The 40,672-nt window shown below is 43.3% G+C and carries 29 protein-coding genes; 16 read left to right on the top strand and 13 right to left on the bottom strand.

What is annotated here, in order from left to right:
• Positions 1 to 166 precede the first annotated feature (166 nt).
• The gene (locus tag G5B00_RS16470; RefSeq protein WP_163878099.1) at positions 167 to 2,896 is read left to right on the top strand and encodes a TonB-dependent receptor; all 2,730 of its coding nucleotides are present in this window, start codon (positions 167 to 169) and stop codon (positions 2,894 to 2,896) included.
• 74 nt (positions 2,897 to 2,970) lie between these two features.
• Positions 2,971 to 4,140 (top strand): hypothetical protein, encoded by a 1,170-nt coding sequence (locus G5B00_RS16465; protein ID WP_163878096.1) that lies wholly within the window; start codon positions 2,971 to 2,973, stop codon positions 4,138 to 4,140.
• 69 nt (positions 4,141 to 4,209) lie between these two features.
• On the opposite strand, the gene G5B00_RS16460 is transcribed toward G5B00_RS16465, so the two are convergent.
• Complete coding sequence (locus tag G5B00_RS16460; protein WP_163878093.1) at positions 4,210 to 5,064, bottom strand: universal stress protein; 855 nt, start codon at positions 5,062 to 5,064, stop codon at positions 4,210 to 4,212.
• Positions 5,065 to 5,072: 8 nt separating this feature from the next.
• Positions 5,073 to 5,909, bottom strand: a complete 837-nt coding sequence (locus tag G5B00_RS16455; protein ID WP_163878089.1) for a universal stress protein — start codon at positions 5,907 to 5,909, stop codon at positions 5,073 to 5,075.
• A gap of 239 nt (positions 5,910 to 6,148) precedes the next feature.
• Between G5B00_RS16455 and alaS the strand changes: the two genes are divergently transcribed.
• The 9 genes from alaS to G5B00_RS16410 all read left to right on the top strand — a co-directional run bounded on the left by alaS (position 6,149) and on the right by G5B00_RS16410 (position 16,053).
• Positions 6,149 to 8,761, top strand: coding sequence for an alanine--tRNA ligase (alaS, locus tag G5B00_RS16450; RefSeq protein ID WP_163878086.1), 2,613 nt, complete (start codon positions 6,149 to 6,151; stop codon positions 8,759 to 8,761).
• 97 nt (positions 8,762 to 8,858) lie between these two features.
• A complete protein-coding gene (locus tag G5B00_RS18415; RefSeq protein ID WP_163878083.1) occupies positions 8,859 to 9,149 on the top strand; it encodes a type II toxin-antitoxin system RelE/ParE family toxin in 291 nt (96 codons plus the stop codon).
• An 11-nt stretch (positions 9,150 to 9,160) separates the two neighbouring features.
• Positions 9,161 to 9,469, top strand: a complete 309-nt coding sequence (locus tag G5B00_RS16440; RefSeq protein WP_163878080.1) for a HigA family addiction module antitoxin — start codon at positions 9,161 to 9,163, stop codon at positions 9,467 to 9,469.
• 82 nt (positions 9,470 to 9,551) lie between these two features.
• Positions 9,552 to 10,652: a TlpA family protein disulfide reductase gene (locus G5B00_RS16435; RefSeq protein WP_163878077.1), complete on the top strand. Its 1,101-nt coding sequence runs from the start codon at positions 9,552 to 9,554 to the stop codon at positions 10,650 to 10,652.
• Between the two features lie 133 nt (positions 10,653 to 10,785).
• Positions 10,786 to 11,475: a response regulator transcription factor gene (locus G5B00_RS16430; protein WP_163878075.1), complete on the top strand. Its 690-nt coding sequence runs from the start codon at positions 10,786 to 10,788 to the stop codon at positions 11,473 to 11,475.
• 192 nt (positions 11,476 to 11,667) lie between these two features.
• Entirely contained in the window at positions 11,668 to 12,963 is a 1,296-nt protein-coding gene (locus G5B00_RS16425; RefSeq protein WP_410510778.1) for an OmpA family protein, read from the top strand.
• Between the two features lie 318 nt (positions 12,964 to 13,281).
• Positions 13,282 to 13,869: a YceI family protein gene (locus G5B00_RS16420; RefSeq protein ID WP_163878070.1), complete on the top strand. Its 588-nt coding sequence runs from the start codon at positions 13,282 to 13,284 to the stop codon at positions 13,867 to 13,869.
• Between the two features lie 54 nt (positions 13,870 to 13,923).
• Positions 13,924 to 15,342, top strand: a complete 1,419-nt coding sequence (locus G5B00_RS16415; RefSeq protein WP_163878067.1) for a hypothetical protein — start codon at positions 13,924 to 13,926, stop codon at positions 15,340 to 15,342.
• A 234-nt stretch (positions 15,343 to 15,576) separates the two neighbouring features.
• Complete coding sequence (locus G5B00_RS16410) at positions 15,577 to 16,053, top strand: YceI family protein (protein ID WP_163878064.1); 477 nt, start codon at positions 15,577 to 15,579, stop codon at positions 16,051 to 16,053.
• Between the two features lie 114 nt (positions 16,054 to 16,167).
• Here the strand turns inward: G5B00_RS16410 and G5B00_RS16405 are convergent, their stop codons facing one another.
• Positions 16,168 to 17,649 (bottom strand): amino acid permease, encoded by a 1,482-nt coding sequence (locus G5B00_RS16405; protein WP_163878062.1) that lies wholly within the window; start codon positions 17,647 to 17,649, stop codon positions 16,168 to 16,170.
• A 196-nt stretch (positions 17,650 to 17,845) separates the two neighbouring features.
• Here G5B00_RS16405 and G5B00_RS16400 point away from each other — a divergent pair, with 196 nt between their 5' ends.
• Positions 17,846 to 19,657 (top strand): DEAD/DEAH box helicase, encoded by a 1,812-nt coding sequence (locus G5B00_RS16400; protein ID WP_163878060.1) that lies wholly within the window; start codon positions 17,846 to 17,848, stop codon positions 19,655 to 19,657.
• A 70-nt stretch (positions 19,658 to 19,727) separates the two neighbouring features.
• Positions 19,728 to 21,056 carry a mechanosensitive ion channel family protein gene (locus G5B00_RS16395; protein WP_163878056.1) on the top strand — a complete coding sequence of 443 codons (1,329 nt, stop codon included), beginning with the start codon at positions 19,728 to 19,730 and terminating at the stop codon, positions 21,054 to 21,056.
• 36 nt (positions 21,057 to 21,092) lie between these two features.
• On the opposite strand, the gene rlmB is transcribed toward G5B00_RS16395, so the two are convergent.
• From rlmB to folK, 4 genes are all read right to left on the bottom strand, one after another.
• A complete protein-coding gene (gene rlmB / locus G5B00_RS16390; RefSeq protein WP_163878053.1) occupies positions 21,093 to 21,872 on the bottom strand; it encodes a 23S rRNA (guanosine(2251)-2'-O)-methyltransferase RlmB in 780 nt (259 codons plus the stop codon).
• 69 nt (positions 21,873 to 21,941) lie between these two features.
• Complete coding sequence (locus G5B00_RS16385; protein WP_163878051.1) at positions 21,942 to 23,735, bottom strand: DNA polymerase III subunit gamma/tau; 1,794 nt, start codon at positions 23,733 to 23,735, stop codon at positions 21,942 to 21,944.
• 298 nt (positions 23,736 to 24,033) lie between these two features.
• The gene (locus G5B00_RS16380; RefSeq protein ID WP_163878048.1) at positions 24,034 to 24,384 is read right to left on the bottom strand and encodes an Hpt domain-containing protein; all 351 of its coding nucleotides are present in this window, start codon (positions 24,382 to 24,384) and stop codon (positions 24,034 to 24,036) included.
• Positions 24,381 to 24,869, bottom strand: coding sequence for a 2-amino-4-hydroxy-6-hydroxymethyldihydropteridine diphosphokinase (folK, locus tag G5B00_RS16375; RefSeq protein ID WP_163878045.1), 489 nt, complete (start codon positions 24,867 to 24,869; stop codon positions 24,381 to 24,383). The genes G5B00_RS16380 and folK overlap by 4 nt, the downstream gene beginning before the upstream one ends.
• A gap of 72 nt (positions 24,870 to 24,941) precedes the next feature.
• Between folK and sppA the strand changes: the two genes are divergently transcribed.
• Both sppA and G5B00_RS16365 read left to right on the top strand, forming a co-directional pair.
• Positions 24,942 to 26,705 (top strand): signal peptide peptidase SppA, encoded by a 1,764-nt coding sequence (gene sppA, locus G5B00_RS16370; protein WP_163878042.1) that lies wholly within the window; start codon positions 24,942 to 24,944, stop codon positions 26,703 to 26,705.
• 157 nt (positions 26,706 to 26,862) lie between these two features.
• Positions 26,863 to 28,053, top strand: a complete 1,191-nt coding sequence (locus G5B00_RS16365; RefSeq protein ID WP_163878039.1) for a phosphoglycerate kinase — start codon at positions 26,863 to 26,865, stop codon at positions 28,051 to 28,053.
• A 62-nt stretch (positions 28,054 to 28,115) separates the two neighbouring features.
• Here the strand turns inward: G5B00_RS16365 and G5B00_RS16360 are convergent, their stop codons facing one another.
• Positions 28,116 to 30,056, bottom strand: coding sequence for a KUP/HAK/KT family potassium transporter (locus tag G5B00_RS16360; RefSeq protein ID WP_163878035.1), 1,941 nt, complete (start codon positions 30,054 to 30,056; stop codon positions 28,116 to 28,118).
• A 254-nt stretch (positions 30,057 to 30,310) separates the two neighbouring features.
• On the opposite strand from G5B00_RS16360, the gene G5B00_RS16355 reads away from it, so the two are divergent.
• Positions 30,311 to 30,703: a T9SS type A sorting domain-containing protein gene (locus G5B00_RS16355; RefSeq protein ID WP_205966452.1), complete on the top strand. Its 393-nt coding sequence runs from the start codon at positions 30,311 to 30,313 to the stop codon at positions 30,701 to 30,703.
• 33 nt (positions 30,704 to 30,736) lie between these two features.
• Here the strand turns inward: G5B00_RS16355 and G5B00_RS16350 are convergent, their stop codons facing one another.
• The 5 genes from G5B00_RS16350 to G5B00_RS16330 all read right to left on the bottom strand — a co-directional run.
• Entirely contained in the window at positions 30,737 to 31,204 is a 468-nt protein-coding gene (locus G5B00_RS16350) for a retropepsin-like aspartic protease (protein WP_163878029.1), read from the bottom strand.
• A 28-nt stretch (positions 31,205 to 31,232) separates the two neighbouring features.
• Positions 31,233 to 32,171, bottom strand: a complete 939-nt coding sequence (locus G5B00_RS16345) for a malate dehydrogenase (RefSeq protein ID WP_163878026.1) — start codon at positions 32,169 to 32,171, stop codon at positions 31,233 to 31,235.
• Between the two features lie 184 nt (positions 32,172 to 32,355).
• Positions 32,356 to 34,665, bottom strand: coding sequence for a BamA/TamA family outer membrane protein (locus G5B00_RS16340; RefSeq protein ID WP_163878023.1), 2,310 nt, complete (start codon positions 34,663 to 34,665; stop codon positions 32,356 to 32,358).
• Complete coding sequence (locus G5B00_RS16335) at positions 34,655 to 39,826, bottom strand: translocation/assembly module TamB domain-containing protein (RefSeq protein WP_317168862.1); 5,172 nt, start codon at positions 39,824 to 39,826, stop codon at positions 34,655 to 34,657. The genes G5B00_RS16340 and G5B00_RS16335 overlap by 11 nt, the downstream gene beginning before the upstream one ends.
• Positions 39,827 to 40,102: 276 nt before the next feature.
• Positions 40,103 to 40,672, bottom strand: a 570-nt coding sequence (locus G5B00_RS16330; RefSeq protein WP_163878015.1) for a GNAT family N-acetyltransferase, incomplete at its 5' end; no start/stop codon positions are given.

Raw genomic sequence — 40,672 nt, 5'->3', positions numbered from 1 at the left:
TTCATGTTTTTGGAGAACACGTCGTGGTTCGTACGTCAGCACGGCCGTAGAGACGCATGTATACATCTTAACATTAAATTAAGATATTGCTAATGTATTAATAACCTTCTGTTAATGCCAGAGTAATAATTGCGTGATAATATTGCAACATAAATTTAACACGAGTATGAAGCGTATTTATCATGTTTTATTGCTATTAGGAGGTATTTTGTTTATTTCCAATGCAATGGCCCAATCTCTTCAAGGGATCAGAGGTAAGATTGTGGATGTAGAAACTTTTAAACCTATTATAGGAGCCAGTATTTCTGTTTCCAGTATAACCAGTCCTGTCACCACCGATGAAAAGGGCGAATTTGTGGTGCCTGTACCGAAAAAAGGAGCGTATCAAATCGTTAGCAAATTTGTGGGATACGCTTCGGATACGACTACGGTAGTGTTGGGCGAAAAGCCCTGGGAAAACATCAACATCGTCTTGGTGGCCGAAAACTCCAGTATAGACGAGGTCGTGGTTACGCGGAGAAGAGCACAGTTTACCGAGTTGGCTTTGTTGGACGAGCGAAAAAAATCCAACCTGATGCTGGAAAAGATTGGTTCGCAGGAACTGTCCCGAAAAGGGGTGAGCGATGCCAAAGGGGCATTGACAAAAATGACCGGTGTAACGCAATCGGCCAGTGGAGCCAATGTTTTTGTACGCGGTCTGGGGGACAGATACAATAACACGACATTGAATGGCCTAGCGCTTCCTTCGGAAGATCCTTTGAATAAAAATATTTCACTTGATTTTTTTGGTACAGACGTTATCCAAAGTGTTTCGGTGAACAAGACGTTCAATCCGCAGCTCATGGGAGATGTTGCCGGAGCTGATATCGATATTGTATCCAAAGAACTTACTGAAGACGGTTTTTTGGAAATAGGTGCATCTACAGGTATCAATACAGAGGCGATCAATACCGACAATTTTAAAAAAGTATCAGGTTCAAATTGGTTCGGGAAGTTAAAAGAATCAAAAAGTTCTATTACCAATGGAAATACATATGCGTTTCCCAACAAATGGAATTCTATTCCTATGGAAGGAACTCCGTTGAACTCATCATTCTCATTGGCGGGAGGAAAGAAAGTTAGGATAGGTGGGAATAACCTGAATGTGTTTTTGTCGGCTAACATGAATTCGGATTACAAATATTATGATGGCGTCGTTCGTCAGACATTAACGGATGGTACTGTTTTCTTAGATCAGAAATCAACACTTTCACAGTATAATGTCGATAAGACCGGTGTTGCAAATCTAAAGTATTCCTTTGGTGCGCATTATGTAGCATTCAATTCTTTGTATATTAATAATCAAAGCCAGACATTTGAAGATAATTATGGACTGACCAACGATCCCAACCCGAATGACAAAGGCTTGTTCAGAAGACAACATATTGTAGATAATAACTTGTTTGTGAATCAACTTTTGTCAAAACTTGTATTGAGCGATGTCTTGAATCTGGATCTTGGAATCGCGTACAACCTGGTAAAAGGAAATGAACCTGACCGTCGTACAATCAGATTAGCAGAAATATTTGATGGTAGTGGAAATAGTGATTTTTATCTATTGGCGGAGCAAAACTCAAACGAACGATATTATTCCGATTTGACAGAAAAAAATTGGTCTACAAAAGCTATCGCGACATATAATCTAGATAAGGACAATGAGTTTGATCGTAAAATCAGTTTGGGGTATAACGGCAACATGACGGACAGAGATTTTAATGCGACTTTGTATACGCATGAGATAAATGGTTCCCGTCAACTTGATCCAGACAATGTTTATAATATTGATAATGTATTTAACGATAAGGCCTTACAGTCCGGATTTTTCGATTTGAGTTCACGCTTTGGCAACTTTGAGCCGGAATGGTATAAAGGTAGGAAGCGTGTGCATTCAGCATTGCTGTTGGGCACGTACCAATTTACTGAAAAGTTTACGGCCTTGTTGGGTGTCCGGTATGATAATGTATTCCAGGAGGTCACGTACAAAACTGCTTTGAATGATTCGAAGCTGAACGGTAATAAGCCACTGGAGAAGAATTATGTATTGCCAAGCTTGAACCTAAAGTATGCATTGACCGATAAGAGCAATCTGCGAGCATCTGCGAGTATGTCTTATACCTTGCCGCAATTTATTGAGATAGCTGAGTTTTTGAATGCATTTTCGACGTATACCACACAAGGTAATCCAGATCTGAAACCTGTTCAAAATATGAATTTTGATGCCAAGTGGGAACTCTTCCCTGCTTCGGGAGAATTGATTTCTGTCGGTGTTTTTTATAAACAGCTGAACGATCCGATCGCACGTACGGAGATGAGCGGCAACGTAATGACTTACCATAATGTCGGTTCGACCGCCACCGTTGCCGGAGCCGAGCTGGAATTGAAGAAAAATATCCTCAAAACAGCAGGTGAATATGGCGATAATGTGCTCTCGGGAGGATTAAACCTGTCGTATCTATACAGTAATCAAAAACTTGAAAATATCATACCAAGGTTTACAGCAAAAGAGTCTGCATTGCAGGGTGCATCGCCGGTACTGGTCAATGCTGATGTAACTTACCTGTGGAACAGACAACACTGGAATCTGGCATCGACAGCGGTATTAAATTATTTCAGTGACCGTATTTATTCCCTTGGTGGTAATAACGCATATAGAGATATTATCGAAAAAGGAATTCCAACACTTGATTTTATTACACAGGCCAATATTCATAAAAAATGGGGTGTTAGCTTGAAGGCTCGTAACCTACTTAATCCGGAATTTCGTTTGGAAAGGGAGTCTGATTCGAATAATAATATCGTTTTGGAATCTTATAAGCGGGGCATGGACATAAGTTTAGGATTGTCTTATAAGTTTTAATGATTTGGTAATATTAAATTAATCATTTAGTTGCTTTCGTGAATTAATATTGTAATAAATAAAAAAGAGAAAAAATGAAAAGAAAACTACTTAGTATGATGGCCGTTTCGGTACTGTTGTTTAGTGCATGTTCGGACAAAGAAGGGGATGGTGATGGTGTAGATAATGGAGAACCAGTTGAATTGACTGAACTGCTGGGAAGTATCACGAGTAAAAATGCCGTAGTTAAAGGCAATTCTATTGATTTGGTTGGAGCAACAATCGTTCGTTCAGGCGCGACATTAACTATTCCTGCGGGTACGACGATCACTGCGAATGACAAAGGTGCCTATTTGTTGGTCGAGCGAGGTGCCAAGATTATTGCAAAAGGTACAGCCACTCAACCAATTAAATTTACAGCTGTTACCAAAAAATCCGGTGCTTGGGGAGGTTTGATCATCAATGGTAAAACACCTCTTGCACGTGCCACTGAATCTTCGCCGAGTAACTTTGAAACAGAAATCAACACAAACATATTCTATGGCGGTGATGATGTGAATGACAATTCCGGTGAGTTGGATTATGTGATTATTGAATACTCTGGTGCAAATATATCTGATGACAAAGAACACAACGGTTTGACACTGAACGGTGTGGGTAAAGGTACTAAAATCAGTAACATCTATATCAAAGACGGTGCGGATGATGGTATCGAGTTCTTCGGTGGCTCGGTTGACGTCACGAACCTGTTGGTTGTGAATTCTGAGGATGATATGTTCGACTTTACTCAAGGGTATACAGGAACCTTGAAAAATGCATATGGTATCTGGGAAACTGCTTTTAAAACTAACGAGAAAGACCCTTGTGGTATCGAGGCCGATGGTAACCACGACGGAACTTTACCAAATGCCGTTTATCAGTCTAATTTCAAGATTGAAGGTATGACTATTGTTCATAAATCAACTACAGCCGGAACTGAAGGAAAAATGGTCGATGTTCTGAAAATCAGAAGAGGTGCTACTGCAAATATTACTAATTTGTTGATCAATATTGGTGAAACCTCTAGTTTTGATGATATTATTGATTTTGAAGATGGAAAAGGCAATGGTAATAAAGCTTCTAGCATTACCTATACATTTAACCCTGCTGGTTCATTCGCTGAGAGTAAAATAAAAAATCCTGATGGCGCTACGTTGACTAAAAACGATAGCCAAACGGGTGCCAATACAAGTGTTTTTGCCTGGACAGGTTATTCTTTCAATTAAAAGGTTAATATATTTTTAAATTAATTTGTAGTAGAGACGCAATGCATTGCGTCTCTACGTTTTTTATAGCTACGACAACTTCGCAAAGAATTTCGGTATCTGGATCTGATACGCCATTTTACGGACAATATTTTCTTCCATGACTTTTCGCAAGAACCCTTTTTTACTCTTTGTGACCAAGAGCAGGTCAATCTGCTCATCTTCTATGACAGAGTCAATGGACTTGGATACGTTCTCTTTGTACTGAATGAAGAAAGCCTGGTTTTTGATAACATAAGAAATGTCATCTACCCCTGTTTCCTGGATGATCCGGTGGATAAAATCCTTGAACTTCTTGTCTATACCCTTTACATCGGCATTGTCCGTATTGATATGGATCAGAATCAGCTCAAAGTCCTTGCCCAATAATCTGATAGCCTGTTTTAGAACCTCGATTTCACCATCCTTAAAATTGCACAGTAGCCCCACTTTGTTCAACCGTATTTTGCGATCCGTCAGTGGAACAGCCAAGACGGGCACCTGGGTGTTTTCGAAGACGTCGTACATGTTGGAGCCACTGAGTACGGCATCCAATCCTGACGATCCTTTTGTTCCCATGACAATGGCATCGTATTCGTTCTTGGCAGTGAGTTTGCGGATTTCATTATAGATATTTCCATCCCGAAAGATGACGTTCACATTCAGTTCGGGATTCGTTGCGACTAGTTCAGATACAATTTTTTGCATGTCACGTTTAGCAGATCCTACGCGGGGATCTATGAGATCTGTATTAGACTGAGAATCTTTATAGATATCGTTGTAGTCTGTAAAGACATGCACGAGGTCGATATCGTGATACACCGATTTGTTTAATGCGCCAGCGTAAGCTATAGCTTTGTAAGAATGCTCAGAGAAGTCAACCGGTATGAGAATTTTGTTTGCCATAGGAAAGATTAATTATTGTCAAAGAATGTAGGTCTGTCTAGGTGTAGTGCTATTTGTTTGGATACCGATGGACGGAAAAGCCTTTCGAAGAAGCTTTTTCGGGTCTTCGTGACCAGGATGATATCGTAGTTCTTTTCGGCAATGATATGTTGGACCACTTCGGGCACGGTATCCAAAGCACTGCTTTGCTCATCGATAGGTCTACATATGGTCTGTACCGAGTCTATCCCATCGATTTCCCGAATATTGAACGACCAGGATTTTAGCAGATCTTCCACTTGATGCTGGTTGCTGAGGTCCTTATATACATGGATCAGATCCAATCGGGGAATGTTGCCGATATATAAGATGTAATCGGTAAGTGTTTCCAATTCTTCGGGTTTGAAATTGGTCAACATGGCCACATTGTCAAATTGGAATTTGTCATATCCATCCGGTATGGCCAATACGGGTACAGAAGACTTGGATACGATGCTGCTGGCATTGCTCCCCCATATGATTGATTTACCCTGTCCGGCTCCCGTAGTACCCATGACTACAAATAGATACGAACCTTCTTCAGTCATCGGAGGTACGACTTCAGTCAATAATCCGGCTACGCAGGTGGTTTTGATCTGTAAGGAAGGAAATTCCTCCAGTAGCTTCTCTTTCCATTCTACGATCAATATATCGGCCTTCAGTACCGACGAATCATCGTCTTCCTCATTAAAGACAGTTGATTTTGTGGTGTAGCAGTGGAATAGCTCGATATGTAGGCTGCGCTTGACGGCCAATTTGCAGGCGTATCTAGCAGCGTAATGTGCATTTTCTGAAAAATCCGTAGGTACTAGTATTGTTTTTATCATGAAATGAAACCCTTGTTGAACTCCTGTTAAATATAGCAAAATGATTGTATATATTAAATGACCAAAACCACTAAATTGTTTTTTTGTTAAGATAGATACCCTATGCTGGCGCACGAACCCCTTCGTGTGCCTAGAGAGTAAGCTCTAGAGAACCTTCCGTGTGCCTCTCCACAACTCTCATTTAGGGATTGTAACAGAAACCATTTTTAAGTAGCTTTGTACCTTTATAAATGAACTTCATGACCAGTAAAGAAATACGCAGCGCGTTTTTGGATTTTTTCAAAGATAAGTCACATCATATTGTCCCTTCTGCACCGGTTGTCATCAAGAATGATCCCACCTTGATGTTTACCAATGCCGGTATGAATCAGTTTAAGGACTTGTTTTTAGGAGAGGCCACTATCAAATATCCTCGTGTAGCAGATACGCAGCGTTGTTTGCGTGTATCGGGAAAGCATAACGATTTGGAAGAGGTGGGGATCGATACCTATCACCATACGTTGTTCGAAATGCTGGGCAACTGGTCTTTTGGTGATTATTTCAAAAAAGAAGCTATTGGCTGGGCCTGGGAACTTCTTACCAAAGTCTATCATCTGGACAAGGACCGCCTGTATGTCACTATTTTTGAAGGCGATACATCCGAAGGGCTTGCCCGGGACGCAGAAGCCTTTAGTTTTTGGGCGGCACATGTGGCGGAGGATAGGATTTTGTTGGGCAATAAGAAGGACAACTTTTGGGAGATGGGCGATACAGGGCCATGTGGCCCTTGTTCGGAAATCCATTATGATATGCGTCCTGACGACGAACGCCAACAGGTCAAAGGGCAGGATCTGGTCAATGCAGACCATCCACAGGTCATTGAGATCTGGAATCTGGTCTTTATGCAGTTCAATAGGCTGAAATCCGGAGTATTGGAACCTTTACCAGCGAAGCATGTAGATACGGGTATGGGCTTTGAGCGATTGGTACGTGCCATACAGGGCAAGACTTCCAATTACGATACAGACGTCTTTCAACCGTTGATTTCTTTTATAGCAGAAAAGGCGGGTATAAAATACGGTGAAAATGAAAAGACCGACATTGCGATGCGTGTGCTGTCCGATCATATCCGTGCGGTCAGCTTTGCTATTGCTGATGGACAGTTGCCGTCCAATAACAAAGCGGGGTATGTAATCCGTCGTATCCTACGTCGTGCGGTGCGCTATGCCTATACGTTTCTGAACTTCAAAAATCCATTTTTCCATGAGCTGGTACCTCTGTTGGCGGAGCAGTTCAAAGATGTTTTCGATGAGTTGTATCAACAACAGGACTTTGTAGAAAAGGTGATTTTGGAAGAGGAAGTATCCTTCTTGCGGACCTTAACGACAGGTATTCAGCGTTTTGAAAACTATGCGGCACAACAGTCTGTCATTGCAGGTGATTTTGCTTTTGAATTGTTTGATACCTATGGATTTCCCATAGACTTGACCGAATTGCTAGCCAGGGAGAAAGGTCTGGTTGTGGATATGGATGGATTTCAAAAAGCACTGAATGTGCAGAAAGAACGGTCACGAGCCGCCACATCTATAGATACAAGCGATTGGGTATTGGTCGGAGAAGATGAGGAGGTCGAATTTGTGGGTTATGATACCTTGTCGGCGAAAACGCAGGTCATCAAATACCGCAAGGTCAGTACCAAGGGTAAGGAACAGTATCAATTGGTATTGAGCGTTACTCCATTCTATGCCGAAGGGGGGGGACAGGTCGGCGATACGGGTGTTCTGGTATCGGAGACCGGCGAAAAGATTGCTGTGACAGATACCAAAAAAGAAAATGGCCTTATTGTTCATTTTGTCGATAGGCTTCCTACGCAGGTCGATGTTGTATTCGATGCACAGGTCGATGCACAGAAGCGTTTGGATACGGAGAGCAACCATTCGGCCACACACTTGCTGCATGCGGCTTTGAAGCAGGTGTTGGGTGACCATGTTCACCAGAAAGGCTCGTTGGTGTCAGCGGATGTATTGCGTTTTGATATTTCCCATTTTTCAAAGATGACGCAGGATGAGATCAAAGCGGTAGAGGATATTGTCAATGAAAAAATCAGGGAAAATATAGCGTTGAAAGAGGAGCGGAACGTGCCTTTTCAACAAGCGATCGATATGGGTGTGACGGCCTTGTTTGGCGAGAAGTATGGGGACTATGTACGCATGATTACTTTCGACGATACGTTTTCCAAGGAGCTGTGCGGAGGTACACATGTCAGGGCTACGGGACAGATCGGTTTCTTCAAGATTATTTCCGAATCGGCTGTGGCCGCAGGAGTAAGACGTATAGAGGCCATTACGGGTTCCAAAGCGGCAGCAGTGATAAGGGAGTACTTTGAGTTGTTCCAAAATGTTAAAGAACTGCTGAACAATCCAAAAGATTTTGTCTCCGCTGTTGGAAAATTGGTGGAAGAAAACTCTTCACTCAAAAAGGAGATTGAAAACCAGATTAAGGAGAGGTCTCTGGCGATGAAGAAAGAGCTGGAAGAAAAATTTGAGGTAGTCAATGGGGTTAATTTTTTGGCAGCAGTCGTAGATCTACCCAATGCAGATGCGGTAAAGACATTGGCTTATGCTCTGAAAGGTATGATGAACAATCTTTTCCTGGTATTGGGTGCGGATATAGAAGGCAAGCCAAGTTTGACCGTGGTAGTATCGGAGGATTTGGTCAAAGAAAAAGGCTTGAATGCCGGAACAATCGTTCGGGATTTGGCCAAGGATATACAAGGTGGCGGTGGTGGTCAACCGTTCTTTGCGACAGCGGGAGGCAAAGATGTATCGGGATTGCAGAAAGCCATAGCGAGGGCGAAGAGTTTTGTATATTGAATCTACTTCTTCTCATACGCATTATTCAATTTTCATAGGATATTGCTATTTTATTTGTAGTATATAAGTGATAATTGTATATTTGCAGTATACAATCATGATAGTGTCATTTAAGCATAAGGGGTTAAAATTGTTGTGGACGAAAGGAGACAAAAGTAAAATTCCTGCAAATTTGGCGGATAAAATCAAGAGAATACTGATTGTTATAGACAATATTGAACTAATCCCGGATGATTTAGACGGGTTGCAATATTTAAGGCCTCATTTGTTAAAAGGTAATTTGGATGGTTTTTGGTCTATGACCGTAAGTGGGAACTGGAGGATAATCTTTCAATTTGACAATAAAACCCATGAAGCAAGTATTTTAGATTTTTTGGATTATCATTAAAGTTTTGAATTATGGAAAAGCACGAAAGTAATATCATACACCCAGGTATCATATTGAAAGAAGATATCATATCTCCAGCGGGATTGAGTGTAACAGAAGCTGCAGCATTTTTAGGAATATCACGATTGAGTCTGTCTAAAGTGATCAATGAGAAAGGTAGCATAACGCCGAATATTGCATTGAGATTAGAAAAAGTATTTGGAGGAAAGGCAGATTTTTGGTTGCGTTTACAAAGGAATTACGACCTTGAAAAAGAACGTATCAATTTCCGGGATAATCCTCCTTTGGTAAAAACATTCAAATACCCTAGAATTGCCTAAAGCGAATTGACAAATAGAATGCCTATTCGCAATATAAGAGCAATAAATCCCAATAAGATTTTTTATTCATCTCCTGCTTATCATGCGAACGATTCAATACCTATTCTTATTCCTAATCTTACCCTTGTTTTTTGCCTGTGGTGGAGCGGATAAAATTGTTGTAGAGGGAAAGGTCAGTAACCCTGGCAATGTCAAGGTCGTAGCCTTTTACGAAGGGGATCGCAAATTGGATTCGGTCTATCTGAGTGACCGGGACAGATTCAAATTTGAACGTGAAGCTACCCAACCGAGATTGTTATCCATCGAGATCGGTAAAAATAAATACCCTGTTATCATTTCTCCCGGCGAAGTATTGATCTTCTCCACGGACTTGATGAGTGATCCTGAGCAATACGAGGTGAGCGGTTCGGATCTATCCATCGCCTTAAAGGAATTTACCCCGCTTCGACAAAAGAAGACCGCCGTAGAAGATTCGTTGCAGGCGGATTTTTTGAGACAGATTGTGGACAAACCAGAAAAGGAAATAGACAACCTACGGGCTGAATATCTGTCCAGCTATAAGGAAAGCCTACGGTTTTACACCGATGAGGCTGTGGCATTTGCAAACCGGCAGCCTAATCTGGCGGGATTCTATGCCATGAGTACGTTGGATCCAGAGTTGGCAGAGCAGGAGTTGATCCAATATTCCGAGCAAATAAAGGATCAGTTTTTGGACAATAGAACGGTTTCCCAATTCAAAGAAGAGATAGAAAAACTGAAAAAGCTGGCTGTGGGACAATCTGCACCGGAAATCATTGCCTATACCCCCAACAATAAGACCGTCAAACTATCAGATTTCCGAGATAAATATACATTGGTCGATTTTTGGGCTTCCTGGTGTATGCCGTGCCGAAAAGAAAACCCGAATCTCGTCCGTTTATACCAGCGCTACAAGAATAAAGGATTTGATATTTTGGGAGTATCGCTGGACGACAATCCCGGCTCTTGGATGAAAGCGATCGGAGATGATGGATTGGTGTGGACGAATATTTCTGATTTGAAGGCCTGGTCCTCGGAGGTAGTCTTGGATTATAGGATCAAGGGGATTCCTGCATCGGTGCTGGTCGATCCGGAAGGGAAGATTTTGGCTAAGAATCTACGGGGTAAAGAGTTGGATGTTTTCCTGCAGACGGTTTTTGAATGATTTAACTTTTCCAAAGTTCCAAACTTTGGAAAAGTTTTTCTCTTTGTTAAGTTAACTTTATCGGTTAACAATTTTATAACATTGTATTAACCTTATATTACCATAAAGTACATATTTTAGCAAAAAAACAACGATGAGTGCAAAGCATACAATATTGGTAGTAGACGATGAGCAGGATATCCGGGAATTGATTGCTTACAATCTGAATAAAGAAGGATATCAGGTATTTACCGCTTCCAATGGAAAACAAGCTATCCAAAAGGCAAAAGAAGTCAATCCGGATCTTATTATATTGGATGTGATGATGCCTGTGATGGATGGCATCGAGGCCTGTCGTGTCATGCGTGCTATGCCCGAATTCAAGCATACCTTCATGGTGTTCTTGACGGCACGTAGTGAAGAATATTCTGAAATAGCCGGTTTTCATGTGGGTGCAGATGATTATATTGCCAAGCCGATCAAACCGAGAGCCTTAATGTCCCGTATCAACGCGATTTTGCGCAGAAATGCGACGGAAGCGGTAGAAGAAGTAGCCGATAAGTTGGAAATTGCGGATCTGGTGGTAGATAGGGATTCGTTTATGGTTTATCGGGGAGAAGAAAAAATTGTGTTGGCCAAAAAAGAGTTTGAGTTGCTTTACCTTTTGGCCTCCAAACCCAATAAGGTTTTTACAAGAGACCAAATTCTAAAAGCGATATGGGAAGATTCGGTGGTCGTGACCAACAGGACAATCGACGTGCACATCCGCAAGTTGCGTGAGAAGATTGGCGACAATTATGTCTCTACCGTAAAAGGAGTCGGCTATAAATTTGATTTGGGATAATAAGAAATATCCGGGAGACTTCCGAAGTTTCAATTCTTAAAAAACAATAGTCTTTGTAGTTTGTTATCTACAAAGACTTTTTTTTAATATGCATTCGACCAAATAGTACTTATTTTTGTGTAGAATGGCAGTTAAATTGCTCCATTTACTAAAATTTAAAATATGAAAAATAAACATTTACTCAAAATCAGCATGTTGTTTGGTGCGGGATTGGTCTCGGCTACAACATTTGCGCAAAACACCGCAACTATTGACGGTACCACACCGCTAGGATCTTCATCCGGGTACCGGACCTGGTCTGTAGGGATCAATGCCGGTGTGTTGAATCAGTCCAATATCCTGGGGTTCAACCGTGAGGGCTTTGATAAGCTAGAGCATAATGTAGGGTATAGCGCTTACATCAAAAAGCAAATCTCTCCTTCATTTGGCCTAAAAGCACAGTATCTGGGCGGTAAAGTAGCTGGCAAAAACGAAGATAACGGTTCATCGTTTGAGACAAAAACTCCCTGGTCCGGTGCTTTGAGTGCAGAATGGACGTTGGCCAATACCAACTGGCGATTTTTCAACAGCATTATCAAACCTTACTTCGCAGTAGGTATCGGTGCATTAAATTTCGAAACCTCATACAACGACGGGACGACTGTTACCAACCATGACGCGACAACAAAACTATACGTGCCTGTAGACGCGGGGTTCAAATTTGCCGTGGCCAAAGGTATCAATCTTGATCTGGGTTATCAATTGAACTGGGCCAACCAACGTTTTGACGGTGTAATGGGAGGTCAGTACAAAAATGACCTGTTCTCCTATGCCCATGCTGGTTTGGAGATAGCCTTAGGCAGTGGCAGCAAGCCTTATCTGGGCAATAGCAATCCTGTGGCAACGTTGGTACAGGACTATACGTCCAAATATGACGAACTGAAAGCCGAACGCGATGCGTTGGTCGCGTCCAATAAAGCGCTGAAAGACCAAGTGGATGCTTTGGCCAACGAGCTGAAAGACGATGATGGTGATGGCGTTGCCAATAAATATGACAAATGTCCGAATACACCGGCCGGTGTAAAAGTTGATGGATCCGGATGTCCATTGCCCGAAATGAAGCATGAGACGAAGGTGATCGAGAAGATAGTCGTGACCGAAGAAGACAAGAAAGTCGTTGCCGAAGCAATCAGCAACCTGGAATTTGATCTGAGCAAAGCAACTATCCGTGAAAGCTCTCATGCATCACTAAACCGTGTAGCAGCACTATTGATCGAGAAAAATTTCAGCTTGAAATTGGCCGGACATACGGACAATACCGGTTCTAGAGAATTGAATCTACGTCTTTCGAAAGAACGTGCAGAAGCTGTCAAAAACTACCTGGTATCCAAAGGAGCCAACCCTTCACGTATCGAAGCGACAGGATATGGTCCTGACCAACCTATTGCCAGCAATGCAACCGCAGCAGGTCGTCAGCAAAACCGTCGTGTAGAGTTCACATTGTATTAAGATTATTTTTATCCAATTATTAATAATAGGAGGAGCCGCATTTTGCGGCTCCTTTTTTTGTATAGACATGTAGAGACGCAATGCATTGCGTCTCTACTTTGTCTCCTTTTGATTCCAAATTGTGATCTAGGTCATAAAATATACTCCACAAAGTTTTTTTCTCCTAAAAACAGCCTTTAAATACACTAAAAAAGGCCTTTCATTTATTTTCAAAAACTAATGAAGATCACTAAATATCCTATCATAAACCATGTGCAGTGCACATACTTCGCGGTACTTTTGGGTATAAGAAATTGATTATTATTAGAACAAACGATTATGGAAACAATGATTAGAAAAATGACAGCAATAGCGATAATCGGATTTATCGCCTTCGCATTTCAACACGTGAACGCACAAACTTATCAGTCTAGTGCAGCTAAAGTAACGATCAAAGGTACATCCACCTTGCATGATTGGGATATGACCTCTTCAAGCGGTGCTGTTAAAGCTACATTTACAGTTTCGAATGATCAAGTAACAGATATTAACGCTCTTTCTTTTAATGTATCGGCCGAATCGCTGAAAAGCAGCAAGAGCGGTTTGGACAAAAATGCGTACAAGGCACTGAAAACCGGGACACACAAGCAGATTACTTTTACAATGACATCAGGAAAGGTAACCCCTGGTTCTGGAGGCAACTTTAAGGTATCCGTAACCGGAAACTTAACTATCGCAGGTACGGCCAAAGCCACTACCATCCAAGGTACAGGTGTGTACAATCCAGCGGACAAGAGTATCTCCGTAAAAGGATCCACCAGGTTCAACATGACAGAATACAAGGTGACACCACCTACAGTCATGATGGGTACGATCAAGACCGGGGATTCGATCACCATTGATTACAATGTCAAACTGACACCATAAACACAGAATCAAATAATTATTAACAACAAAAACATACAATCTAAAACTACTATCATGAACAGAAGAATTAAAAGTTGGATGGTCATCTCAGCAATGATGGCTACAATGATACCGGCTGTCGTATTTGCACAGGAAGAATCCGAACAAGACAAAGGAGGGATAGCTACTTATGGGGAACCTGATTTCTTTAGACCTTATGACAAACGTGGTCTACACATGTTCGAAACAACCAAAGAGGACATGGACAAAGCATACACAGGGCGCAAGTTCAGCATAGGCGCAGGTTTTTCACTTCAGTTCCAATCACTGAAGAACTCAAACAAAGACGCTTTGAACAATGATTTTAAAGGTGCGACCCCTGCCGATAGGGAAAATGCTTTAGCGCAATTAGCTCCGGGCTTCAGCTTGCCACAAGCCAATCTATACATTGATGCACAGCTTGCCGATGGTATTCGCCTTCATCTGGCCAACTATATGGCTTCCAAGCACCACAACGAATTTTGGGTAAAAGGCGGTTATCTGCAAGTAGATAAACTTCCGTTCAAAGGTGAGATATGGGACAAGATCAACGAGGTTGTCACGATCAAAGCAGGTCACATGGAAATCAACTACGGTGATGCGCACTTCCGCAGACCTGACGGCGGGCATACTTCATACAGCCCATTTATCGAAGGTAATATCATGGATGCTTTTGCAACGGAAATCGCTGCCGAGGTCTACGCACAGAAAAATGGCTGGATCGGTATGGTTGGTGTGAGTAATGGTATGATCAAAGGACATACTGAGGAAGCTGCTCCTACCGGTTATCAAGATAAATTTGACAAGAGAAATCCATCCGTTTATTTAAAAGCAGGTTGGGACAAACAATTGAACGATGATTTGAGATTACGTTTCACCGGTTCGGTGTATCACAACTCAGGAACAAACGGATCAGGTCTGACCTTGTATTCAGGTGACCGCACAGGATCTAACTACACCTATGTGATGGAGCAGTACTATACAGCGGCCGGTGCAGCAAAAGCGGCTACTGCCATGTACAAATCCGGTCGTTTTGATGCGAACAATTACAATGCTAAATTGACAGCTCTCATGTTCAATGCATTTGCCAAAGCACAAGGATTTGAGCTCTTTGGTACTGCGGAGTTTGCAAATGGACGTTCTAAAGCCGTGGCAGACGAAAAGGACAGGGCTACGAGTCAATATGCCGTAGAAGGTATCTACCGCTTCGGAAATAACGAAAACCTGTTTCTGGGTGCGAGATATAACATTGTCAATTCCGAAGTCCTGATGGGGAGCGCAGTTGAGGACGTGAAGGTTGACCGTGTTGCTGTGGGAGCAGGTTGGTTCTTGACCAAAAACATCGTAATGAAAGGTGAATATGTCAATCAGAAATATTCAGATTTCCCACAGGCAGATTACCGTCACAACGGTAAGTTCAATGGCGTAGTGCTTCAAGCCGCCATCTCGTTCTAACACATAATCCGAGTGTTTTATAATGTCAGGCATTGTGCAGATATTCTGCCAATGCTTGATTTATCATTCAAGACATCGCCCTAAAGTAAACGGCACAGAAGGATGAATTCCAATATTAGCATACAAAGAATATTTTATTTTCTGTTCTGCTTGAGCTTTTTAAGTCTCTGCCCACGAGGATTGGCACAAAGCAAGGACTCTTTTGTATGGAATGTCCTGCCAAACAGTTCTATCATGATTCATGGAAGTTCCAATGTCAATACTTTCGGCTGTGCATCTACGGGAGCGTTCAAATCCAAACCTATCGAAGGGACTGCCGGACAGGGAAAAGTTAGCCTCAAAGGTTCTATATCCATTGCAATCAACCAGCTAGACTGTAAAAATAGAATGTTGAACAAGGATTTGAGAAATACCTTAAAAGCTGATCAATACCCTACTTTGACAATTCATTTTGTTAGTCTGGACAGGATGCCTCAAATGGGGGCCAACAGTGAGACGATCAATGGCACGGTTTTGATCGAATTGGCGGGAAAGCGTAAAAACTTCAATCTGAAGTATGCGTTGACCCGTACCAAAGAAGGGTTGTTATTAGAAGGAGGAAGATTGTTTACTTTTTCAGATTTTGAATTAACTCCGCCACATAAGATCGGAGGACTGATCAAGGTAAGAGACAATTTTGATGTCAACTTTAGCTTGCGATTGGCGGAATGATAAAAAAGATTTTTTCATAATCAGTCTTCATTTTTTTGTTAAAACCTATAGGGTGTCAACACCTTATAGGTTTTTTAGGTAGAGACGTAAGATCTTACGTCTCTACCATATTCTTTATTTCAATTTTTCAGCTTCTATTTCCTTCTTGAGGACACTGTGTTTTTTGCCATACGCAAAATAAATAATCACGCCCACAGCCATCCAGATCGCTAGACGCTCCCAGCTTTCTATCGGTAGGGAGGCCATCATCAGCACACATACCAGTACACCCAAAATAGGTATCAAAGGTACCAAAGGTGTCTTGAAGGGGCGCTCGGCCAGTGGGTTTTTCTTGCGCAGGACAATCACGCCTATACATACCAAGGTAAATGCAAACAAAGTACCTATACTCACCATGTGACCCAAATCTGACACAGGCACAAATCCTGCAAAAATGCTGACGAAGATCATGAAAATCAGGTTGGTTTTCCAAGGCGTTTGACGTTTTGACAGGTCGGAGAAAATCTTGGGTAATAAGCCGTCCTTGCTCATCGTGTAAAACACCCGGCTTTGGCCCAATAGCATGACCAGAATCACCGAGGTATATCCGGCAATGATCGTCACGATCATTGCTGTATTTAAGAAATGGTATCCTGTCTTGGCAAAGGCTGTCGCTACGGGTTTGGCATCTCCTTTAAAGGCGGAATAATGTTCCAGACCTGTCATGACGTAGGAGAACAACACGTACAAAATAGTACATATAATCAAAGAGCCAATGATACCGATAGGCATACCCTTTTTGGGGTTTTTGGCCTCTTGGGCAGCCGTACTGACGGCATCAAAACCAATAAAGGCAAAGAATACAACACCTGCTGCACGGAGTACACCACTGATCCCGTAATGCCCAAAATAGCCTTCCTTAAAGAAATCGAACATGCCGATCTTTCCTTGCTTCAATAGCTCTTCGCCTTCGTTGACCGGGATGAAAGGAGTATGGTTTGCCGGATTGATAAACTGCCATCCTAAAGCAATGAACAGCAATACCACACCGACTTTTAAGATGACGAGGATATTGTTGACAAAAGAAGATTCCTGTGTTCCCCTCATCAGCAACAGGGACAATAGACAGACGATAATAATAGCCGGTAGATTGACCATGCCGCCTTCCCACGGACCATATAGGAGTTCTGGAGGCAGTTGCCAACCAAATATAGCCAGAAGCTGATTGAAATATTGTGACCAACTGGCGGCGACCGTAGCTGCCGCTAAGGCATATTCCAGTACGAGATCCCAGCCAATGATCCAGGCCATAAACTCACCCATGGTTGCATACGAATACGTGTATGCACTTCCCGCTACCGGAATCATGGAGGCAAACTCAGCATAACACAAACCTGCAAAGGCACAGCCTACTGCCGCAACGATAAAGGAGAGCATCACCGCCGGCCCCGCGTTTTCGGCGGCCGCTATACCGGTCAAGGAAAATAAACCGGCCCCAATGATCGCTCCAACACCCAAAGCCACTAAACCGGTGCTGGATAAAGTTCTTTTGAGTGTTCCTTCGCCACTTTGTTCTGCTTCAGCGACGAGCTTTGCAATAGATTTTTTATACCACATAATTTAGATTTCGTTTTTTCTGTCCCAAACCTATGAAAAATAAGGGTATTATGAAAAATTGATTTTATTTTTTTATTTATCTATCATAAGCGGGGGGCGTCTATCTCACTAATCTCCTGAAACATTAGGAATTATGGATTCTTGTTCGTACCTTTGCAGCGCCTTAGGCAATAGTGCCTATTGTATAATTTATTTCATGAACCCATTTTTAGAACTGGGAATCCGTCATGAAGTTGTTAATGCCATCACTGAGCTAGGTTTCGAAAAACCTTCTCCTATTCAGGAAAAAGCCATTCCTGTGTTATTGACTGGTAACGACGATTTTGTCGGATTAGCCCAAACCGGTACCGGGAAGACTGCGGCATTTGGTCTCCCATTGTTAGAACAGCTTGATTTTTCTCAAAGACATCCTCAAGCGTTGGTATTATGCCCAACACGTGAACTATGTTTGCAGATCGCCAAAGATTTGGAAAAGTATGCAAAATACATAGATGACGTGCATGTCGTCGCCGTGTACGGCGGTGCAAACATCTCTGACCAGTTGCGTCAGATCCGTCGTGGTGTACAGATTGTCGTAGCGACTCCTGGAAGGATGCTCGACATCATCAATCGCAAAGCCATTGACTTTTCCGATGTCAGATATGTCGTCTTGGACGAAGCTGACGAAATGTTGAACATGGGATTCCAAGAGGACATCAACAGCATCCTTTCGGAAACACCCGATGACAAGAAAACCTGGCTCTTTTCGGCGACCATGCCAAAAGAGGTACGTCGTATAGCCCAAAACTATATGACCAATCCATTCGAGTTGACCGTTGGTACGAAAAATACCGGAAATGTGAACATCGAACACCAGTATTATCTGATCAAAGCCAGAGATAAATACGCGGCATTCAAGCGTATCGTAGACTCAAATCCCGATATATTCGGTATTGTTTTCTGCCGTACAAAGATCGAAACCCAAGACATTGCCGAAGCCTTGATCAAGGACGGTTACAATGCCGATTCGTTGCATGGAGATCTATCACAGCAGCAACGTGACAAAGTCATGAAACGCTACCGTGAGCGCAATCTACAACTGCTTGTTGCTACCGATGTGGCTGCCCGTGGTATTGATGTGAACAATGTCACACACGTCATCAACTACTCTTTGCCCGATGAGGTAGAAAACTATACACACCGCTCTGGCCGTACAGCCCGTGCGGGAAAAACAGGAGTTTCACTCTCTTTGATCAATGTCAAAGAATTAGGTAAAATCAGACGCATTGAAAAAATAATTGGTAAACCTTTCGAGAAAAAATTAGTTCCCCAAGGAACAGAGGTTTGCGAAAAACAATTGTTTGCGATTGTAAACAAGATCCACAATGTTGCGGTCAACGATGAACAGATCGATCAGTATATGCCTGCCATTGTAGAGTCATTACAAGACCTGTCCAAAGAGGATATCATCAAGCGTTTTGCTTCCTTGGAGTTCAACCGTTTCTTGGATTATTATAAGAATGCGCCCGATTTGAACGTTGATGCCCGTGAGAGCGGTAGAGGCGAACGTGACAGAGAGGATAGAGGACGTGATAGAGGAGGCCGTTCGGCTTCCAATGGATACACTCGTCTATTCATCAACCTTGGTGCAGTGGATGAATTCAGTAGAGGTGATATGTTGGGCTTTATTTGCAACAATGCAAATATCCCCGGAAAATCTGTTGGGAAGATTGACATGAAGGGTGTCTTCACTTTCTTCGAAGTACAAGACCATGATGTCGACAAGGTATTCCAAGGTTTTAAAGCCGTTGATTTCAATGGCCGTCAGGTACGTATCGAAGTCTCTGAGGGAGGTCGTTCCGACAGGGGCAGACGTTCGTTCGGGGGAGGCGATAGAGATCGGGGAAGAAGCCGGGATAGTGGTAGAGACAGAGACCGCAGAAGTGGTGGAAGTGACCGTGGACGAAGCTATAACAAGGATTTCCGTGATTTCTCTGGCAAACGCCGTGAATCAAAAAGTCGGTATTAATCTGGCTATATAGCATACGAAAAAGGTGGGTTGGCTTGGCTAACCCACCTTTTTTTATTACTTTCGTGAGATGAATTTAAGCGAAACATCACAACACATTCTTGAAAACCTATCCCCGATTGACCATAACCAACTCTACAGCTACACGTTCAAAAAGCTTGAACAATGGCATCTTTCTGAGCAACTGGCTCATATCGTCAACACGGCTATCTGGGTTGCTGTCCTTATTGTCGTATTGCTTGTGGTCGATTTTATTACCAATAAGCTGATCATCAATCTTGTCGTAAAAATCATCCGAAGAACAAAGAATAACTTTGATGATTTTTTGATCCAGAACAAGACACTCGTTTATATAGGTCGATATATTCCGCTGTCTGTGACGAAATACCTCATTCCAGTGGTTTTTCAGGGGTATCCTCCCTTGGTTGGAGTATTGGTGACCTTTGTCGATATCTTGATGGTCGTTACGTTATTGATGATCATTCGGTCTATCTTTAAGGTGATCCGGGATATTGCCCGAACAAAACCGGCATTCTCGGACAAACCACTGGACAGCTATCTACAGGTCTTTGAGATTTTCCTGCTCTTTGTCGGAGGAACGATTATCTTTTCCATCATTACCGGCAATTCGCCATGGACGTTCTTAGCTTCTCTCGGTGCGGCATCGGCTATTCTGATGTTGATATTCAAGGATACCATCTTGGGCTTTGTGGCGAGTGTACAAGTTTCTGCCAATGATTCTATCCGTGTGGGCGACTGGATCGAAATGCCCAAATACGGTGCTGACGGTGATGTCATCGAGATCAATCTGAACAATATTAAGGTACAGAATTGGGATAAGACCATCACGACGATCCCAACCCATCTTCTGCTTGCTGATTCGTTCAAGAATTGGCGTGGTATGCAGGCTTCGGGAGGTAGACGTATCAAACGTGCGATACATGTCAAAATATCAACTATTCGGTTTTTGACGGAAGAGGAGATCGAAAAATTGCATGCTATCGCTATCCTTTCTGACTATATTGAAAAAAGACGGGAGGAAATCAAAGCCTACAATGAAAGTACGCGGGCCGATGCCTCCATGCCTATCAATGGACGACGTATGACGAATGTAGGGCTATTTAGGGCTTATATTATGGCCTATGCCCGGCAAAATCCACGTATACATCAAGGTATGACCTTATTGGTACGCCAATTGGCTCCGGCTGAAACGGGTCTCCCCATTGAGCTGTATATGTTTACGAATGATATACGCTGGGCAGTTTTCGAAGAGATTATGGCAGATATCTTTGATCACTTATTTGCTGCCATCAAATATTTTCATTTGGAGGTATATGAAGCTCCGGCTTCGGATGATTTGAGGCATTTGCAACTGATGGTTGGAAAGCTTCATGATTAATACATTGGTAGAGACGCATAATTATGCGTCTCTACTTTATTTTTCCAACCCACGCTGTCGAATAGCTTCGTAGATGACGACTCCGGCAGATACGGATACGTTCAACGATTTGATCTCCCCAAACATTGGAATTCGTGCCAGTTTGTCCGAAATGCGTATCAAGTCATTCGAAACGCCTATATCTTCGGCACCCATAATGATACAGGTAGGTACAGTATAATCTACATCGTAGATAGAAGAATCGGTTTTTTCGGTGCCGACCACCAACTGTATACCTGAATCAATCAAAAAACGACCGGTCTTGCCCAGTGAATCCTGACGACATACAGGAATTTTGTACAATGCCCCGGCAGAAGTTTTGATCGCATCCGGATTGATTTCGGCCGAACCTTTCTGAGGTACGATAAGGGCGTGTACACCGGCACACTCTGCCGTACGGGCTATAGCACCCATATTGCGCACATCCGTCACACCGTCCAGCATCAAGAGCAAGGGTACTTCGCCTCGTTCGTATAGGATAGGTAGCAGATCTTCAATATTGTGGTAAGTGATCGGTGATATGACCGCGATGACACCTTGATGGTTTTTGCGTGTAATGCGGTTGAGTTTTTCTATCGGTACTTGTTGGAATCCTATGTTGTGTTCTTTCAACAAGGCCTTCAGCTCCATGAATAGGCTACCGCTGAGACCCCGCTGTACAAAGATCGATTCGATCTCTTTGCCGCTGTCTATAGCCTCTATGACTGCCCGGATACCAAAGACCATCTGATTGGACTCTTTTTTATCCCCTCTGTCTCTTCGTTGAAAATGTTGCATATTCGCAAATTAAAAATTAATAAATCAAAAAATGTAGGTAGGGGCGAAAAATGTTTCGCCCGTACATCGTCAGCTCAAGCCTAAGTTGAATGTTTTTCGCAGTGTCTCCAAGGCTGGATTCTTGGCCGCCATGGCTTGGTATTTTTCCTGTGATGTATAAGGTTTTAAGGATCGGGTCTGCTCAACCTGTACAGCTTTGAGATCCAGGGCAAAATTGCGAAGCTCCACGCGCAGATAATTCAAGATATCGATCTTGCTCTCTTTGATCTGTTCCATCTGCACCATATTTTCCACATCGATTTCAATCACCGTTCCATCAAGACGTGGAGTAGAAGCCGTCATGATCGTATAGATGGTAATTCTGCTTTCGTTTTTCATTTTCTCGGCAAAGGTGCTCCATTTGCCTAGGAAATTGTTGAAGGTGACATCTTGGTATTCACTTCCGACGACGAGCTCTTCTTTCTCACCTTCTCCTGTCGCAGTTTCTTCAAAGACGGTTTGCAGGTTCGGCACAGCGACAGCTGATTTGATGTTGCCCCATCCTTTGCCCGGAGTGTAGGGTTTAGGGGGAGCAGCTTCTGTAGTACGTTGTTCAACAGTATTCGCTGCCGGAGCAGGTATTGTCGGGGATTTTATGGGAGCCGCTTCCTCTCGGGCGACAGATACAGGGATAGGTTGTTCTGTTTTTGTAGGTGCGGTGTAATCAACTAGTTTTTTTTTTTGCTCCGTTGCGGGAGGAACCGATACACCTTGTACGGCCATCTTGATCGCCGAGGATAGGTGGCACATCTTTAACAGGGCCAGTTCAACCTGTAGACGTTGATTCTTGCTTGTTCTGTAGTTGATCTCACATTGATTGGCGATATTCATCGCTGACAATAACAGTCCTGAGCTGATGGTGGCGGACTGTTCCAGGTAACGCTTTTTGACGTTTTCGCTTACTTCCAGTAGTTTCAATGTCTTGGGTTCCTTGGTGACGAGTAGATTGCGGAGATGATTTGAAAGGCCCGCCATAAAATGACCACCGTCAAACCCTCTGTTTAGAATTGTATCAAAGATCAACAAGGCTTCTGCGGCTTGTTCTTTGACAACGGCCTCTAATAACTGGAAGTAATATTCGTAATCGAGGATATTTAGGTTTTCGATGACAGCCTGATAAGTAACTTGACGATCGGAAAAACTGACGATCTGGTCAAACATAGAAAGGGCGTCACGCAGACCTCCATCGGCTTTTTGGGCAATCACATGTAGACCATCCTGCTCGTAGCTTATGCCTTCTTTGTCCGCAATGGAAGCCAAATGGTTTGCCATATCCTCCACTTTGATGCGATTGAAGTCAAATATCTGACACCTTGACAGGATAGTCGGCAATATCTTGTGTTTTTCCGTGGTCGCCAAGATGAAGATGGCATAGGAGGGAGGTTCTTCCAATGTCTTAAGAAAAGCATTGAATGCTGCCTGTGACAACATGTGTACCTCATCTATGATGTAGATTTTGTATTTTCCGGTCTGTGGAGGGATGCGTACCTGTTCGATCAGGCTACGGATATCCTCTACCGAATTGTTGGAAGCGGCATCCAATTCATGAATGCTGAACGAGGCCCCGCTCTGGAAAGACTGACAGCTGGCACATTCGCCACAGGCCTCTGTCTTGTCAGTGATCTGTTCACAATTGATTGTCTTGGCCAAAATACGCGCACAGGTAGTCTTTCCGACCCCGCGTGGACCGCAAAACAAAAAGGCTTGGGCCAGTTGATTGTTGTGGATGGCGTTCTTTAGCGTATTCGTAATATGTCGCTGCCCTACGACAGAATCGAAGGTGACAGGGCGGTATTTACGGGCTGAGACAATGAAGTTATCCATTAGGACAAAGATACAGGTTTTGCGCCATCTTATCAAGCATAGAAACCCTACTTATTTGCTGTCAAGTATTCCTGGGCAAAATAGGTTCATCTGCTGCCCGACTTGAGTTTTGTTAGTAGGTAATGAAAAAATCCTGAAGCGGGGAGCCTCAGGATTTTTACTAACTAACCAATTATAAACCTAAAATTATGAAGTACTAAATATATAGCAAGCGGTATGCCAATCTTGTGCCTGTGTGTCACTTTAACACATCTTAACAATATGTTCTGCCCCGTTTAATGTAGTTGTTTCCGTAACATCATAATCTCTCCCGAAAATCCTGTAATTCTTTCATCAGCTCATCGAAATTAGCTTGAAGGGCTTCGAATTTTTTCCGGATCATGCCGTTGTCTTCTCCCCTCCGTGCCAAATCTTCCAATTCTTGGAAAGCTATTCGTAGGGCAGTGGCTCCTACATACTCCATGGTAGGTTTGATATGGTGTGCTGCATCAGCAGTACCTTGGAGATATCCATTGTTTACATTTTCGATCAATTGTTGGAAATCGGAAGGACATTGTAATATATACATGTCCACAAACTGCCTGGTCATGTCATCATTGTCCATCATGGCTTTGCGTATAGTGTCTGGATTGAGGTGGCGATATATCATGTGAGATCAAGTTTTTTTACAGACAAGGGATCGGTACTTGCTTCCAACAGTTCTTGATTTGTTTTGAACAACTGTGGATGTACATATTCGGGTGCAATTTCGCAGAGAGGAACGAGCGTAAACCGACGAAAATGTAAATAAGGATGCGGTACGACCAGTTTGGGCGTATGGATGCATTCGTCATTGAAATACAGGATATCGATGTCAATGATGCGGGTATCCCATTTTTTGTGGCGCACACGTCCCAATGTATTTTCGATTTCCTGGCAAGTTGCCAAGACGTCGGGTGCAAGCATATCCGTTTCGACCAGAATGACCTGATTGAAAAAAGGAGGTTGTTCTTCTAACCCCCAAGCTTCAGTTTCGTATAGCGAAGACCGCGTGACAATCTTTCCGATGGTAGTATCAATACTGTTTTTGGCCTGCTCGATCTGTTCGAGCGGATTACCCAGATTGGCACCCAATAAGATATAGACCTTGTTCATGTGTATAACAATTGAATAAAATGTACTGTAAAACCAAATAATTCCTTAATTTAGGTATTATTTTATACAAATATGGAGTTTTTAAAACAAGTTCTAGCAACTCTTACCGGCGTTCTTATCGCAGCGGTAATTTTATTTTTTGGGATTATGGTTTTTATAGGCGCATTGGTACAGCAGTCGACACAGACCAAGACGGCCTCCGTGTCGGCCAATTCGGTGCTCTACATCAACCTGAACCATGCAGTAGTCGAAAAGACGGAAAGCAACCCCTTTGACGAATTGAATATCCCTATCTATGGGAGCGAACGGTCTATAGGTCTGAACGATATACTTGCCCGTATCAAGGCTGCGAAAACAGATGACAATATCAAAGGGATCTATCTTAATCCCAGCACAGTAGGTGTAGGATTTGCGACACTGAAAGCCATTCGCGATGCCCTGTTGGATTTCAAGGAATCCAAAAAATTTATCGTAGCTTACAGTGAGGTCTATTCCCAAAAAGCATATTACCTTGCTTCGGTGGCTGATGATGTGTATCTACACCCCGAAGGTTCTGTTGATTTTAGGGGACTAAGCTCGTCCGTGGTATTTTTGAAAGATGCCTTGGACAAACTGGGGATAGATATGCAGGTTATCAAAGTGGGAACTTACAAATCGGCCGTAGAGCCATTTATGCTCAATGAGATGAGTCCGGCCAATCGAGAGCAGGTGACCTCCTACCTCCATAGCATCTATAACAATTTTTTATCGGATATAGCCTCAGGACGACAGGTAGACAAAGACAGTTTGCGGCATATTGCCAATGAATACCTCATTCGTGACGCCGATGATGCCCTGCAATATAAATTTGTGGACAAAAAACTTTATAAGGACGAATTGCTGAACGAATTGAAGCTTTTGATAGGCATCGATGAGGATAAAGATATTCCGGCAGTTTCTCTGCTATCTTATGCAGGTAAGAAAGAGACTGGCTCTGCAAAAGATAAGGTAGCCGTACTGTATGCCTATGGTGATATCGTCGATGGAGAGGGAGATGGTACCAATATAGGAGGGGATAGAATATCCAGGGAATTGCGAAAAATCCGTAAGGATAAGGATGTGAAAGCTGTGGTGTTGCGCGTCAATTCGCCCGGAGGATCAGCTTTGGCTTCCGATGTAATCTGGCGTGAAGTCGAACTGACCAAGCAAGTGAAACCTATCGTCGTATCCATGGGCGATTATGCAGCATCGGGTGGATACTATATTTCAGCAGCAGCAGATTCGATCTTTGCGGAGTCTACGACCTTGACGGGCTCTATCGGTGTATTTGGTATTATCCCTAACTTTAAGGGGCTGTTGAACAATAAGTTGGGGGTGTATGTGGATGGTGTGAGTACGGGCAAATATTCGTCCTTGATGGCTGATCCCGACAGGCCACTCACAGCAGAAGAAAGGGCAATCATTCAGAAAGAAGTAGATAAGGTCTATACTACCTTTATGGAAAGGGTGGCGAATGGCCGCAAGATAACGGTTGCACAAGTGGATAGTATAGGACAGGGAAGAGTGTGGACAGGCGAACAGGCCGTACAGCTTGGACTGGTGGATAAAGTTGGAAATTTGCAACAGGCCATTACTGCCGCAGCAAACAAAGCTGAATTGAAAGATTACAAGGTGGTCGAATTGCCTGAAAAGAAAGATCCCTTTGCCAACCTGCTGTCCACATCCAAGGACAAAATCAAAAATTGGATGTTGGAGGATGAGATCGGTGAGTACCAACGTTATCTGATCGACCTCAAAAAAGTACTGACGAATACGGGTATACAAGCAAGAATACCGTATACAGTAGAGATATATTAAACATTTTTTAGCCTCGGATTCGAATCCGAGGCTAAAAAATGGTAAAAACCATTCCCTTTTTTATATATTTACACGCCAAAATCAACGGACTGGACAGGAGATTTTTTTCATTGCCTATGTTGAAACCGGAGATGGAAAAATTAGATAACGATCATTTATGAAAACAATTGACAATTTAAATTTTAAAGACAAAAAAGCATTAATCCGCGTAGATTTTAATGTGCCGCTGGATGATAATTATAACATCACGGACGATAACCGAATCCAAGGAGCACTACCCACCATAAAGAAAATATTGGCCGATGGTGGAGCGGTCGTCTTAATGTCCCACTTAGGGAGGCCAAAAGAGGGGCCTACAGAAAAGTATTCTCTAAAGCACATTGTCCCTTACCTCTCCAAGGTATTGGGAGTAGACGTACAGTTTGCAGACGACTGTATCGGTACCGAGGCGGCACAGAAATCCGGGGAATTAAAACCTGGACAAGTTTTGCTGTTGGAAAACCTTCGCTTCTATAAAGAAGAAGAAAAAGGAGATAAAGATTTTGCCGAAAAATTGGCTCAGCTGGGTGATGTATATGTCAATGATGCCTTTGGTACCGCGCACAGAGCCCATGCTTCTACAGCCGTTATTGCACAATTCTTTCCCGATGCGAAATATTTCGGCTATCTGATGGCCGCTGAGCTCAGTAATGCGGAGAAAGTATTGAACAATCCGGAAAGACCGTTTACAGCTATCATGGGAGGGGCCAAGGTGTCGGACAAGATAGAGCTTATTGAGGCTTTGTTGGATAAAGTAGATAACCTTATCATCGGAGGAGGAATGGCCTATACCTTTGTAAAGGCACGGGGAGGTGAGATCGGAAAATCCCTTGTGGAACTTGATAAACTTGACTTGGCCAATGAACTTGTCAAAAAAGCCGAAGAAAAGGACGTCAATCTCGTATTGCCTACCGATGCCCAGATCGCGGACAAATTTTCAAATGATGCTGAGGTCTATAACGGACCAAATGATCAGATACCGGCAGATAGAGAAGGGTTGGATATAGGTAGCGAATCGGCAGAGCATTTTGCGGAAGTCATCCGTGCGTCCAATACCTTGCTGTGGAATGGCCCAATGGGCGTTTTTGAATTCGATACTTTTGCCAAAGGTACCAAAGTTGTGGCCGATGCTGTAGTGGCTGCTACCGAACGAGGAGCATTCTCCCTGATCGGTGGAGGTGATTCTGCTGCCGCAGTCGCGAAGTTTGGTATGACCGAGCATGTCAGCTATGTGAGTACCGGTGGTGGTGCACTATTGGAATACATGGAGGGTAAGGTCCTGCCGGGTGTGAAGGCTATTGAAGAATAATAACTTCTCCTTTAAAAAAAAGACCTATAAGATTTTCAAAATCTTATAGGTCTTTTTCTTCACTATATTCTATGCAGTTCTATATGCTGCGTGTTCGGAATATTCAAAGGTACACGCTCCAGTGTCACAAAACTGCTGTCCAATCCAAATCCTTTTTCTTCGCTCAGACTGAAATGCTTGAGTATTCTGTAGTACTCCATGACGATTCTTTTGCCCCAGCTGAGGTCAGAGGTCTTGGTAAAAACTTTTTCCAGTACCACAAAGTTGAAATCTCCGGGAATCTGATGCTTTTTTAAGGTGTCATATTGACTGGTGATATCTATTTCTCCATTCTTGACCATTTCTTCGACAACTTTTCGGAATAGCAGGCTGATTTTTTGTTCTTCCCGAAATCCTAGCTTGAAGTCAATACGTATGAGTTTGCCCGGGATGAGTGACGTGACATGGTAATCCTTGGCATGGGGCACATCCATGACGTCCACGTGTACCAGCCAATACACATCAGCCCGTTTGGGCTTTTTGTTGATGATAGAATACATGATTTTTGCTTCGATTTCTTCTTTGTTGTTTGCACTGGTCAAGTAGACGAGCTGAGAGGCAAAGGTCGGCACGGACTTGTCCTTGCTCAACTCCGAAATAATCGGGTAATATGGTTTGATATCTACGAAACGTACATAGTTGTTTTTAATTTTTCGCGCAATGTACCAAGTGTACATTGTACCAAAGATGGAAGCTGCAAGGAGCAGGGTCAACCAGCCGCCATGACTTATTTTGACTGCGTTGCCAGCTAAAAAAGCGGTTTCCAGACTGAAATATACCAATGCAAATACAACAACCCAAAGTGTTTTGACGTGTTTTCTTAATAAAAAGAAACACATCAGAATCGTGGTAGAAATAAACGTCAGGTTGATCGCAAGACCATAGGCTGCTTCCATATTGTCAGACTCTCGAAAAACGAATATGATCAGCATACAGCCAATGTATAGAAGCAAGTTGATGGATGGGACATACAGCTGCCCTTTTTGGTCGCTGGGATATCGTATAGATACTTTGGGCCAAATATTGAGTCGGACTGCTTCAGATATCAATGTGAATGAACCCGAAATCATGGCCTGGCTGGCAATGATAGCTGCTATGGTAGCGATCAGGATACCATAGAGGACAAACCAATCTGGCATGATGGCATAAAATGGATTGGTCGTGCCGATCTGTTGTCCCTCGTGCCCAATCAACCAGGCACCCTGCCCGAAATAATTCAGGATTAAGGCTAGCTTTACGAATATCCAACTGATACGGATGTTGGATTTGCCACAATGTCCCATGTCCGAATACAACGCTTCGGCCCCTGTTGTGCAGAGGAAGATAGCACCTATGATAAAAAGAGCGTTAGGGTAGTGGATGATGGTCTGTATGGCATAATATGGATTTAAAGCTTTGAAAACTTCCGGAGCATGATGGATATAGCAGAATCCCAACAGGCCAATCGTGCTAAACCAAAGCAACATGAGTGGTCCAAATACCCGGCCTACGATGGATGTCCCAAACCGTTGGATGAGAAACAGTAAGGTGATGATGATAATGACAAGTGGAATGACAGGAAAGTCGGGGTCATGAATGGCCAATCCCTCCACGGCAGACGAAATGGTAATAGCGGGAGTAATCATCCCATCGGCCAATAAAGTGGAAGCACCGATGATGGCCGGTATGATGAGCCATTTTGCCCTTCTCTTGACGAGGGAGTAGAGGGATAGTATGCCTCCTTCTCCCTTATTGTCTGCATTCAAGGTAATCAATACATATTTGATCGTCGTCTGTAATGTTAACGTCCAGAATACGCATGAAATACTGCCGATGACCAGATCTGCATCTATGATATTCTTGTTGAAAATAGCTTTGAAAACATATAATGGAGAGGTACCGATGTCTCCAAATATAATACCGAGGGAAATGAGTAAGCCGCTAAAAGTCAGTCGGTTGATTCCTGTTTTTTGACTGGATGCCATGTTGTATTTGATGTCTGTCTACGTGTGTAAAAGTCGTGCCAAAAATAATGAAATAATTGGTTAACGTAATTTGCCGTTAAAAATTGTTAAAAGCTTTGATTTTTTTTTAATCGGAGTCTCATTCTTGAAAAAAACATTTATATTTGTTACAAGTAAAACCTAACATAACTAATTACTGTTTTTGTTAAACTAAATTTTACTCTTGGAGTCGTAAAGGTATGAAAGTTTTCGTTTTATATAGGACAAAGTTGATCATGGTAAACATCATTATGTTTGCTGTGCTTTCATTGGCTATGCCCGTATTCGGACACGATTATGCCCGGACCAACATGTCCATGGAATCTTCTGTTGGGGGGTACATGGGAAAAGATGACGATGCCGAAAAGAATATTACAAACGTGAAAGTGATGTATAATCCTGTTGCCGAACAGATTAACGTCAATTTCAAGTTGTCGAAAGAAAGTACTGTCGTGATCAAGTTGATGGATGCATTGGGAAATGAAGTACTAAACCTGTCAAACAGCAATTTGGATGCAGGTGCACAGTCGCTGTCTTTTGATACCGAAAGTAAGGTTTCTGCAGGCTTTTACTTCATCAAATTGACCTCTGGTACAGAGACCGTGATCAAGCGGTTGTCTATTCGTTAGTCTTTTTTCCTTCGTTTTTTAGGGTACTAAAATCTATCTTTTTGGAGTAGTCTTTTCGCCCGTTTGCCGTCTTTTCCTTTCATTCAATTGCAAGGTCTTTGTCTTGTAATTAATGACTGCTCCAAACTGCATGAGTACGTCTCCTCCCAAAACACCGACCACTTTGGGGAAATTCATCTGCTCGTAGGCATAGTTGATTGCCGAAAGATCCAATACGGCCACTTGGAGGTTTTTGGTGTGCCATGGGCCTATTTTCAGATAGGGTAGATCCAATATATGGCTCTGCATGCTGTTTGTCCCCAATCCTGTCGAAAGAACATCCGTGTGTTGAAAAGCTGTCTCGGCTATCCCCGACTGTAGGAGCATATCCCTGTCCAGGACAGTCTTGGATGCGCCCGTGTCAACGACCATGTGAAACGTCTTGTCGAATAGCTCTACTTTCAATAAAATATGGTAACCGTCACCTTGAAGGTTACAGACAGACAGGGGAATTTTTTGCATATTGTCGTGACCTATCAAAGATAGGTTTCTATAAGATATTACTGTCCTTCAATACGTTGTTCATATTACGTACGGCAGTGGCACTTGCTTCGAAAAGTTGTTTTTCCTGTTCATCGAGCTCAATGGGTACGACTTTGTCCCATCCTTTTTTATTGATGATGACAGGCACGCCGATATTGATATCCTCTTGTCCTAACTCACCTTCCAGATACACCGATGCCGTAAACAATCGGTTCTGATCAAGAACGATACTTTCTACCATAGCAGCCGTTGCTGCTCCTGGTGCATACCAGGCAGAGGTGCCGATCAGCGCAGTCAAGGTTGCTCCGCCCACCATTGTTTTCTGTGCGATTTCAGCTTGTTCCTCTTCGGTCAGGAAGTGGGTGACAGGGATGCTGTTCCACGTTGCTTTTTTGATCAATGGGATCATGGTTGTGTCTCCGTGTCCGCCGATGACAATCGCATTCAAATCGCCTGGAGAGGCGTTTAATTTGGTCGCAAGCTGGTATTTGAAACGTGCCGAATCCAACGCACCTCCCATACCTATTATCCGGTTTTTGGGTAGTCCACTGGACTTTAGAGCCAGATAGGTCATGGTATCCATGGGATTGGAGACGACAATGATGATGATGTCGGGAGAATATTTAATAAGATTGTCTACTACTGATTTGACTATTCCTGCATTTGTTCCAATCAATTCTTCGCGGGTCATGCCAGGTTTGCGGGGTATACCGGAAGTAATCACGGCTACCGATGAGCCTGCGGTCTGTGCGTAATCATTGGTGACACCCTTGAGTTTGGTATTGAATCCCAGTAAAGCGGCTGTCTGCATCATGTCCTGCGCCTTGCCCTCAGCAACTCCCTCCTTGATGTCCAATAAGATGACTTCTTCTGCAAAATTGCGGCGAATGATGTTGTCTGCTGTAGAGGCTCCTACTGCTCCTGCTCCGATGACTGTTATTTTCATGACAAAATAGCTTTAGTAGTTTAACTGTTATAAATGTACTAAAAAATATTGTAGGGTAGGGTATTTATGTAGAGAATATATCGATTTTTTCCGCTGATCCACACGGATTTTTTCGCAGATAGCACAGATTGTCTTCTGCGGAGAATCTGCGTTATCTGCGGGAGATAAAGAATCACAATATACCCTAAAAAGGATAACCGATCGCCAGATTGAACACCAAATTGTCTGACCGCCATCCGGAGCTTCTGAAATTGATGTCCTTAAATACCCAACGGTCTCCTTTATCACGATAGGGGACACGAAACGGAATGGCAAAATCTGTACGTAAGATAAGGAAAGTAAAATCAAACCGTAGCCCCAATCCACCACCTACAGCAAGCTCGGACAGAAAGTTCTTGGACAGGCCAGCCCCCGGTTTGTAATTGTCTTCATGCTGCACCCATATATTTCCGGCATCGATAAAAGCTGCCCAGTGCAAAATCCCTGCAAGCTTGGCTCTGTATTCTGTATTCAGCTCCAATTTGTAGTCCCCCGTTTGGTCAGCAAAGAAGTTGTTTTCCCCCAGGTTTTCCGGGGCCGAAGAACCAGGGCCTACCGATCTGGCTCTGAATGCGCGGAGTCCGTTTGGCCCTCCTGAATAATATTGTTTCAGATAGGGGAGAGAGTACGAGTTGCCGTAAGAATAACTTGTTCCCACCATGATGCGAGAGGCGAGTTGTGCGTTTTTAGTGATATTGAGATAATGTCTAAAATCTGCTTCTACCTTGACAAATTGACTGTAAGGTGTATTGAATAGTGTTTTTATATTGTCATTCTTATAATCTGCCCCTTGGATAAGACCGAGTACATTGCCAGAGAGATTGATGCTGCCTTTGAAGTAAAAATTGTGCTTCAGCTCCTGCTGCATTGTGTTCGTAAAGGTAAATGTATAATTTGGACCAAAGGAAAACTGCGGCTCTACAATATGTCTTAGCGTCGGGACTGTATCCATCTGTGCCTGGTACTCGTCCGTAATATTGCGAGGCTGTACATAGATGATTTCTGCTACACTGAGATCATGCTGCTTCTGATCATTTTCTTTCCATTGGTAGCCATAGGTCAAAGAAGAGGAATTGAGCATATAAGCTGTCCGTCTGTTGAGAAATTCGTAACCGAACTTGAGATATGTACGAGGAATGAAGCGCCTAGATGGCGACCAATCGAATGGCGCAAGAATACGTGGCCAGGAAATACCCAATTCGGTACCGAAGCGATAATAGGCTGAATTGAGATTGACCTTTCCACCCGTTTGGGTTTCGTATCCTCCAAATACGTTCAATGTCACGGTCTCGGCTCCTCTAAATGCATTGCGCAAAGTCCATGTTACATTGGCTTCTGAGCCGTTGTAGACCGACGCTGTTTTTCCGAGGATCTCAAACCGCAGGGATTTCTTTGGCAATGGTGTCAGATAATAATAGACATCCAGAGCATTTTCCTCGTTAGAGCTGGGTTCAAAATTATTTTTGACGAACTTGAAGGCATTGAGATTGACCAGATGGCTGATCGTCAGATTGTGGTCATGCCTATTGTACAGCTGATTCTTCTCGAAGAAAATATGATTGGCCAGTACTTTTTTTCTAAAGGTATTCTGTGGATCGATAAAGTAGTAATTGTTTTCGAAGAGCTCCAGATTGCGCTGACGTCTCCGTGTATATCCTTGTGAATCCAATTTGTAGTTGGGATAGATATAGATATCACCGATACGCTGTGGCTGTTTGGCTTGGGCGGCAGTTTCGGGTTTTATCGTGACATACATATCGACCTTATGGTCACCGATGGTGCTGTCTACCTCGACCAGGATATTGTCGGGATTGAAAAAATAGTATCCTTTGTTTTTGAGACTATTGTCTATACGTTCCCGTTCGCTGATGATCACGTCCAGATTATAGTTCTTTCCAACCTGTAAAAGTGAATTCTCCTTATCGGAGACAATGTCATATCCCAACTGAGAGGTACTGTCGACATCGTAATGCACAGAACGAATACGATATATGCTTCTTGGGATACCGGTGTAGGTGATCGTGGCTATCTTGCCGTTTGAAGATGTGTCCGAACTGAAGGAGGCATTGAAAAAACCCAGGTTTTCTACCCTATTGCGCAGCAGGTTTTCGTTGTACTCCCGATTGACATCACTGAGGAGTACAGGCTCTTCTCCCCATTTTTTAAATTGTTTTTTGACGATGTTTTTTGTTGAATCGTAGCCTCCTCCCATACTCCAGAAACCCAGTTTCCACCGCCAACCTAGCAGTTTTTTGTTTGGCTTAGGCATTAGCAGTCCTTCCAAATGCTCCTCGAATGCCTGTTTTCTCGCAACTGGTACGGCTGTGTCCATTTCCAAGACTACTTTGCCTCCATCATACAGCTTCTCGCCCTCGGCAAGATGTTTGGTTGAATTGCAGGAGGCTAGAAACAACAATGACACTAAAGTGGTACAGCTCAGCAACTTAATTTTCATAACGTCTCCTTCCTTCCTGTGGGATGTATGCGATTGGTTTTTGTATGAAGGACCGAGCCGAATTTGAGGAAGAGTCCTTAGGCTCTTGTTGTGGTATAGAATCCTGTTGTCGCTTCAATTCTTCCTCTTTTTGTCGTTCTTCTATGCGTTTTCTGTACTCGGGACTGTGCTTCATCAGGCTGTCGCGGATCACAAAGCGTACACTGTCCCTATACACCGAGTCGGTCTCCATTCGCTCGACATCAAACCTTCTTCTGAAGCTACGGCTATCCGTGTTGTAATAGGCTTCCAATGCTTTGGTACTCATAAAGAGTTCTTTGAATTTGTCGTAGCTCATATTGATAATGAAACCTATTCCCGTCTCTACAAATTGGCCTTGTAGTGTGGCTTGGTACTGGTTTTTGCGATATGCCCGCACAAAATAGCGGCCATCTTTGGAGAGTTGGTAATCCATGGATATGTCTCCGGCGATGTTGTTTGGGTTTTCCCCCGGGCGGGAAGTGCCCTCCACCTCAAAGTTGGAGCCTACGGTGATTTTGAGACGGTCATCAAAAAGCATCTTGGAGATACCTACATTGAGATCTGTTCGATTGTTGCCCGTACCCGTGAGATAATCTTGTTCGGACTGTAGATTAAAATCCAGCTCTACACCTTTGATCAGGTCGGATGCTAACTTGTTGAGTTGGGCCGATAGCAATTGACTGACCGAATTCCGTACGGTACTCTCTACGCCGCCGCCTCCCGAAAGACTTTCGAAAGGATTGGCAGAAATAAAACGTCCCAATATAATGAGCGAAAAAACCTGTTTGTTGAGCTCTGCCGGATCCTCCTTCAAAGAGGCTAGTCCGATATTGACCTTGCTGACCACATCCTGGGAGACGATAGCATTATTTTCATCCAGATCAATGTCAAATCTAATATCTGGTTTGAAAAGTTCGCCTGTCAAAATCAACTTGACATCGAATGGAATACGTTGCTTATAGAGATTCTGACTGTCGTTGCCGATTTGGTTGGCGACCAATTCCAATGTCGGGAATTTGCCTTTGTACACGGCTGTGATATCCATCCGAGCGTCCAAAGGATCGCCATTCCAGGTGATGGTACTTCCTTTCTGGAAATCAAATTCCCGTTTGACAGGGCCAAAGTTGAATGAGTAGCTTCCGTCTTCTACGGTAAATGTCCCCGACATGGTGATCTTGTCGCTGGCATCGATGGTCGTATTGATCTCGGCTATACCTTGGATATTGAGCGCATCCTGTGAACCTTCGTCAATGATAATCTTAAATTTCGCTTCGCGGTCTGTCGCCAGATTGAGGGCAATGTCATAACCGGATAGGGTCGTGGCGGTAGTTAGAGAATCCAGCTGTGCAAAGACATTGGTACGCGCTGTGTCGCTCTTGTCCACGAATTTTACGACTCCGTCTCTGTCCGCTACACCGGGATTCTCGTTGGGTACGATAAAGACAAAGTCCGTATTGCTGTTTGCCGTGACATTGCCGTCTATGGTAGGCTTGTCCATATTGCCACGGATACGGATGTTGGAGGTCACAAATAGTTTGCCGAAAAACAGGTCGTTGTCTTCACGTGTAGAATTTACCACGGCAAAATTATTCGTTGTGAGGTTGAGGTTGAAATCAAAGTTGGTATATGTTTGTGTCGTTACGCTTCCGTTCAATTTGGCCGTATTGCCCTTGATATCCGCCAATTGGAATTGGCGGAACTGTATACCTTGGTTGTTGAACGTAATTTTTTGGTTGTCCATCAGTAGGTCTGCATTGAGCATACTGATATTGACCTTGCCTTTGACAAAGGTCAGATCGCCATTGATACGGGGAGCTTTGGTCGTTCCGGTGATCTTTAACGATCCTGTGAGATCTCCTTCACACCCTTGCAGGTAGCCCATACTGAAAGCCTCGACAGTCTTCAATTTCATAGGTTTGAGATCTAATGTTGCGTTGAAAGAAGACTGTCCGGAAGGGGGGGAGATGAATTCGCCCAAAAGCTGTACATCGTTGCCATTTTCGGTGATCCGGATGTCAGCAGCAAAAGTATTCTCCTTTTCATTGTTTACTTTCAAGAGCACATTACCGACAGGCTGTTGTCCAAACTGAAATTTTTGTATTTCCAAATCTGATACAAATACCGGGTTAGCATCCAATCGAGAAATGGTGGCCGTACCGTTGATACCTCCTCCGATATCCAAGACCTCGGATTCCAGCATCTGGCTGAAAGTTTCGATGCGGAAGTTGTTGAAAGTGATGTCTATCGGAGAATTGAACGTCGAATCCTGCGATTGTACGAATAGCTCCTGTCCCTCACGGCTAAGTCGGAAATTGCGTGCCAATATCCCATTGTTACCAAACATTATTTGGTTGTCGGGCGAAATATTCCACGTGTCATAATTCAACATTAGCCCATCTTCAAACAGGTGTAGTATGTAATTGTTTTCGTTGACAGACATCTGCATGCCGAGATGATAACGGTCTTTGGCTTGCTTGTCCTTGATCCATAGCCCAAAGTCCAACGTGTTTTCACTGACTTGTCCACTGAGCACCGTATTGTTGAGCTCAATGTTGCTTATTTTTATTTTTTCGATCAATGCCGAATAATATAGGGTACTGTCGGCCGTGACCAGATCTACACCTATATTTTGTACGACGGTGCCATCATAGTTGAGGTTGGGGGCAATCAATTTGGCCATGATGCTCTGCTCTTTACTGTTGAATGTTCCATCTAGTGTGATGTCGCTCATCTGCTCCAGTCCGGGAAAAAAGTCACGTATGAAGCGCGAATTGTTCAGTGTGGCAGAAAACTCAAATTGTTGGTCTTCATAGGATTGAACCTTGGTTGTGTCGTTTGTAGGGTTATAGTACACCTTGGCGATGTCCTGTAGGGAGAGTCCCAGTTCGGTCAGCTTGTATTTGCCGACCAAGTGTGCTCTCAGAAATTCTGACCGGAGTATCAAACTGTTTTTGGACGTGTCGGCAAGCGCGATCAGTGAGATTGTATCGAGGGCATACCGCTCTTGATTGTAGGCGATGGAAGACTGGGTAATATCTATGCGGCCATTCAGAAAATTAAGATCTGCGGTTCTGAAGTCTGCCGTGACCTTGCCATGGTAGCGCATATTGTCTTCCATGAGTTTGAGGTTTTGAAGATTGACACTGTCTATCATCAGATCCATCTTGGCTTTGGGGTATTGGCCTCGCATATCCGCTGCGATGTCCATGTTAAACTTGATGTTGGGATCTGTACTCTTGACCTGTCCGGCAATATCCCCCTCGTTGGCGTCCATATCCAAGGATATATCGTGGTAGGCATAGCCCATGGCTTCCAGTGTATTGACACGGCCATTAAGATTGGCAGTCATGGTCTTTGGATCCAATCCGCGACCTTTGACATGCATGTCTACAGCTACAATACCTAATACAGAGTCTTGGTTTAATATATGTCCGATGTTAAAATTGTCGATCGTCACTTGGGCGTCATAGGTGGTGTCTTGAGGCGCCATGTTGAGGTTTCCATTGACTGTGGCATTGCCCTTGTCCGTATGCAAGGACATGTTGGCATCAAATCCACTCATTCCCCCGGAGAGGGTCCCCGAAAGAGCCATCACATTGGGGAATTGGAAATCTTTTGGTAATAGGGATTTGGCGATGAGCTGATCCAGATCCCTTTTGGATGTGTTCAATTTCTTTACGTCCAGATCGATATTCATACGGTCTACATCAGGAAGTCCTTTGATATGTGCGCTGGCACTAATCTCGGTGTTGTCAAGGGTCTTGAATTCCAGATGGGGAATGTGCAGATCGTTGAGCTTGCCCGATATCCGGCTGTCAATGTAGAAACTTTTGGTCAACAGCGGCTTCATCACTTCCATCGTGTCCAGATCGGGTACAAAGAACCGGATGTCGGTCATATCGATCTGTGTTTTGCGGATATTGGCGTTGATCTGTAAGGACTGGAGATTGTCAGATAATACATCCAGCGAAGGATAGCTTATCTTGATGTAATCCCGGATTGTCGTGCGTGGTGTCTGGGCCAAGAGGTTCTTGATCTCTGCTCCGGTATTGGTATATTCAAAATCGCCTTTGAGCTGTTTAAGATAGAAACCCGAATGATCCTTGGCTGTCAGATTGGCCAATGAACCGGAGATGGAATCCGAAGAATAATATAGGTCATCCAATGCTCCGCCCAGATCTGTTATTTTGATGTTGAAATAATCAAAGCCTTTCATCCGAGGTTGATTGTCATCCTTAAACCAAAAATTGGTTTTGTCTATGGATAACCGCTCGGCGGATACCACCCAGTTGACGGAGCTTGTGTCATTGTTGTTTTGAAGTTGTTTGGTTGTCTTGCCCAACAGGACATAAGAATCCGAACCATCCAACATAAGCTCCCGCAGTCGGACTACTTCTTTATTGAGGTCAATCTCATCGATATTGGCCGAAAGGTTTTTGATGTCAAAGCGGGTATCCATTGCAGAGGACTGATCTGCATAGCTGATCAATATGTTTTTGAGCTGGATGGTCTGTGTCGCAAGGTTGGGAAGGAGTGAACTGTTTTGTGTGTTTTCGTCCGTGATGCCGAAATCCTCCGCTGTGGGTGTGGTGGCTTCTGTCGCCGGAGTCCACTGTTTGATATGTGCGATCAGTCCATCTATGTTGATAGCAGGAACGTCAAACGTCATGTTGTCGGTAAGATCAAAGGTCTTGATACGTGTATCCAGATGCTGTAGGTTGATGTCAGCCCCCATACCGATCATATCGTCGTTGTAGACAAAGCGTATACGGTCTAGCTTGACCTTGTCTATGTCAAAAATCATAGGCGAAGAGGAGGTGTCGGTCTGTGCAGGGGACTCCTCTCCGGAAGAAAAGGCCTGCATGATATAATCAAAATTAAATTGACCGTCTGGAGCTGTCCTGTTGATCTTGGCCGTGATGCCGGTCAGGTCTATTTCCTGGATGGCAACAGTGTTTTTCAGCAATCGCCACATGCTGATATCGACCGATAGCTTCTCTCCGGCCAAAAGGGTATCCCGGCTTTGGTCTTCAAAATAAATGTCTTCCAGAACCAGTTTTTTAGGGAAAGCAATGTTGATGTAACCTATACGAACAGGTGTGCCGATTTTTGTTTCCAAATAATGCGTTACTTTACCCACGACATAGTTTTGGACGGTGGGTTGCCGCAGCAGAAAAACAATCAAGAAAAACAAAACTATCAGGGAACCTACAATCCACAAAATAGTGCGAAGAAAAATTCGTATATATCTATTCAAGCCTCTATAAACTTCGTTAACCTATTCTTTTTAACATAAAACGTAAAAATAGGAGAAAAGTTTGATAAATGATTATATAGCGTCAATAGATTATTCGACAAACCTTAGAATCCCAATAACAACACTATAAATCGTTACCCAAGGAGATCGGCATAGGCACTATGCTCCTATTTGCATGTGTTCCATGACTTTTCCAAAAATGATGATTTCTCCCTTGACCTCAAACCCAACCTTTTCGTAGAGACGTTTTGCATGTGGATTTGTCTTTTCGACCAACAGTCCCAATATTTGATTCTGCTGATATACATATAGGTCAATAACAAATTCCAACAAAGTCTTACCAATGCCTTTGCCTTGTGCCTGTGGACTGACAGCCAAGGTGTCGATATAAATCTCACCGGCTTGGGTTTCTTGACCTGCCTCGTAGTCTGTGCCAAATTCTTTTTTGACAAAGTCTAGGATAGGCTGCCTCAATTTGACAAGATCTTCCCCAGGATATAGACAGATCTGTCCTAGGATCTGATGACCTTCTTCGGCAACAAAAATATGATCGTACGTATATTGATTGTCCGGACGCGCTATAAAATGAGCCATAAACTTGTTTGCCTCATCTATGTCGTCTCGGCCAATAAATTGAAAGACAATCTCGGACATGGCTAGGTTCATCAACCCTGCCAATGTATGGGCTTTGGATGGGTGTGCTTTGCGAATCGTCATATCATGTGTCAA

This window comes from Parapedobacter sp. SGR-10 (genome assembly GCF_011030405.1).
Classification (GTDB): Bacteria; Bacteroidota; Bacteroidia; order Sphingobacteriales; family Sphingobacteriaceae; genus Sphingobacterium.
This window is presented reverse-complemented; position numbering and strand designations above follow the sequence as displayed.

Bases quoted from the DNA above. Each gene is read 5' to 3' on its own strand.
- alaS (WP_163878086.1), top strand. From the start codon at position 6,149: ATGACCAGTAAAGAAATACGCAGCGCGTTTTTGGATTTTTTCAAAGAT.
- G5B00_RS16405 (WP_163878062.1), bottom strand. From the start codon at position 17,649: ATGTGGTATAAAAAATCTATTGCAAAGCTCGTCGCTGAAGCAGAACAA.
- G5B00_RS16410 (WP_163878064.1), top strand. From the start codon at position 15,577: ATGATTCATGGAAGTTCCAATGTCAATACTTTCGGCTGTGCATCTACG.
- G5B00_RS18415 (WP_163878083.1), top strand. From the start codon at position 8,859: ATGATAGTGTCATTTAAGCATAAGGGGTTAAAATTGTTGTGGACGAAA.
- G5B00_RS16420 (WP_163878070.1), top strand. From the start codon at position 13,282: ATGGAAACAATGATTAGAAAAATGACAGCAATAGCGATAATCGGATTT.
- G5B00_RS16435 (WP_163878077.1), top strand. From the start codon at position 9,552: ATGCGAACGATTCAATACCTATTCTTATTCCTAATCTTACCCTTGTTT.
- G5B00_RS16470 (WP_163878099.1), top strand. From the start codon at position 167: ATGAAGCGTATTTATCATGTTTTATTGCTATTAGGAGGTATTTTGTTT.
- G5B00_RS16455 (WP_163878089.1), bottom strand. From the start codon at position 5,909: ATGATAAAAACAATACTAGTACCTACGGATTTTTCAGAAAATGCACAT.
- G5B00_RS16350 (WP_163878029.1), bottom strand. From the start codon at position 31,204: ATGCAAAAAATTCCCCTGTCTGTCTGTAACCTTCAAGGTGACGGTTAC.
- rlmB (WP_163878053.1), bottom strand. From the start codon at position 21,872: ATGCAACATTTTCAACGAAGAGACAGAGGGGATAAAAAAGAGTCCAAT.
- G5B00_RS16385 (WP_163878051.1), bottom strand. From the start codon at position 23,735: ATGGATAACTTCATTGTCTCAGCCCGTAAATACCGCCCTGTCACCTTC.
- G5B00_RS16430 (WP_163878075.1), top strand. From the start codon at position 10,786: ATGAGTGCAAAGCATACAATATTGGTAGTAGACGATGAGCAGGATATC.
- folK (WP_163878045.1), bottom strand. From the start codon at position 24,869: ATGAACAAGGTCTATATCTTATTGGGTGCCAATCTGGGTAATCCGCTC.
- G5B00_RS16380 (WP_163878048.1), bottom strand. From the start codon at position 24,384: ATGATATATCGCCACCTCAATCCAGACACTATACGCAAAGCCATGATG.
- G5B00_RS16395 (WP_163878056.1), top strand. From the start codon at position 19,728: ATGAATTTAAGCGAAACATCACAACACATTCTTGAAAACCTATCCCCG.
- G5B00_RS16460 (WP_163878093.1), bottom strand. From the start codon at position 5,064: ATGGCAAACAAAATTCTCATACCGGTTGACTTCTCTGAGCATTCTTAC.
- G5B00_RS16465 (WP_163878096.1), top strand. From the start codon at position 2,971: ATGAAAAGAAAACTACTTAGTATGATGGCCGTTTCGGTACTGTTGTTT.
- G5B00_RS16365 (WP_163878039.1), top strand. From the start codon at position 26,863: ATGAAAACAATTGACAATTTAAATTTTAAAGACAAAAAAGCATTAATC.
- sppA (WP_163878042.1), top strand. From the start codon at position 24,942: ATGGAGTTTTTAAAACAAGTTCTAGCAACTCTTACCGGCGTTCTTATC.
- G5B00_RS16345 (WP_163878026.1), bottom strand. From the start codon at position 32,171: ATGAAAATAACAGTCATCGGAGCAGGAGCAGTAGGAGCCTCTACAGCA.
- G5B00_RS16400 (WP_163878060.1), top strand. From the start codon at position 17,846: ATGAACCCATTTTTAGAACTGGGAATCCGTCATGAAGTTGTTAATGCC.
- G5B00_RS16355 (WP_205966452.1), top strand. From the start codon at position 30,311: ATGGTAAACATCATTATGTTTGCTGTGCTTTCATTGGCTATGCCCGTA.
- G5B00_RS16340 (WP_163878023.1), bottom strand. From the start codon at position 34,665: ATGAAAATTAAGTTGCTGAGCTGTACCACTTTAGTGTCATTGTTGTTT.
- G5B00_RS16360 (WP_163878035.1), bottom strand. From the start codon at position 30,056: ATGGCATCCAGTCAAAAAACAGGAATCAACCGACTGACTTTTAGCGGC.
- G5B00_RS16440 (WP_163878080.1), top strand. From the start codon at position 9,161: ATGGAAAAGCACGAAAGTAATATCATACACCCAGGTATCATATTGAAA.
- G5B00_RS16415 (WP_163878067.1), top strand. From the start codon at position 13,924: ATGAACAGAAGAATTAAAAGTTGGATGGTCATCTCAGCAATGATGGCT.
- G5B00_RS16425 (WP_410510778.1), top strand. From the start codon at position 11,668: ATGTTGTTTGGTGCGGGATTGGTCTCGGCTACAACATTTGCGCAAAAC.